At 68.0% G+C, this 52,793-nt stretch carries 49 protein-coding genes; 18 read left to right on the top strand and 31 right to left on the bottom strand.

Translation table 11 applies throughout. The features are described 5' to 3' along the window. Nucleotides 1–34 precede the first annotated feature (34 nt). From VFY73_RS17320 to VFY73_RS17310, 3 genes are read left to right on the top strand one after another with little or no spacing between them, the layout of a single operon-like run. On the top strand, nt 35–778 hold the full coding sequence (locus VFY73_RS17320; protein ID WP_329720990.1) for a metallophosphoesterase family protein: 744 nt from the start codon (nt 35–37) through the stop codon (nt 776–778). Continuing rightward, a complete protein-coding gene (locus VFY73_RS17315; protein WP_329720988.1) occupies nt 768–2,237 on the top strand; it encodes a bifunctional serine/threonine-protein kinase/universal stress protein in 1,470 nt (489 codons plus the stop codon). The genes VFY73_RS17320 and VFY73_RS17315 overlap by 11 nt, the downstream gene beginning before the upstream one ends. Further along, nucleotides 2,234–2,575: a YkgJ family cysteine cluster protein gene (locus tag VFY73_RS17310; protein ID WP_329720986.1), complete on the top strand. Its 342-nt coding sequence runs from the start codon at nt 2,234–2,236 to the stop codon at nt 2,573–2,575. Before VFY73_RS17315 ends, VFY73_RS17310 begins: the two co-directional genes overlap by 4 nt. Nucleotides 2,576–2,602: 27 nt before the next feature. Here VFY73_RS17310 and VFY73_RS17305 read toward each other — a convergent pair whose 3' ends face one another. Beyond that, entirely contained in the window at nt 2,603–3,922 is a 1,320-nt protein-coding gene (locus VFY73_RS17305; protein WP_329721002.1) for an MFS transporter, read from the bottom strand. Nucleotides 3,923–4,060: 138 nt separating this feature from the next. Here VFY73_RS17305 and cyoA point away from each other — a divergent pair, with 138 nt between their 5' ends. The 8 genes from cyoA to VFY73_RS17265 all read left to right on the top strand — a co-directional run bounded on the left by cyoA (nt 4,061) and on the right by VFY73_RS17265 (nt 11,716). Then, nucleotides 4,061–5,122: a ubiquinol oxidase subunit II gene (cyoA, locus tag VFY73_RS17300; protein WP_329720984.1), complete on the top strand. Its 1,062-nt coding sequence runs from the start codon at nt 4,061–4,063 to the stop codon at nt 5,120–5,122. A 61-nt stretch (nt 5,123–5,183) separates the two neighbouring features. Beyond that, nucleotides 5,184–7,196 (top strand): cytochrome o ubiquinol oxidase subunit I, encoded by a 2,013-nt coding sequence (gene cyoB, locus VFY73_RS17295; RefSeq protein WP_329720982.1) that lies wholly within the window; start codon nt 5,184–5,186, stop codon nt 7,194–7,196. Between the two features lie 13 nt (nt 7,197–7,209). Beyond that, complete coding sequence (gene cyoC / locus VFY73_RS17290) at nt 7,210–7,842, top strand: cytochrome o ubiquinol oxidase subunit III (RefSeq protein WP_329720980.1); 633 nt, start codon at nt 7,210–7,212, stop codon at nt 7,840–7,842. Further along, entirely contained in the window at nt 7,842–8,237 is a 396-nt protein-coding gene (cyoD, locus tag VFY73_RS17285) for a cytochrome o ubiquinol oxidase subunit IV (protein ID WP_414654482.1), read from the top strand. The genes cyoC and cyoD overlap by 1 nt, the downstream gene beginning before the upstream one ends. A 131-nt stretch (nt 8,238–8,368) precedes the next feature. After that, a complete protein-coding gene (locus VFY73_RS17280; protein WP_329720978.1) occupies nt 8,369–9,151 on the top strand; it encodes an SURF1 family protein in 783 nt (260 codons plus the stop codon). Next, nucleotides 9,132–10,481 (top strand): ATP-binding protein, encoded by a 1,350-nt coding sequence (locus tag VFY73_RS17275; protein ID WP_329720976.1) that lies wholly within the window; start codon nt 9,132–9,134, stop codon nt 10,479–10,481. The genes VFY73_RS17280 and VFY73_RS17275 overlap by 20 nt, the downstream gene beginning before the upstream one ends. Continuing rightward, nucleotides 10,471–11,010: a response regulator transcription factor gene (locus tag VFY73_RS17270; RefSeq protein WP_329720974.1), complete on the top strand. Its 540-nt coding sequence runs from the start codon at nt 10,471–10,473 to the stop codon at nt 11,008–11,010. Before VFY73_RS17275 ends, VFY73_RS17270 begins: the two co-directional genes overlap by 11 nt. 292 nt (nt 11,011–11,302) lie before the next feature. Continuing rightward, a complete protein-coding gene (locus tag VFY73_RS17265; RefSeq protein WP_414654481.1) occupies nt 11,303–11,716 on the top strand; it encodes a DoxX family protein in 414 nt (137 codons plus the stop codon). A gap of 206 nt (nt 11,717–11,922) precedes the next feature. On the opposite strand, the gene ftsZ is transcribed toward VFY73_RS17265, so the two are convergent. The 15 genes from ftsZ to mraZ all read right to left on the bottom strand — a co-directional run bounded on the left by ftsZ (nt 11,923) and on the right by mraZ (nt 30,012). Then, a complete protein-coding gene (ftsZ, locus tag VFY73_RS17260; protein ID WP_329720972.1) occupies nt 11,923–13,161 on the bottom strand; it encodes a cell division protein FtsZ in 1,239 nt (412 codons plus the stop codon). 178 nt (nt 13,162–13,339) lie between these two features. Further along, nucleotides 13,340–14,572, bottom strand: coding sequence for a cell division protein FtsA (ftsA, locus tag VFY73_RS17255; RefSeq protein ID WP_329720970.1), 1,233 nt, complete (start codon nt 14,570–14,572; stop codon nt 13,340–13,342). A 13-nt stretch (nt 14,573–14,585) separates the two neighbouring features. Beyond that, nucleotides 14,586–15,380 (bottom strand): cell division protein FtsQ/DivIB, encoded by a 795-nt coding sequence (locus VFY73_RS17250; protein WP_329720968.1) that lies wholly within the window; start codon nt 15,378–15,380, stop codon nt 14,586–14,588. Nucleotides 15,381–15,385: 5 nt separating this feature from the next. After that, nucleotides 15,386–16,360: a D-alanine--D-alanine ligase gene (locus VFY73_RS17245; RefSeq protein ID WP_329720966.1), complete on the bottom strand. Its 975-nt coding sequence runs from the start codon at nt 16,358–16,360 to the stop codon at nt 15,386–15,388. Next, entirely contained in the window at nt 16,357–17,766 is a 1,410-nt protein-coding gene (gene murC / locus VFY73_RS17240; protein WP_329720964.1) for a UDP-N-acetylmuramate--L-alanine ligase, read from the bottom strand. The genes VFY73_RS17245 and murC overlap by 4 nt, the downstream gene beginning before the upstream one ends. After that, a complete protein-coding gene (murG, locus tag VFY73_RS17235) occupies nt 17,763–18,815 on the bottom strand; it encodes an undecaprenyldiphospho-muramoylpentapeptide beta-N-acetylglucosaminyltransferase (protein WP_414654484.1) in 1,053 nt (350 codons plus the stop codon). The genes murC and murG overlap by 4 nt, the downstream gene beginning before the upstream one ends. 17 nt (nt 18,816–18,832) lie before the next feature. After that, the gene (ftsW, locus tag VFY73_RS17230; protein ID WP_414654480.1) at nt 18,833–20,116 is read right to left on the bottom strand and encodes a putative lipid II flippase FtsW; all 1,284 of its coding nucleotides are present in this window, start codon (nt 20,114–20,116) and stop codon (nt 18,833–18,835) included. After that, a complete protein-coding gene (murD, locus tag VFY73_RS17225) occupies nt 20,113–22,149 on the bottom strand; it encodes a UDP-N-acetylmuramoyl-L-alanine--D-glutamate ligase (protein ID WP_329720960.1) in 2,037 nt (678 codons plus the stop codon). The genes ftsW and murD overlap by 4 nt, the downstream gene beginning before the upstream one ends. Before the next feature lie 10 nt (nt 22,150–22,159). Then, nucleotides 22,160–23,341, bottom strand: a complete 1,182-nt coding sequence (gene mraY, locus VFY73_RS17220) for a phospho-N-acetylmuramoyl-pentapeptide-transferase (RefSeq protein ID WP_329720958.1) — start codon at nt 23,339–23,341, stop codon at nt 22,160–22,162. Then, nucleotides 23,331–24,695 (bottom strand): UDP-N-acetylmuramoyl-tripeptide--D-alanyl-D-alanine ligase, encoded by a 1,365-nt coding sequence (locus VFY73_RS17215; protein WP_329720994.1) that lies wholly within the window; start codon nt 24,693–24,695, stop codon nt 23,331–23,333. Before VFY73_RS17215 ends, mraY begins: the two co-directional genes overlap by 11 nt. 85 nt (nt 24,696–24,780) lie before the next feature. After that, complete coding sequence (locus VFY73_RS17210) at nt 24,781–26,328, bottom strand: UDP-N-acetylmuramoyl-L-alanyl-D-glutamate--2,6-diaminopimelate ligase (protein WP_329720956.1); 1,548 nt, start codon at nt 26,326–26,328, stop codon at nt 24,781–24,783. 7 nt (nt 26,329–26,335) lie between these two features. Beyond that, complete coding sequence (locus tag VFY73_RS17205; protein WP_329720954.1) at nt 26,336–28,159, bottom strand: penicillin-binding protein 2; 1,824 nt, start codon at nt 28,157–28,159, stop codon at nt 26,336–26,338. Next, complete coding sequence (gene ftsL, locus VFY73_RS17200; protein WP_329720952.1) at nt 28,156–28,491, bottom strand: cell division protein FtsL; 336 nt, start codon at nt 28,489–28,491, stop codon at nt 28,156–28,158. The genes VFY73_RS17205 and ftsL overlap by 4 nt, the downstream gene beginning before the upstream one ends. A gap of 70 nt (nt 28,492–28,561) precedes the next feature. Next, nucleotides 28,562–29,506: a 16S rRNA (cytosine(1402)-N(4))-methyltransferase RsmH gene (rsmH, locus tag VFY73_RS17195; RefSeq protein ID WP_414654483.1), complete on the bottom strand. Its 945-nt coding sequence runs from the start codon at nt 29,504–29,506 to the stop codon at nt 28,562–28,564. 77 nt (nt 29,507–29,583) lie between these two features. Beyond that, nucleotides 29,584–30,012 (bottom strand): division/cell wall cluster transcriptional repressor MraZ, encoded by a 429-nt coding sequence (mraZ, locus tag VFY73_RS17190; protein ID WP_329720992.1) that lies wholly within the window; start codon nt 30,010–30,012, stop codon nt 29,584–29,586. Nucleotides 30,013–30,332: 320 nt separating this feature from the next. Between mraZ and VFY73_RS17185 the strand changes: the two genes are divergently transcribed. The 3 genes from VFY73_RS17185 to VFY73_RS17175 all read left to right on the top strand — a co-directional run bounded on the left by VFY73_RS17185 (nt 30,333) and on the right by VFY73_RS17175 (nt 33,642). Then, nucleotides 30,333–31,205, top strand: coding sequence for an alpha/beta fold hydrolase (locus VFY73_RS17185; RefSeq protein ID WP_329720950.1), 873 nt, complete (start codon nt 30,333–30,335; stop codon nt 31,203–31,205). A 110-nt stretch (nt 31,206–31,315) separates the two neighbouring features. Continuing rightward, on the top strand, nt 31,316–32,089 hold the full coding sequence (locus VFY73_RS17180; RefSeq protein WP_329720948.1) for a response regulator: 774 nt from the start codon (nt 31,316–31,318) through the stop codon (nt 32,087–32,089). Next, the gene (locus VFY73_RS17175) at nt 32,086–33,642 is read left to right on the top strand and encodes a hybrid sensor histidine kinase/response regulator (RefSeq protein WP_329720946.1); all 1,557 of its coding nucleotides are present in this window, start codon (nt 32,086–32,088) and stop codon (nt 33,640–33,642) included. Before VFY73_RS17180 ends, VFY73_RS17175 begins: the two co-directional genes overlap by 4 nt. 28 nt (nt 33,643–33,670) lie before the next feature. On the opposite strand, the gene VFY73_RS17170 is transcribed toward VFY73_RS17175, so the two are convergent. After that, nucleotides 33,671–34,033, bottom strand: a complete 363-nt coding sequence (locus tag VFY73_RS17170; protein WP_329720944.1) for a putative quinol monooxygenase — start codon at nt 34,031–34,033, stop codon at nt 33,671–33,673. A 131-nt stretch (nt 34,034–34,164) separates the two neighbouring features. Between VFY73_RS17170 and soxR the strand changes: the two genes are divergently transcribed. Next, the gene (gene soxR, locus VFY73_RS17165) at nt 34,165–34,644 is read left to right on the top strand and encodes a redox-sensitive transcriptional activator SoxR (RefSeq protein WP_329720942.1); all 480 of its coding nucleotides are present in this window, start codon (nt 34,165–34,167) and stop codon (nt 34,642–34,644) included. 53 nt (nt 34,645–34,697) lie between these two features. Here soxR and VFY73_RS17160 read toward each other — a convergent pair whose 3' ends face one another. The 11 genes from VFY73_RS17160 to VFY73_RS17110 all read right to left on the bottom strand — a co-directional run bounded on the left by VFY73_RS17160 (nt 34,698) and on the right by VFY73_RS17110 (nt 48,310). Beyond that, nucleotides 34,698–35,651 (bottom strand): endo alpha-1,4 polygalactosaminidase, encoded by a 954-nt coding sequence (locus tag VFY73_RS17160; RefSeq protein WP_329720940.1) that lies wholly within the window; start codon nt 35,649–35,651, stop codon nt 34,698–34,700. A 103-nt stretch (nt 35,652–35,754) separates the two neighbouring features. Next, nucleotides 35,755–37,086, bottom strand: coding sequence for a sensor histidine kinase (locus VFY73_RS17155; RefSeq protein ID WP_329720938.1), 1,332 nt, complete (start codon nt 37,084–37,086; stop codon nt 35,755–35,757). 22 nt (nt 37,087–37,108) lie between these two features. Then, entirely contained in the window at nt 37,109–37,780 is a 672-nt protein-coding gene (locus VFY73_RS17150; protein ID WP_329720936.1) for a response regulator transcription factor, read from the bottom strand. Between the two features lie 34 nt (nt 37,781–37,814). Beyond that, complete coding sequence (locus tag VFY73_RS17145; protein WP_329720934.1) at nt 37,815–38,669, bottom strand: DeoR/GlpR family DNA-binding transcription regulator; 855 nt, start codon at nt 38,667–38,669, stop codon at nt 37,815–37,817. Then, nucleotides 38,666–39,808, bottom strand: a complete 1,143-nt coding sequence (locus VFY73_RS17140; RefSeq protein WP_329720932.1) for a hypothetical protein — start codon at nt 39,806–39,808, stop codon at nt 38,666–38,668. Before VFY73_RS17140 ends, VFY73_RS17145 begins: the two co-directional genes overlap by 4 nt. A gap of 6 nt (nt 39,809–39,814) precedes the next feature. Next, nucleotides 39,815–40,786: a BadF/BadG/BcrA/BcrD ATPase family protein gene (locus tag VFY73_RS17135; RefSeq protein ID WP_329720930.1), complete on the bottom strand. Its 972-nt coding sequence runs from the start codon at nt 40,784–40,786 to the stop codon at nt 39,815–39,817. Next, nucleotides 40,770–41,966 carry an SIS domain-containing protein gene (locus VFY73_RS17130; RefSeq protein WP_329720928.1) on the bottom strand — a complete coding sequence of 399 codons (1,197 nt, stop codon included), beginning with the start codon at nt 41,964–41,966 and terminating at the stop codon, nt 40,770–40,772. Before VFY73_RS17130 ends, VFY73_RS17135 begins: the two co-directional genes overlap by 17 nt. Nucleotides 41,967–41,996: 30 nt before the next feature. After that, nucleotides 41,997–43,304 (bottom strand): D-tagatose-bisphosphate aldolase, class II, non-catalytic subunit, encoded by a 1,308-nt coding sequence (locus tag VFY73_RS17125; protein ID WP_329720926.1) that lies wholly within the window; start codon nt 43,302–43,304, stop codon nt 41,997–41,999. Further along, nucleotides 43,301–44,188 carry an EamA family transporter gene (locus VFY73_RS17120; protein ID WP_329720924.1) on the bottom strand — a complete coding sequence of 296 codons (888 nt, stop codon included), beginning with the start codon at nt 44,186–44,188 and terminating at the stop codon, nt 43,301–43,303. The genes VFY73_RS17125 and VFY73_RS17120 overlap by 4 nt, the downstream gene beginning before the upstream one ends. Before the next feature lie 10 nt (nt 44,189–44,198). After that, nucleotides 44,199–45,485 (bottom strand): glycoside hydrolase family 27 protein, encoded by a 1,287-nt coding sequence (locus tag VFY73_RS17115; RefSeq protein WP_329720922.1) that lies wholly within the window; start codon nt 45,483–45,485, stop codon nt 44,199–44,201. A 14-nt stretch (nt 45,486–45,499) separates the two neighbouring features. Beyond that, complete coding sequence (locus VFY73_RS17110; protein WP_329720920.1) at nt 45,500–48,310, bottom strand: TonB-dependent receptor; 2,811 nt, start codon at nt 48,308–48,310, stop codon at nt 45,500–45,502. 354 nt (nt 48,311–48,664) lie between these two features. Here VFY73_RS17110 and VFY73_RS17105 point away from each other — a divergent pair, with 354 nt between their 5' ends. Next, nucleotides 48,665–48,868 (top strand): hypothetical protein, encoded by a 204-nt coding sequence (locus VFY73_RS17105; RefSeq protein ID WP_329720918.1) that lies wholly within the window; start codon nt 48,665–48,667, stop codon nt 48,866–48,868. A gap of 14 nt (nt 48,869–48,882) precedes the next feature. After that, complete coding sequence (locus VFY73_RS17100) at nt 48,883–49,290, top strand: TraR/DksA family transcriptional regulator (protein WP_329720916.1); 408 nt, start codon at nt 48,883–48,885, stop codon at nt 49,288–49,290. A gap of 40 nt (nt 49,291–49,330) precedes the next feature. On the opposite strand, the gene VFY73_RS17095 is transcribed toward VFY73_RS17100, so the two are convergent. The 3 genes from VFY73_RS17095 to VFY73_RS17085 all read right to left on the bottom strand — a co-directional run bounded on the left by VFY73_RS17095 (nt 49,331) and on the right by VFY73_RS17085 (nt 52,114). After that, nucleotides 49,331–50,401 (bottom strand): carbonic anhydrase, encoded by a 1,071-nt coding sequence (locus VFY73_RS17095; RefSeq protein ID WP_329720914.1) that lies wholly within the window; start codon nt 50,399–50,401, stop codon nt 49,331–49,333. Nucleotides 50,402–50,510: 109 nt separating this feature from the next. Then, complete coding sequence (locus tag VFY73_RS17090) at nt 50,511–51,725, bottom strand: multidrug effflux MFS transporter (protein WP_329720912.1); 1,215 nt, start codon at nt 51,723–51,725, stop codon at nt 50,511–50,513. A gap of 86 nt (nt 51,726–51,811) precedes the next feature. After that, nucleotides 51,812–52,114, bottom strand: coding sequence for a helix-turn-helix domain-containing protein (locus VFY73_RS17085; protein WP_329720910.1), 303 nt, complete (start codon nt 52,112–52,114; stop codon nt 51,812–51,814). Nucleotides 52,115–52,195: 81 nt separating this feature from the next. Here VFY73_RS17085 and VFY73_RS17080 point away from each other — a divergent pair, with 81 nt between their 5' ends. Beyond that, nucleotides 52,196–52,768: a carboxymuconolactone decarboxylase family protein gene (locus VFY73_RS17080; protein WP_329720908.1), complete on the top strand. Its 573-nt coding sequence runs from the start codon at nt 52,196–52,198 to the stop codon at nt 52,766–52,768. Nucleotides 52,769–52,793 lie beyond the last annotated feature (25 nt).

Raw genomic sequence — 52,793 nt, 5'->3', positions numbered from 1 at the left:
CTCGGCAACATGGTGCGCTGGAGACAATCGGCTCATGAAACTCGCCTTGATCACCGACCTGCACGCCAACCGCGAGGCGGTGCAATCGGTGCTGGACCACGCCCGTGGCCAGGGTGCCGGTCGCTACGCGTTCCTGGGCGACTACGTCGGCTACGGTGCCGACCCGGGCTGGGTCGTCGACACGGTGATGGGCTTCGTTGATCAAGGTGCCATCGCCGTCGGCGGCAACCACGACGCCGGCGCCACCAAGGGCCCTTCGCCCCACATGCGGCTCGATGCACGTCGCGTCATCGAATGGACGCATGCCCAGCTGAGCCCGCGCCAGCTGGGATTTCTGGAAGGCCTGCCGCTGGCCAAGACCGACGGCGACATGCTGTTCGTGCACGCCAACGCCTTCGCTCCGGCGGAGTGGGAATACATCCAGAGTCGCATCGAGGCCGTGCGCAGCCTGCATGCAACGCCTTGCCACTACACCTTCTGCGGCCACATGCACGAACCCAAGCTGTTCCACCTGTCGGGCACCGGCAAGGCAGGTGACTTCGTGCCGACGCCCGGCGTGCCGATCCCGGTGCCGTCGCACCGCCAATGGCTGGTGATTCCCGGCTCGGCTGGCCAGCCGCGCGACGGCAATCCCGCCGCCTGCTACGCGATGTTCGACATCGAGGAGCAAATGCTCACCTTCCACCGGGTGCCTTACGACCACGAGACGGCTGCCGACAAGATCCGCCAGGCCGGCCTGCCTGCTGCATTGGCCGACCGCTTGGCGCATGGAGAGTAGCTTCACCGCCGTGGGCCCGCGCCCGCTGGCTGTCGGCCAGGTGGTCGACCAATTCCGCCTCGAAGAATCGCTGCACCAGGGCGGCATGGCCACGCTGTGGCGTGTGACGCGGCTCGAAGCCGACGGCCAGCCCGCGCCGGCAGAGCTGCCGCTGCTGATGAAGGTGCCGCGCATCAAGGGCGGCGAGGACCCGGCCACCATCGTCGGCTTCGAGGTCGAGCGGATGATCATGCCGATGCTCAGCGGCCCGCATGTGCCCAAGTTCATCGCCAAGGGCGACTTCACGCGCCAGCCCTACATCGTGATGGAACACATCCCCGGGCCGTCGCTGCGGCCGCGGCTCGACGAGGCACCCCTCGCGCTCGACGAGGTGGTCGAGATCGGTTCGCGGGTGGCGGATGCGCTGCACGACCTGCACCACCAGCATGTGGTGCACCTGGACATCAAGCCGAGCAACATCCTGTTCCGGCCCGACGGCACGGCCGTGCTGATCGACTTCGGCCTGTCGCGCCATGACCACCTGCCCGACCTGCTGGACGAGGAGTTCACGCTGCCGATGGGCACCGGGCCGTACATGTCGCCCGAACAGGTGCAGTTCGTGCGCAATGACCCGCGCAGCGACCTGTTCGCGCTGGGCGTGATGCTCTACCACTTCACCACTGGCGAGCGGCCATTCGGCGCACCCGATTCGGTGCAAGGACTGCGCCGCCGGCTCTACGTCGATCCGGTGCCGCCGCGCGCGCTGCGCGCAGATTGCCCGCCTTGGCTGCAGGAGGTGATCCTGAAGTGCCTGGAGGTCAAGGCCGAGCACCGGTACCAGAGCGCGGCCCAACTCGGCCTGGCATTGCAGGACCCGGCCCAGGTGCCGCTGACCAAGCGCGCCGCAAAGCTGCAGCGCAGCAGCGCCTTCAAGCGCTTCAAACGCTGGTTCTTTGCGCTCGGTGCCGAGCCTGACGCACGGCCCGTCAACGCCACCGAAGTGGTCAAGAAGAGCCCGATCATTCTGGCCGCGGTCGATATCGAAAGCGCCGGCACGAACCTGCTCGAGGAGCTGCGCGAAACCGTGCGCCGCATCGTGCTGACCGAACCCGGCGCGCGGCTGGCCTGCGTCAGCGTGATGCGCACCGCGCGCATCGGCATGGACGAGCTGACCGACGAACACGGCCAGAGCGTGCACGTGAAGCAGCTGATCGGCCTGAAGCACTGGGCGCGGCCGATCAGCAAGGCGCTGAACCTGGACGACGGGCGGCTGACCTTTCATGTGTTGGAGGCGCCGGATGCGGCGTCGGCACTCGTCGAGTTCGCCCGCCGCAACCACATCGACCACATCGTGATGGGCGCACGCGGCAACTCGGCTTTGCGACGCTATCTGGGCAGCGTGTCATCGCAAGTCGTGGCTGAATCCGACTGCACGGTCACTGTGGTGCGTGCCGCCGAACCCGACAACGAAGCCTCATGAGCCCCCCCGCCGACAACCCCTGCGTGCACTGCGGCGCCTGCTGTGCGAGCTTTCGCGTCGATTTCGCGCGCGACGAGTTGATGAGCGAGGGCGGCACGGTGCCGGACGGCCTTGCGGTCACCGTCACCAGCCACACCTGCCGGATGCGCGGCACCGACCACGCGCAGCCGCGTTGCGCGGCGCTCAGCGGTCAAGTCGGCGTCAACGCCCGCTGCGGGATCTACGAATGGCGCCCCGGGCCGTGCCGCGAGTTCGGCATGCTGGCTCCGCTGGGCCGCGGTGACGCGGCCTGCGCGCGGGCCCGGGCGCGCCATGGGCTGGCGCCTCTCCCGGGCTAGCTTCGGCGCAGCCAGCGCCGTGTTCGATCAGTCGCGAACCGCCGACGACAGCGCCTTGTTCGCGCGCAGCGCCAGCAGCGTGCAGGCGGCGCCCGAAAGCAAGTACAAGCTAACCGCGATCAGGCCGAACTTCGCGCCCAGGCCCAGTGCCACCAGAGGGGCGAACGCGGCGCCGACCAGCCAGGCCAGGTCGGCCGACAGGGCCGCGCCGGTGTAGCGGAATTGCGGCAGGAAGTTCGAGGTGACCGAACCGGCTGCCTGGCCATACGACAGGCCGAGCAGCACGAAGCCGATCAGGATGAAGGTGTCCTCACCGGCCACGCCACCGCCCAGCAGCGCCGGCGTGACCAGGCTGAAGATCGCGATCAGCACCGCCAGGCCACCCAGCGTGCGGCGACGGCCGATGCGATCGGCCACCCAGCCGGACAGCGGCATCGCGGCCGCAGCCAGCACCGCCCCGACCAGCTCAACCGCCATGAACTGGCCGACCGACTGCTCCGAATACAGCATGATCCACGACAGCGGGAACACCGTGACGAGGTGGAACAGCGCGTAGCTGGCCATCGCGGCGAAGGCGCCAATCACCACGTTGTGGCCCTGCTCGGCGAACAGCTCGCCGACATCGCACGGATCGAGCTCGTGCCGCTCGAGCTGGCGCTCGTATTCATGCGTCACCACCAGGCGCAGCCGCGCGAACAGCGCGACGACGTTGATCGCGAACGCGGCGAAGAACGGATAACGCCAGCCCCAGGTGAGGAAGTCCTGCGAGCTCAGGTTGGCCCACAGGTAGGCGAAGACGCCACAGGCGACGAAGAAGCCGATCGGGGCGCCCAGCTGGCCGAGCATCGCGTACCAGCCGCGCTTGTGCTCCGGCGCGTTCAGCGCCAGCAGCGACGGCAGGCCGTCCCACGAACCGCCCAGCGCCAGGCCCTGGCCGATGCGGCACAGCATCAGCAGCACGATGGCCGCCGAGCCCGCCTGCTCGTAACCCGGCAGCAAGGCCATGCCCACTGTCGAGCTGCCCAGCAGGAACAGCGAGACCGTCAGCTTCGCGCTGCGGCCGAAGCGCTGCTGGATCTGCATGCTGACCACGGTGCCCACCGGGCGCACCACGAAGGCCACCGCGAACAGCGCGAAGGCGTACAGCGTGCCCTGCAGCCGGTCGGCGAACGGGAAGAACACCGCCGGGAACACCAGCACCGACGCGATGCCGTAGACGAAGAAGTCGAAGTATTCGGACGCCCGGCCGATCACGACGCCGACGGCGATGTCACCGGGGGCGACATCGGCATCGGCAGGCTTGACGGGGCCGGAAGCGGAGGGAGCAGGACCGTGAAAAGTTGGCAGCACGGCGGCGGAAGACGGGGTGGCAAACGGCTGGGTCACGGGGCCTGGGACAAATTGTCCAATCGTTGATTTGGATCAATCAGGATAGATTCCGGCTCGCTGCGCAACTGGCGTTTTCCCGCGCGCTCGGTAACCCTGATGTCACTCCTACGCTCACTCTCCAGCACTTTGGCCCGCGTGGGTCTAGCCGGCCTCGCACTGGGCCTCACCGGCTGCGACACGGTGGTGATGAAGCCTCATGGCGACATTGCCGCCCAACAAGCGCAACTCATCGTCACCTCGACGCTGCTGATGCTGCTGATCATCGTACCCGTGATCGCGCTGACTTTGTTCTTCGCCTGGCGTTATCGCCAATCGAACACCGAAGCCACGTATTCGCCCGACTGGGACCACTCGACCCGCCTCGAGCTGATCATCTGGGGCGCCCCGCTGCTGATCATCATTGCGCTGGGCGCGATCACCTGGATCAGCACCCACAAGCTCGATCCGTACCGCCCGCTGGATCGCATCGACGCCGAGCGCCCGCTCCCGGCCGACGTGAAGCCGCTGGTCGTCGAGGTCGTCGCGCTCGACTGGAAATGGCTGTTCCTCTACCCGGAGCAGGGCGTTGCCACCGTCAACGAGCTCGCCGCGCCGGTCGATCGCCCGATCCAGTTCCGCATCACCTCGTCGAACGTGATGAACGCGTTCTACGTGCCCGCGCTGGCCGGCATGGTCTACGCGATGCCGGGCATGGAAACCAAGCTGCACGCCGTGATCAACAAGGCCGGCAACTACGAAGGCCTGTCGGCCAACTACAGCGGCGCCGGTTTCTCGAACATGCGCTTCCGCTTCCACGGCCTCTCGGATGCCGATTTCGACAAGTGGGTCGCGAACAACCGCCAGCAGGGCAGCCAGTTGGACGGCGCGGCCTACCAGCAGCTGGAGCAACCGAGCGAGCGCGAACCGGTGCGTCGCTACGGCAAGGTCGAAGCAGGCCTGTTCAGCGCCATCGTCAACCGCTGCGTCGACGGTCAGAAGATGTGCATGCACCAGATGATGGCCATCGACGCCGCTGGCGGCAGCGGCAAGCCCGGCATCGCCGGCCTGATGCGCCAACCCTGGCGCAACGAAGAAGGCGACACCGAGCGCATGGTCGTCGCCGGCCTGTGCACGCCGACGAATCTGCTGGGCGAGCCGCTGCCCGTGACCAAGCGCTGACCCTGCCCCGACCCCGTTTCGCCGACGCGCCCACCACGGGCGCGCCGGCGCGAGAGCCAAGATGTCCACCGCGTCCACCGTCTCCACCGACTCGAACAACCTGTTCTTCGGCCGCCTCAGCTGGGAGGCCATCCCGCTGCACGAGCCGATCCTCATCGTCACCTTCGCGATGGTGGCGCTCGGCAGCCTCGGCCTGATGGCCGTGCTGACCAAGTTCCGCCTGTGGGGCCCGTTGTGGCGCGACTGGATCTGCAGCATCGACCACAAGAAGATCGGCATCATGTACATCGTGCTCGGTGTCGTGATGCTGCTGCGCGGCTTCGCCGATGCGCTGATGATGCGCGCCCAGCAGGCGATGGCGTTCGGAGACCAGGCCGGCTTCCTGCCACCGCACCACTACGACCAGATCTTCACGGCCCACGGCGTGATCATGATCTTCTTCGTCGCGATGCCGCTGGTCACCGGCTTCATGAACTACGTGGTGCCGCTGCAGATCGGCGCACGCGACGTGGCCTTCCCGTTCCTGAACAACTTCAGCTTCTGGATGACCACCGGCGGCGCCGTGCTGGTGATGATCTCGCTGTTCATCGGCGAGTTCGCAAAGACCGGCTGGCTGGCCTACCCGCCGCTGTCGGGGCTGTTGCAGAGCCCGGATGTCGGGGTCGATTACTACCTCTGGTCACTGCAGGTCGCGGGCATAGGCACGACGTTGTCCGGCATTAACCTGATCGCGACCATCATCAAGATGCGCGCGCCGGGCATGACGATGATGAAGATGCCGGTGTTCACCTGGACCTCGCTGTGCACCAACGTGCTGATCGTCGCGACCTTCCCGGTGCTGGCGGCCGCCCTCGCGCTGCTGACCGCTGACCGCTACCTCGGCACCGCGTTCTTCACGAACGACCTCGGCGGCAACGCGATGTTGTACGTGAACCTGATCTGGATCTGGGGCCACCCCGAGGTCTACATCCTGGTGCTGCCCGTCTTCGGCATCTTCTCGGAAGTCGTCTCCACGTTCAGCCGCAAGCGCCTGTTCGGTTACGCGTCGATGGTCTACGCGACGGTCGTGATCACGATCCTGTCATACCTGGTGTGGCTGCACCACTTCTTCACGATGGGTTCGGGGGCGAGCGTCAACTCGTTCTTCGGCATCACGACGATGATCATCTCGATCCCGACCGGGGCGAAGATCTTCAACTGGCTGTTCACGATGTACCGCGGCCGGATCAAGTTCGAGGTGCCGATGCTGTGGACGGTGGGCTTCATGGTCACCTTCACGATCGGCGGCATGACCGGCGTGCTGCTGGCCGTGCCGGCAGCCGACTTCGTGCTGCACAACAGCCTGTTCCTGATCGCCCACTTCCACAACGTGATCATCGGCGGCGTGGTGTTCGGCATCTTTGCCGGCATCAACTACTGGTTCCCGAAGGCCTTCGGCTTCCGCCTCGATGCGTTCTGGGGCAAGGTTTCGTTCTGGTGCTGGTTCGTCGGTTTCTGGGTCGCGTTCACGCCGCTGTACGTGCTGGGCCTGATGGGCGTCACGCGCCGCATGAGCCACTTCGACGACCCGTCGCTGCAGATCTGGTTCCAGATCGCTGCGGTCGGCGCGGTGATCGTCGCCTTCGGCATCGCCGCGTTCCTGATCCAGATCGCCGTCAGCGTCATGAAGCGCAAGGAACTGCGTGACGTGACCGGCGACCCGTGGGAAGGCCGCACGCTCGAATGGGCCACCGCCTCGCCGCCGGCCGACTACAACTTCGCGTTCACGCCGGTCGTGCACGAACAGGACGCCTGGTACGACATGAAGCAGCGCGGCCACCAGCGCCCGACGCAAGGCTTCAAGCCGATCCACATGCCGAAGAACACGGCCGCCGGTTTCGTGATCGCGATGCTGGCCACCGCCTGCGGCTTCGCGCTGGTCTGGCACATGTGGATTCCGGTCGTGATCACCTTCCTGGCCACGGTCGGTGCGGCCATCGTGCACACCTTCAACTTCGACCGCGACTACCACATCCCCGCCGACGAGGTCACCCGCAGCGAAGACGCCCGCACCGCGGCGCTGGCCGCGGTCTGACGAGGTTCGCTCCATGACTGCCACCACGCTTTCCAACCCGGTTGTCCCCTCGGCCGCGCCGGTCGTGTTCTACGACGACGGCAGCCACCACCCGCAGCAAGGCACGCTGCTGGGCTTCTGGCTGTATCTGATGAGCGACTGCCTGCTGTTCGCAGTGCTGTTCGCCGTCTACGCGGTGCTCGGCCGCAGCTATGCCGCCGGCCCGTCGGGCGCCGACCTGTTCGACCTGCCGCTGGTCGCGACCAACACCGCGCTGCTGCTGTTCTCGTCGATCACCTACGGCTTCGCGATGATCGCGATGCAGCACAACCGCAAGACCGGCGTGCTGATCTGGCTGGGCATCACGGGCCTGTTCGGCCTGGGCTTCCTGGGCCTGGAGCTGTACGAGTTCCACCACCTGATCCACGAAGGCGCCGGCCCGTGGCGCAGTGCCTTCCTGTCGTCGTTCTTCACGCTCGTCGGCACTCACGGCCTGCACGTCACCTTCGGCTGCATCTGGCTGGTCGTGCTGATGCTGCAGGTCCGCAAGCTCGGCCTGACGCGTGAGAACAAGCGCCGCCTGATGTGCCTGTCGATGTTCTGGCACTTCCTCGACGTCGTCTGGATCGGCGTCTTCACCTTCGTGTATTTGATGGGGAGCATGTGATGAGCTCCGTTCCGATGAGCGACCACAACGAACACCACGACGACCATCACGGCGATGAAGGCGGCTACCACGCCACCGTCGAGGGGTACCTGATCGGCTTCCTGCTGTCGGTCGTGCTGACGGCCATTCCGTTCTGGCTCGTGATGGGCAACGTGATGTCGTCGCCAAAGGTCACGGCCTTCGTGATCCTCGGCTTCGCCGCGGTGCAGATGGTCGTGCACATGATCTATTTCCTGCACCTGAACGCGAAGGTCGAAGGCGGCTGGTCGCTGCTGGCGCTGACCTTCACCGCCGCACTGGTGGTGATCATGCTGGCCGGCTCGATCTGGGTGATGTACCACCTGAACACCAACATGATGCCGACGGCCGATCCGCAGGTGATGCGCAACATGTGAATGGAGCCCCCACGCTCCCTGCCGGTCGCTGCCCCCCATGGGGGCTTCTGCAGCGGACCGGCAAAGCCGGATCCGCGCAAATTCCTTGGTTTGGTTTCTGACATGCGGTGCGTGACACCCTCGATCAACGAATGAGTGGGTACACCCCGACTCCACGCTCGACACGCCGCCTGGCCGCCTGGTCGGCGGCGTTGGCGTTGGCGTTCGCCGTTTTCATTGCGCTGGGCAGTTGGCAGGTGCAGCGGCTGGCGTGGAAGGAAAGCCTGATCACGCGTGTCGATCAACACCGCCATGCGAAGCCGAAGCCCGCTCCCGGCCCGGACGCCTGGAACCAGCTGACCCGCGAGGCGGACGAGTACCGCCGTGTCAGCGTGCAAGGCCGCTTCGACCATGCGCGCAGCACGCTCGTGACGGCTACCACCGAACTCGGCAGCGGCTACTGGTTGCTGACACCGCTGCAGGCCGACGACGGCCGCTGGGTGTTCGTCAATCGCGGCTTCGTGCCCCCCGATCAGCGCGAACGCGTGCTGAGCGCCGCGGCGGCGCCCGTCGGCGACCAGAGCATCACCGGGCTGCTCCGTTTCACCGAGCCGGGCGGCGCATTCCTGCGCGACAACGATGCGACAGCCGGCCGCTGGTACTCACGTGACGTTGCGGCCATCGCGGCGGCACGCGGCCTGCAGGCCGGTGTCGCGCCCTACTTCGTCGACCAGGCTGCGCCCCACCCGGCCACGCGCGACTGGCCACGCGCCGGACTGACGGTCGTCCACTTCAGCAACAATCACCGCATCTATGCCGCCACCTGGTTCGCATTGGCGGTGATGGCGGCCTGCGCCTTCGGATACCTGGTGCTCGACGAAAGGCGCCTCAGGAGCCTAGCTGGAGACCCCGGACTTGTCCCTGTCCGACACTGACGACGACACCCCCGGTCAACCGCCGCTCGGCGAGGTCGGCAAGGTGCCCGAGCGCCTGGCCGGCCGCAAGAACCTGCTGCAGCTGATCCAGCTGCGCTGGCTCGCCGTCGCGGGCCAGCTGGTCACGATCCTCGCGGTGAACTTCCTGCTCGGCGTCGACCTGCCGTTGGTGCCGATGCTGACGCTGCTGGCGGCGTTGGCGCTGTTCAACGTCGCCAGCCTGCAGCGCAGCCGGCTGTCGCTGCCGGTGGGCAACGGCGAGCTGTTCGCCGGCATGCTGGTCGACGTCGGCGTGCTGACCGCGCAGCTGTTCTTCGCCGGCGGCATCACCAACCCCTTCATCTACCTGTACCTGCTACAGGTTGCCGTCGGCTCGGTGCTGCTGAAGCCGCGCTACATCTGGGCCATCGTCGTGGCGACCAGCCTGGGCTTCGTGCTGCTGACGCGCTGGCACCGCCCGCTGCCGATGCCGCACCTGGCCAACCCCGTGCTCTCGCCGCAGTACATCGGTGGGCTGGTGCTGTGCTACCTGCTCACCGCATCGCTGCTGGTGATCTTCATCGGCCGCATCGGCCGCAACCTGCGCCAGCGCGACGCGAGCCTGGCCGCGTTGCGCCAGCGTGCGGCCGAGGAAGAACACATCGTCCGCATGGGCCTGCTGGCCACCGGCGCGGCGCACGAGCTGGGCACGCCGCTGGCGACGCTGTCGGTGATCCTCGGTGACTGGGCGCGCATGGCACCGTTTGCCGGCGAGCCCGAGCTGCGCGAAGAGATCGAGGAGATGCAGGTGCAGATCCAGCGCTGCAAGACCATCGTCAGCGGCATCCTGATGTCGGCCGGCCGCACGCGCGGCGAAGCACCGATGGAGACCACGCTGCACGCCTTCCTTGACGAACTGGTGCAGCATTGGCGCAGCACCCGGCCCGGAAGCGCGCTCGACTACCGGCGCAGCGGCGTGCCGGACCTGCCACTGATCTCCGACGTGGCGCTGAAGCAAATGATCGACAACGTGCTCGACAACGCGCGCGACGCGGCCCCCTCGCTGCCGCTGCGCTTGAGCGTCAGCTGCGACGACGACACTTTGGTGCTGAAGGTGCAGGACCAGGGCCCCGGTTTCGCCCCGCCGATGCTCGAGTTCTTCGGCAAACCCTACCAATCCAGCAAGGGCCGCCCTGGCAGCGGCATGGGCTTGTTCCTGTCGGTCAACGTGGCCCGAATGCTGGGGGGCCACATCACGGCCCGCAATCGCCCCGAAGGCGGCGCCGAGGTCTGCATCAGCCTGCCCTTGAGCGCGCTGATGCCAGCGGAGTGGACACCGAATGAACGATGAAGCCCGCCAGTTGCTGATCGTCGAGGACGACGACGCTTTCGCTCGCACATTGGCACGCTCATTCGAGCGGCGCGGCTACGAGGTGCTGCGCGCGGTCGATCTCGAATCGGTCAAGACGCTGCTGCAGACGCACCAGCCCGGCTACGCGGTGGTCGACTTGAAGCTCGCTGGTGGCAGCTCGGGCCTGACCTGTGTGCAGTACCTGCACGAGCAGGACGACCAGATGATGATCGTCGTGCTGACAGGCTACGCGAGCATCGCGACCGCGGTCGAGGCGATCAAGCTCGGCGCCCGCCACTACCTGGCCAAACCCGCCAACACCGACGACATCGAGGCCGCGTTCGCCCGCGCCGAAGGCGACGCCGAGGTTGAGCTGACGGAGCGCACGACCTCGATCAAGACGCTCGAATGGGAGCGCATCCACGAGACGCTGGCCGAGACCGGTTTCAACATCTCGGAGACCGCGCGCCGCCTCGGCATGCACAGGCGAACCTTGGCCCGCAAGCTCGAGAAGCAGCGGGTGAAATAGAGCCCCCACGGGTCCTCCCGGGCCCTGCCCCCCGAGGGGGTTGAGCCCGGACATGAAAGGTCCAGTGGACCTTTCATGCCTGGCGAAGGGGCGGGCCACTGGCCCGCCGCGGTCCGCAAGACCGCGCAGCGGACCGGCAGAGCCGGATCCGCGCACGCCACTTGAAACGAAGAGGGGACACCCGGTGGGGTGTCACCTCTTCGGGCTGCCGCGAGCGCTGCTTCAGCCGTGTTCCTCAAGTGTGAGGCGGCCCAGGTTCATTTCGTGATTCCCTGTCCTCAAGGAGTTCGTGATGACGATGTCCCCTGCGGTTCAAGACACGTTGTCGCTGGTGGGCCGGGCCCTGCTGGCGTTGTTGTTCATCCCGGCTGGCTTCAGCAAGGTCACCGGTTTTGCCGGTGTCGTGGGATACATCGCGTCCAAGGGCGTGCCGATGCCGGAGGTCTGCGCGGCCCTGGCGATCGCAGCCGAGCTGGGGCTCGGCCTGCTGTTGCTGATCGGGTGGCAGGCTCGCTGGGCGGCACTCGGGTTGGCCCTGTTCGTGTTCGTCATCACGCCCATCTTCCACGCGTTCTGGGCCGTGCCGCCGGAGCAGCAGATGCTGCAGCAGCAGGCCTTCTTCAAGAACCTGGCGGCTGCCGGCGGGTTGTTGCTGGCCGCGGCCCTCGGCCCGGGGCGATTCAGCGTCGACGGGCGGCGCACGTAAGAATCGCGCCGTATTTCGGGCGCGCGAAGCGGCGCTCGTCGTCAAGTGGCGTGCGCGGATCCGGCTTTGCCGGTCCGCTGCGCGGTCTTGCGGACCGCGGCGGGCCAGTGGCCCGCCCCTTCGCCAGACATGAAAGGTCCACTGGACCTTTCATGTCCGGGCTCAGCCCCCTCGGGGGGCAGGCCCCCGGAGGGGCCGTGGGGGCCTCAATCCGCCTGCTTGCGCAGGAACGCCGGGATCTCGATCTCGTCCATGCCGTTCGAGCTCAGCGCTTCGACCTTCGCCGCGGCTTGGGTACGGCCGGTGCGCCACACGCTGGGCGTGGCGAGCTGGCTGTAGTCCTGCTGCGGCATCGCGGCCGGCGTGGTCAGCGTCGCGGTGCCGACCTGTGCGCCATGGCCCACCGGGTTGTTCAGCAGCGGCAGGTTGTCGGTGCCGGTGCGTAGCTGCGGTTGGGTCTGGATCACGGTCAGCGGTGCCTGCGCACGGCGGATCGACGACAGGCCGGTGGCGATCACCGTGACGCGCAGCTGGTCACCCAGGCTGTCGTCGTAGGCGGTGCCGTAGATCACGTGCGCATCTTCCGCGGCGTAACGGCGGATGGTGTTCATCGCGTTCTTGCTCTCGGCCAGCTTGAAGGTCGAGCGCGCGGCAGCGATCAGCACCAGCACGCCTCGCGCGCCGGACAGGTCGATGCCCTCCAGCAGCGGGCAGGCCACGGCCGCTTCAGCCGCCTTGTGGGCGCGGTCCGGGCCACCGGCCATCGCCGTGCCCATCATCGCCTTGCCGGGCTCGCTCATCACGGTCTTCACGTCTTCGAAGTCGACGTTGACCAGGCCCGGGATGTGGATGATGTCGCTGATGCCACCGACGGCGTTTTTCAGCACGTCGTTGGCGTGCGCGAAGGCCTGGTCCTGCGTAACGTCGTCGCCCAGCACTTCGAGCAGCTTCTCGTTCAGCACCACGATCAGCGAATCGACGTTGGCTTCCAGCTCGGCCACGCCGGCATCGGCCTGCTTGCTGCGGCGGCCGCCTTCGAAGTCGAAGGGCTTGGTCACCACACCAACCGTCAGGATGCCCATTTCCTTGGCCACGCGCGCGATCACCGGTGCCGCGCCGGTCCCCGTGCCGCCACCCATGCCGGCGGTGATGAACAGCATGTGCGCGCCGTCGATCGCCTGGCGGATGCGGTCGACCGCTTCTTCGGCCGCGCCGCGGCCGACGTCGGGCTTGGAGCCCGCGCCCAGGCCGGTGGTGCCCAACTGCACCAGGGCGGCGGCCGCGCTGCGGTTCAGCGCCTGCGCATCGGTGTTGGCGCAGATGAACTCCACGCCTTGAACCCCCTGCGTGATCATGTGCTCGACGGCATTGCCGCCACCACCCCCAACGCCGATCACCTTGATCTGCGTGCCTTGGTCGAATTCTTCGATCATCTCGATGGCCATATAACCTCCGTCGTCTGTGTTGCAGTTGCCGTACTGTGTTTGCCGTTAACCCCCAGGGCCGGGCTGCGCCCAGCCCGCCCCCGAGGGGGATCAAGAAACTCGGGAGCGGCCCTTCGTTTCTTGTTGAGTCCCAAGATCCCGGCCCCGTATTCGGGGCTCTCGTCTTCGCTTTGAACCCCTAGAAATTCCCCAAAAGCCAATCCTTGGCTTTGCCAAAGAAGGTTGTCACCGAACCTGCCTGCTGGGCCGCCTTGTGGCCACGCGTGTGGGCCAGCCGCGCTTCTTCGAGCAAGCCCATCACGGTGGCCGAGCGCGGGTTGGCCACCATGTCGAACAAGGCGCCGGAATAGGTCGGCAGGCCCTTGCGCACGGGCTTGAGGAAGATGTCCTCGCCCAGCTCGACCATGCCCGGCATCACCGCGGTGCCGCCGGTGATCACGATGCCCGAGGAGAGCAGCTCCTCGTAGCCCGAATCGCGGATCACCTGGTGCACCAGCGAATAGATTTCTTCGACGCGCGGCTCGATCACGCCGGCCAGCGCCTGGCGGCTGAGCATGCGCGGCACGCGGTCTCCCAGGCCAGGCACTTCGACCTGTTCGCTCGGGTCGGCCAGCAGCTGTTTGGCCACGCCGTACTCGACCTTGATCTCTTCCGCATCCTTGGTCGGCGTGCGTAGCGCCATCGCGATGTCGCTGGTGATCAGATCACCGGCGATCGGAATCACGGCCGTATGGCGGATCGAGCCGCCGGTGAAGATCGCGACGTCCGTCGTGCCGGCCCCGATGTCGACCACCGCGACGCCGAGGTCCTTCTCGTCTTCGGTCAGCACCGCCGCGGCGGAAGCCGTGGGCGACAGCGCGAGCTGCTCCACTTCCAGCCCGCAACGCCGCACGCACTTCAGGATGTTCTCCGCCGCGCTCTGCGCACCGGTGGCGATGTGCACCTTGACTTCGAGCCGGCTGCCGCTCATGCCGATCGGCTCTTTCACCTCGTGGCCGTCGATCACGAACTCCTGCGATTCGACCAGCAGCAGCCGCTGGTCGTTCGGGATGTTGATCGCCTTGGCGGTCTCGATCACGCGCGCGACGTCGACCGGCGTCACCTCGCGGTTGTCGCGCACGATCACCATGCCGGTCGAGTTCTGGCCGCGGATGTGGCTGCCGGTGATACCGGTGTAGACGCGCTCGATCTTGCAGGCGGCCATCATCTCGGCCTCTTTCAACGCCTGCTGGATCGACTGCACCGTCGCGTCGATGTTCACGACCACGCCGCGCTTCAGGCCGTGCGAGCTGGCCACACCGAGCCCGGCCACGCGCAGCTCGCCGCCGGGCATGACCTCGGCCACCACCGCCATCACCTTGGCGGTGCCGATGTCGAGCCCGACAACGAGATCCTTGTATTCCTTGGCCATCAGTTCTTATCCCTCATTCGTTCGGCTCGCTGGCGGCCACCACGGGGGCAACCGGGCCTTTCATCCGTAGCGCGTAGCCGTCGGCGTGGCGCAGGTCGGCATGGTCCCAGCTGCGACGCTGGCGTGCGGCGACCTGCGTCACCGTTCGCACGAAGCGCGCCACGCGGGCCACCACTTCTTCTTGGCTGCCGCGGCCCAGCTCGACCTCGGCGCCGTTGTCCAGCTCCACCCGCCACGAGCCGCGGTCTGAGACGGCCACGCGCGTCGGCGTCAAGTCCAACGGCATGAGCACAGGCCGCAGCTGGCGGTACATCGCCAGCACAGCCGCGGCGGCTGCATCGTCGCTGCCGGCAAATTCGGGCAGGTTGTCTTCGTCGACATCACCGAGGTTGGCCTCGAAAACCTCGCCGTGGGAGTTGACCAGCCGGTCGTTGCCTTCGTCACCCTTCCACACCGCCACCGGGTGGTGCTCTTCCATCTTCACCACCAGGCGGTTCGGGAACACCCGCTGGATCACCGCATGGCGCACCCAGGGCACGCTCTCGAACGCGCGCCGCGCAGCCTGCAAGTCGAGCGTGAAGTAATTGCCCGCCAGACGCGGCGCCGCGTTGGCGCGGATGGTTGCGGCGCTGTTGCGCGTGACCTCGCCTTCGAGCCGGATCGAGCGGAACGCGAACACCGGCTGGCGCGCGAACCAGGCCGCGCCGGCCGCGAGCAGCACCGTGCCGGCGAGCACGATGATCGCCAGCGCCGTGGCGTTCATCATGCGCACGTCGGGCGGCAGCTCATTGGCAACGGTCGTGGCCATCTCGATCACGCCTGCGCTTTCTTGATCGAGTCGAGGGTCGCACCGGCCAGCAGGTGCAGGCACAGCTGCTCGTAGTTCATGCCGGCCGCGGCCGCCGACTTGGGCACCAGCGAGTGGCTGGTCATCCCCGGCGAGGTGTTCATTTCCAGTAGAAAGGGCTTGCGGTCGCTCGCGCGGATCATCAGGTCGGCCCGGCCCCAGCCGCGGCAGCCCAGCACGCGGTAGGCCTTGAGCACGATGCGCTGGATCTCTTCTTCCTCGTGCGTCGGCAGGCCGCTTGGAATGAGGTAGTTAGTGTCATTCGACACGTACTTGTGTTCGTAGTCGTAGTTGCCGTCGGGGGCCTTGATGCCCACAACCGGCAGCGCCACGGCCGAGTCGCCCTCACCCAGCACCGGGCAGGTGACCTCTTCGCCATCGATGAACTCTTCGCACAGCACATCAGCATCGAAACTCGCCGCGAGCATCACCGCGTCCTGCATCTGCGAATAGCCCTGGACCTTGGTGACGCCGAACGACGAGCCTTCACGCACCGGCTTGACGATCAAGGGCAGCCCCAGATCGTCCGGCACCAGACGCGTGACCTCGTTGCCGTGCTGGCCCAGACCCAGCAGACGGTACCGCGGCGTAGGCAGACCCTCGGCGAGCCACACTCGCTTGGTCATCACCTTGTCCATCGCGATCGCCGAGGCCATCACGCCGGAGCCGGTGTACGGGATGCCCAGCAGCTCGAGCGCGCCTTGCACGGTGCCGTCTTCGCCGTGGCGACCATGCAGCGCGATAAAGCAACGCGCAAAACCCTCGGCCTTCAAGGCTTCGAGGTTGCGCTCGGACGGATCGAACGCATGCGCATCGACGCCCTGCGATTGCAACGCGGCCAGGACCCCGTTGCCCGACATGAACGACACCGGCCGCTCGGCCGAATCGCCGCCCATCAGCACGGCGACCTTGCCCAGACTCTTCACATCCACGGCCGTCATGCGGCACCCCCCGCCATCTCGGCCACCTGCGCCGGCACCGCACCGATCGAGCCCGCACCCATCGCGATCACCACATCGCCGTCGCGCGCGAAGCCGCAGATCTCGGCCGGCAGTTCGGCCACGTCGTCGACGAACACCGGATCGACCTTACCGGCCACGCGCAGCGCACGCACCAGCGCACGTCCATCGGCCGCGACGATCGGTGATTCGCCAGCCGGGTAGACCTCGGTCAGCAGCACCGCGTCGGCCTGGCCCATCACCTTGACGAAGTCCTCGAAGCAGTCGCGGGTACGGGTGTAGCGGTGCGGCTGGAACGCCAGCACCAGACGCCGGTCAGGGAAGGCACCACGTGCCGCGGCGATCACCGCCGCCATCTCGACCGGGTGGTGGCCGTAGTCGTCGATCAGCGTGAAGCGGCCGCCTTCCTTGGCCATCAGCTCGCCATATCGTTGGAAGCGCCGGCCGACGCCGCTGAACTGCGCCAAGGCGCGCACGATCGGCTCGTCGGCCAGCTCCAGCTCGGTCGCCACCGCGATCGCGGCCAGCGCATTGCGTACGTTGTGCTCGCCCGGCAGGTTCAGCGTGATCGCGAGCGGCGGCATTGCGATTCCGTTGCGCCGCTCGCAGGTGAATCGCATCTGGCCGCCCGGCAGCGCCTGCACGTCGACCGCACGCACCTGCACATCGTCGCCGAAGCCATAGGTGATGACCGGGCGCGAAATCATCGGCACGATGCTCTTCACGCCGGGATCGTCGCCGCAGAGGATGGCGGCGCCGTAGAACGGCATGCGGTGCACGAACTCGACAAAGGCCTGCTTCAGCTTCGCGAAGTCGTGGCCGTAGGTGTCCATGTGGTCGGCGTCGATGTTGGTCACGACGCTGAGAATGGGCATCAGGTTCAGGAACGACGCATCCGACTCGTCGGCCTCGACGACGATGAAGTCACCCGAACCCAGGCGCGAGTTCGCCCCTGCCGAGTTCAGCTTGCCGCCGATCACGAAGGTCGGGTCGACACCGGCTTCGGCCAGCACGCTGGTCACCAGCGAGGTGGTCGTCGTCTTGCCATGCGTGCCGGCGATCGCGATGCCCTTCTTCAGGCGCATCAATTCGGCCAGCATCACCGCACGCGGCACCACTGGTATGCGGTGCGCACGCGCAGCGATCACCTCGGGGTTGTCGCCCTTCACCGCGGTCGAGATGACCACGGCCTGGGCGCCGGTGATGTACGAGGCCTCGTGGCCGTGCGTGATGCGGATGCCCAACTCCGCCAGACGGCGCGTGGTCGGCGTGTCCGACTGATCGGAGCCCGACACCACGTAGCCGAGGTTGTGCAGGATCTCGGCGATGCCGCTCATCCCCGCGCCGCCGACGCCAACGAAGTGGATGTGCTTGACGGCATGCTTCATGACGTCATCCTTTCGATCTCGTCGGCCACCTTCGCAGCCGCCTGGGGTCGCGCCAGCAGTTTGGCCTTTTGGGCCATCGCCAGCAGTTGCTCCCTGTCCAGTTTTTGCAGCATCTCGGCCAACGTCTGCGGCGTCAGCGCGGTCTGCGGCAAATGCAGTGCCGCCCCGCGGTCGGCCATCCAGGCGGCGTTGTCCTTCTGGTGCGCCGTCGTGCTGACCACCAGCGGCACCAACACGCTGGCCACGCCGGCCGCGCACAGCTCGCTGACGGTGATCGCGCCGGCGCGGCAGACGATCAGGTCGCAAGCCTCGAGGTAGCTCGCCATGTCGTCGATGAAGGGCTGCACTTCGGCCTGAACGCCGAGCGTTGCATAGCGGCCGCGAACTTCGTCCAGGTGGGCCATGCCGGTCTGGTGCATCACCATCGGTCGGCGCTCCAGCGGCATCTGCGCCAGTGCGGCCGGCACCATTTCGTTGAGCACCTTGGCGCCCAGGCTGCCGCCCACCACCAGCATGCGCAGCGGGCCCTTGCGGCCTTCGAAACGCACTTCGGGCGGTGCCAGGTTCTCGATCTCGGCGCGCACCGGGTTGCCGGTCACCAGCCCCTGCTTGACCTTGGTGGCGGCCGGGCCGTCGAAGCCGAAAGCCACGCGGTCGGCCACCGGCAGCAGGGCGCGATTGCTCAGCAGCAGGCCGGCATCGGCGTTGACCAGCATCAGCGGCTTGCCCAGCAGCGAAGCCATCAAACCACCCGGGAAACAGACATAGCCGCCCATGCCCAGCACCGCATCGGCCGATCGCGCACGCAGGATGCGCGCCGAGTCCCAGAAAGCCTTCAGCATGCGCAGGCCGCCGGTCAAGGTTTGCAGCAAGTTCTTGCCGCGCAGGCCACTGAAGGCGAGCCGGTCCATCGCGATGCCGGACGGCGGCACCAGCTTGTTCTCCATGCCGCCTTCGGTGCCGAGCCAGCTGACGGCCCAGCCGCGCGCCTGCATTTCGCGCGCGACGGCGAGACCGGGGATCACGTGACCGCCGGTGCCCGCCGCCATGATGACGAGGTGGCGCGTCACGTACGGCCTCCCCTCATCATCTGCCTGTTCTCCTGGTCAACACGGAGAACGATCGCGAGCGCCACGAGGTTCATCAAAACACCCGAACCTCCGTAGCTCAGCAACGGCAAGGTCAAGCCCTTGGTCGGCAGCAGCCCCAAATTCACACCCATGTTGATAAAGCTCTGGCCACCGAACCAGATGCCGATGCCCTGGGTCATCAGGCCGGCGAAGACGCGGTCGAGCGCAATCGCCTGGCGGCCGATGACGAAGATGCGGCGGGTCAGCCAGAAGAAGGCGAGGATCACCGCCAGCACGACGACGAAGCCCAGCTCCTCGCCGATCACCGCGAGTAGGAAGTCGGTGTGGGCCTCGGGCAGGTACGACAACTTCTCGATCGACTGACCCAGGCCCTGGCCGAACCACTCGCCACGACCGAAGGCGATCAGCGAGTGCGTCAGCTGGTAGGCCTTGCCCTGCGCGTACTCGGGGTTCCACGGGTCGAGGTAGGCAAAGATGCGCTCGCGGCGGAACTCGCTGAACGCGATCATCAGCACGAAGGCACACACCAGCACCATCACGCTGAGCAAGAACATGCGGCCGTTCACGCCGCCGAGGAACAAGATGCCCAGCGCGATCGCGGCGATCACCATGAAGGCGCCCATGTCGGGCTCGGCGAGCAGCAGCACGCCGATCACACCGAGCGCCACCGCCATCGGCCACACGGCCTTGACGAAGTTCTCCTTGACCTCCATCTTGCGCACCATGTAGCTTGCCGCGTACATCGCGATCGCCAGCTTGGCCAGCTCGCTGGGCTGGAAACTCATGATGCCCAGCGGGATCCAGCGCCGCGCACCGTTGACGCCCTTGCCGATGAAGGGCACCAGCACGACGATCAGCGTCGCGAGCGACGCGGCGAACAACCACGGCGCCCACTTCTCCCACACGGCGATCGGGATCTGCAGCGTCACCAGCGCGGCAACAAAACCGATCGCGATGAACATCGCCTGCCGGTTCAGGAAGTAGGTCGGCGCGTAGTTCGCGAACTTCGGGTTGTCGTGCATCGCGACCGAAGCCGAATACACCATCACCAGGCCCAACGCGAGCAGCGCGGTGACGACCCAGGCCAGCGGTTGGTCGAAGCCGGACACCGTCGTCGGCTTGCCGCTGCCGACCGAGACCCAATCGCGGATCGGCAGGCGCTCGCCGCCGGCACCCGCGCGCGGGCGCCACGCGAGCAGCGCAGCGACGCGCTGGCGCCAGCTGCTGCCCGGGGCGGCGGCCGCGGTGTGGTTCGTCACTCGAGCACCTCCCCGCGCTCGGCGGCGAGCTCACGCACCGTCCCGGCGAACACCTCGGCGCGGTGGCCGTAATTGCGGAACATGTCCAGGCTGGCACAGGCCGGGCTCAGCAGCACCGCGTCACCGCTTTGAGCTTGGGCGTAGCACCAGCGCACCGCGGCCTCAAGCGTCGCATGCCGCTGCAGCGGCACGCCGGTCGACGCCAACGCGGCTTCGATGGTCTCCGCGTCCTTGCCGATCGTCGCGACCGCGCGGGCGTAGCGCGCCACCGGCGTCGCCAGCGGGCCGAAGTCCTGCCCCTTGCCGTCGCCGCCGAGGATGACCAGCAGCTTGCTGCCCACGCGATCGGCGCCCAGGCCGTTCAACGCAGCCACGGTCGCACCGACGTTGGTGCCCTTGCTGTCGTCCACTGCTTCGATGCCGCCGACAAAGCCGATCGGCTCGACGCGGTGCGGTTCGCCGCGGTACTCGCGCAGGCCATGCAGCATCGGTGCCAGCGGGCAGCCGATCGCGGTGGCCAGCGCCAACGCGGCCAGCGCGTTCGACGCATTGTGACGACCACGGATGCGCAGTGCATCGGCCGGCATCAGCCGCTGCAGGTGGATCTCTTCGTCTTCGTCCTTGCGGCGCTTGATCGTCTCGTCAGCCGGCAGCGCGCGCACCAGCCAGGCCATGCCGCCTTCGGTGACAAGGCCGAAGTCGCCCGGGCGCTGCGGCGCATCGAGGCCGAAACGCAGCGTCGGCCGCGTGATCGCCTTGGCCGCCTTGCCACGCCCTCCTTTGACCATCACCGGCGCTGGCACCATCGCCTCGACCATCGCGTCGTCCCGGTTGATCACCATCAGGCCTTGTTCGCCGAAGATGCGCGCCTTGGCCGCCGCGTAGGCCGCCATGTCGCCATGCCAGTCGAGGTGGTCTTGCGTGATGTTCAGCACCGTCGCGGCGTTGGGCTCGAAACCCTTCACACCGTCGAGCTGGAAGCTCGACAGCTCCAGTACCCAGACGTCGGGCAGGTGCTCGAACACCGGGGCGGCGGGCGGCGGCGGTGCCAGTTGCAGCGGCCCCTCGTCGTCGCCCGCACCCTGGCCTTCGATCGGCAGGTCGATCGAGGTTTCCTTCAGGCTCAACTCAACGTTCAGGTCGACGTTGTCGCCCACCGCGCTGACGTCGGTCGTCATGTCGACCTGGTTCGCGACGCCGCTGACGTCGACCGTCAGGTCAACCGAATTGGCCACGCCGGTCACGTCCACCGGCACGTCGATCGAGTCCGGCGTCAGGCCGGTGGCGTCGGCATCGAGCGGCATCGGCACCGTGCGGTCGTCCAGCGCCCGGCCATCGACGAACGCGCCTGGCAGCGTCGGCCGATCGTCGTAGTCGTCTTGCTGCGCTGGGCCCGGCGCCGGGACAGGCACGTCGATCGACGCTGCGCGTGCCGCGGCATCCAGCAGGGCCTGCGGCGCGGTGGTGTCTTCGTCGTCGGCGGCTTCCTCGCCGGGCGGCGGCTCCAGGTCCAGCGCAGCGGACAGCGTGTCCAGCATCGTCGGGCCGATGTTGCCGGCCATCGCCACGCGGGCGCCGGTGCGCGCAACCAACATCGCCGTCAGCGAGGTCACCGTCGTCTTGCCGTTGGTGCCGGTGATCGCCAGCACCTTGGGCACATAGCCGCGCTCGGCCTTCAAGTCGGCCAGCGCGCGGGCAAACAGATCCAGCTCACCCTGGATGGCGAGGCCACGCGCGCGCGCGGCCGCCAGCAGCGGCGCGATGCGCTCGTCGCTCGGCGCGAGGCCGGGGCTTTTCAGCACCAGCTTGACGTCGGCCAGGTCACCGATGCCTTCGAGCCGATCGGCCGGCAACGGGCCGGTCATCAGCACCGCCTCGGGCACGGCCAGTGCCAGCGCGGCAGCCTGGGGCGGCGCTTCGCGCGAGTCCCACACACGCACCCGGGCGCCGTGGCGGGCACACCAGCGCGCCATCGCCAGGCCCGAGTCGCCGAGGCCCAGCACCAACACAGAGAGGTCTTTCAAGTGATTCACTCGATCTCCCTCAACGCAATTTCAAGCTGGCCAAACCGACCAGGCACAGCAGCATCGTGATGATCCAGAAACGGATCACGACCTGCGTCTCGTTCCAGCCGGACTTCTCGAAATGGTGGTGCAGCGGCGCCATCAGCAGGATGCGCCGGCCTTCGCCGTAGCGCTTCTTGGTGTACTTGAACCACGCCACCTGCACCATCACCGACAGCGCTTCCATCACGAACACACCGCCCATGATCCCGAGCAGGATCTCCTGCCGCGTGATGACCGCGATCGTGCCCAGCGCGCCGCCCAGCGCCAGCGCGCCGACGTCACCCATGAAGACCTGCGCCGGGTACGCGTTGAACCACAGGAAGGCCAGGCCCGCACCGGCGATCGCCGCGCAGAAGATCATCAGCTCGCCGGCGCCGGGGATGTAGGGGAACAGCAGGTAGCGCGAGTAGACCGAGTTGCCGGTCACGTAAGCAAAGATGCCCAAGGCAGAAGCGACCAGCACCACCGGCATGATGGCCAGGCCGTCCAGCCCATCGGTCAGGTTGACCGCGTTGCTGGCACCGACGATGACGAAGTAGGTCAGCCCGATGAAGCCGAACACGCCCAGCGGGTAGCTGATGGTCTTGAAGAACGGCACCATCAGGTCGGCCTTGGGCGGCAGGTCGTTCGAGAAGCCGCTCTGGACCCAGCGCAGGAAGAGCTCCAGCACGCGCAGGTTCGAGGTCTCCGAGACGCTGAACGCGAGGTACAGCGCAGCCACCAGGCCGATGATCGACTGCCAGAAGAACTTCTCGCGCGAAGGCATGCCTTCCGGGTCCTTCAGCACGACCTTGCGCCAGTCGTCGACCCAGCCGATCGCGCCGAAGCCGAAGGTCACCAGCATCACGATCCAGACGAAGCGGTTGCTCCAGTCGCTCCACAGCACCGTCGCCATCGCGATGCCGATCAGGATCAGCGCGCCGCCCATCGTCGGTGTACCGGCCTTGACGATGTGCGTCTCGACACCGTACGAGCGGATCGGCTGGCCGATCTTCAGCTCGGTCAACCGGCGGATCACCCAGGGCCCGAAGACCAGGCCGATCAGCAGCGCGGTCATCGCCGCCAGCACCGCACGGAACGTCAGGTACTGGAACACGCGCAGGAACCCGAACTGCTCGGGGTACAGCGTCTGCAACCACTGGGCCAGGCTAAGCAGCATGGGTGCCTCCGGACTGCAAGGCAGCAACGACCTGCTCCATCTTCATGAAGCGTGAGCCTTTGACCAGCACCGACGCGTAAGGCAGCGCCTCGTTCAGCGCCGCCAGCAGCTCGGCCACGGTCTCGAAGTGGCGAGCACCGGCCGCCTGCGCGGCGTGGCGCATCAGGTCACCGACACACCAGATGGTCTCGATGCCGCGATCGCGCGCATGGCGGCCGACCTCGGCATGGAAAGCCGGGCCCTGGTTGCCGACTTCGCCCATATCGCCCATCACCAGCCAGCGCGGACCGGGCAACTCGGCCAGCACGTCGATCGCCGCGCGCACTGAGTCGGGGTTGGCGTTGTAGCTGTCGTCGATCAGCGTGCGCGGCTGGCCGGCCACGCTCAAGGGCTTGACCTGCGAGCGCCCCTTGACCGGCGTGAACGCCGCCAGGCCCTGCGCGATGGCTTCGAGCGGCACGCCGGCCGCCCAGGCCGAAGCCGCCGCCGCCGCGGCGTTCTTGACGTTGTGGCGGCCGGCGATGTGCAGCGCAAAGTCGATGCGGCCGGTGGCCGTGTCCAGGCCCACTTGCCAGTGGTCGAGCTGCCAATGGGCGCTGGCGCGCACGTCGGCCGGTGTATCGACCGCGAAGGTCAGCACGCGGCGCTCGCCGGCCAACTCACGCCACAGCGGCGTGTAGGCATCGTCGGCCGGGAAGACCGCCGTGCCGTCGGCCGGCAGCGCCGCGATCACGGCGCCGTTTTCGCGCGCGACCGCTTCGACGCTGTGCATGAACTCCTGGTGCTCACGCTGCGCGTTGTTGACCAGTGCCACCGTGGGCCGCGCGATCGCGGCCAGCTCGGCGATCTCGCCCGGGTGGTTCATGCCCAGCTCGACCACCGCGGCGCGGTGGGCCGCCCGCAGGCGCAGCACCGTCAGCGGCACGCCGATGTGGTTGTTGAGGTTGCCGACGGTGGCCAGGCTCGAATCGCCATGGGCGGCGCGCAGGATGCTGGCGATCATCTGCGTGACGGTGGTCTTGCCGTTGCTGCCGGTCACCGCCACCAACGGCAGCGTGAAGCGCTGGCGCCAGGCGCTGGCCAGGGTTTGCAGCGCCAGCAGCGGGTCGTCGACCTGCAGGCCCGGCAGGCCCGCTTCGGCGATGCCGTGCGACGCCAGCGCCGCGACAGCACCCGAGACGCGCGCGGCGTCCAGGAAGTCGTGCGCGTCGAAACGCTCACCCTTCAGCGCGACGAACAGGTCACCCGCCTGCAGCGTGCGGGTATCGGTGTGCACACGCGCAAAGGCCACGCCCCGGTTGCCCACGACCTGGGCACCCGGCAGCATGCCTTGGGCTTGCGCGAGCGTCATCATTCCGTTCATGTGGACCCCTCGCCCGGGGCGTGCGCTGTTCGATCCCCCGAGGGGATGCAGCTCGACTTGAGAACGGCCCGGCGGCTCACGCGCGGCTCCCCAGCGCGATGGCCGCTTCGGCGGCGTCGGAGAACGGGTGCTTGACACCGTCGATCTCCTGGTAGTCCTCATGGCCCTTGCCGGCGACCAGGATCACGTCGTTCGGTTGCGCAGCCGCCACGGCCCGGTGGATGGCCAGCCGGCGGTCGACCTCGGCTTCGGCCTTGCCCGACTGCAGCGGGATGCCGGCGATGATCTGGTCGACGATCGCCGCCGCCGGCTCGCGGCGCGGGTTGTCGCTGGTGACGATGACCTGGTCGGCCAGGCGGGCAGCGATCTCGCCCATCAGCGGGCGCTTGGCTGCATCGCGGTTGCCGCCGCAGCCGAACACGCACCACAGCTTGCCGCCGCGGGCTTCGGCCAGCGGCCGCAGCCCGGCCAGCGCCTTCTCCAGCGCGTCGGGCGTGTGGGCGTAATCGACCACCACTTCCGGAGCGTTGGCCGCGGCCCCCCCGAGGGGGGGAGCCTGACGCGCAGCGTCAGGCTCGGGGGCCAAAGTCACGCGTTGCATGCGCCCGGGCACGGGGGTGACCCGCGCCGCCACCCGCGCTGCGGCAGCCAGTGGCACGCCCAGCGCGCGCAAGCCGCCGATCACGACCAGCAGGTTGCTGACGTTGTAGTCACCGATCAGGCTGCTGGCCACCGGTGCGCGCTGCAGGCCCTCGACCACGTCGAAGGCCAGGCCGCCATCGCGGTAGGCCACGCCTTCGGCGCGCAGGCGGGCTTCGTCGGTGACCGACACCGTCCACAGCTGCGGGCCCTTGCCGGCCAGGCCGGCGACCAGCATCGCACCGTGCGGATCGTCGACATTGATCACCGCCGAGCGCAGGCCCGGCCAGCCGAACAGGTCGCGCTTGGCGGCCCAGTAGGCCTCCATGCTGCCGTGGTAGTCGAGGTGGTCCTGGGTGAAGTTGGTGAACAGCGCGACCTCGATCGCGGTGCCGGCCAGACGCTGCTCGACGATGCCGATCGACGAGGCCTCGATCGCGCAGGCGCCGAAGCCCTGGTCGACCATCCGGCGAAAGCCCTGCTGCAGCAGGACCGGGTCGGGCGTGGTCAGGCCGGTGAACTCGATCGCGGCTTCACGGGCGCCGGGCTGCGGCGGCTCGCCGATGCCCAAGGTGCCGACCACGCCGCAGCGGGTGCCGAGCTGGGTCAGGCACTGCGCCGTCCACCAGGCGGTCGAGGTCTTGCCGTTGGTGCCGGTGGTGGCCACCACGCGCAGCGCGCCGCTGGGCTGTCGGTAGTAGGCGCTTGCAATCACGCCGGTGGCCGCCTTCAGCTGCGGCAGCGTGGCAACGCGCGCGTCTTCGAAACCGAAGGCCTCGATGCCGTCGCGCTCGACCAGGCAGGTGGCGGCGCCACGCTCGAGCGCCTGCTTGACGTACTGGCGCCCGTCGTTCGCATAGCCCGGCCAGGCGATGAAGGCATCGCCGGGCTGGACCTGGCGGCTGTCGGTGCGCAGCGTGCCGGTGACCCAGGAGCTGAGCCAGCGAGCGGCAGCGTCGGGGCTTTTCAAATGGGTGAGGGGCATGGTGGTCTCAATGGGTGGCTTGGGCCGCGGCCTGGTCGTCGGCCCGGGCCACGGTCAGCGGCTTGCCACGGGCAGGTTTGCCGTTTTGCGCGGTCACCGGCGGCGCCTTCACTTCGAGGTCGGGCGGCACGTTCAACGTGCGCAGCGCCTGCTCGACCACTACCTTGAACACGGGCGCGGCCACCAGGCCGCCGAAGTAGACGCCAGTGGGCTCGTCGATCATCACCGCAACGACGACGCGCGGGTTGTCGATCGGCGAAATGCCAGTGAACCAGGAACGGTGCTTGTCGCTGTTGTAGCCGTTGCCTTCCTGCTTCTCGGCGGTACCGGTCTTGCCGCCGGCCGAGTAGCCGATCGGCTGCGCCAGCGGCGCGGTGCCTTCCTTGCTGACGGTGCCGCGCATCAGCTGGCGCATCGTGCGGGCGGTTTCGGGCTCGAACACCCGCACGGCCGGCAGCGCCTCTTCGCCCTTGATCAACGTCAGCGGCGCGAGTTCGCCATCGCGGGCGATCGCGGTGTAGGCGCGGGCGATCTGCAACAGCGATGCCGACAGGCCGTAGCCGTAGCTCATCGTCGCCTTCTCGACCGGCTTCCAGGTCTTCCACGGCCGCAGCTTGCCGGTCGCAGCGCCAGGGAAGCCGATCTGCGGCTTGGTGCCGAAGCCTAGCGCGGCCAGCATCTCGCCCATCTCCTTGTTGTCCAGCCGCTGGGCCAGCTTGACGGTGCCGACATTGCTGGACTTCTGGACCACCTGCGCGACGGTGAACGCGTCCGCGCCGTGGTTGCCGTCGTTGACCAGCAGCGGCCCGACGCGGAACGGGTGGCCGTCGATCACGGTCTCTGGACGCACGATGCCGTTCTCCAGCGCCTTGGCGGCGATGAAAGGCTTGACGGTCGAGCCGGGCTCGAAGACGTCGGTGATGGCGCGGTTGCGCAGCTGGGCGCCGGTCAGGTTGCGGCGCTCGCCGGGCAAGTAGCTCGGGTAGTTGGCCAGCGCGAGAATCTCACCGCTTTGTGCATCCAGCACGACCACGCTGCCGGCCTTGGCCTTGTGCTGCTGCACGGCGTCGCGGATGCGCTGGTAGGCCAGCGCCTGCACCTTGGAGTCGATGGTCAGCTGCACGTCGCGGCCGTCACGCGGCACCACCGGCTCGCCCAACTCTTCGACCACCCGGCCCAGGCGGTCCTTCACCACGCCGCGCGAACCCGTGGTGCCCTGCAATTGGCGCTGGAAGGTCAGCTCGATGCCCTCCTGGCCCTTGTCTTCGATGTCGGTGAAGCCGACCACGTGCGCGGCGGCCTCGTTCTCGGGGTAGCGGCGGATGTAGCCGGGCTCGACGTGCAGGCCCTTGATGCGCAGCGCGCGGATCTGTTGCGCGACGCCGTCGTCGATCTGGCGCTTGAGCACGACATAGGCGCCGTCGTCCGCCAGCTTGGCGTTGAGTTCCTTCAGCGGCAGGCGCAGCAGCGACACCAGCGCGCGTTTTTGCTCGTTGTTGGCCTTGAACTGCTGCGGGTTGGCCGACACCGTCGGCGCATTGACGCTGATCGCGAGGATCTGGCCGTTGCGGTCGAGGATGCGGCCGCGGCTGGCAGGCAGCTGGACGGTCGAAGCAAAACGCTCTTCGCCCTTCTTCTGGAAGAAGTCTGACGCCAGCACCTGCACGTACAGCGCGCGACCGGCCAACGCCAGGAAGCCCAGGCCGACCAGCAGCACCAGGAAACGGCTGCGCCACGGCGGTGTCTTCGACGCCAGCAGCGGGCTCGTCGAGTAGTTGACGCCACGCACCGAATGCGACGACGTGGCCCCTTGTCGCTGCACGGCCCTCATCGCGCAGCCTCCACCACCGCCGGCCCGGAGGCGGGCGACGGCTCCTGAGCCGGCTGACCAGTGCCCTGCCGGCTGTCGTTGACATAGACGGTCACGTCGGCCGTGGCCAGGCGCATCGACAACTTCTCACGCGCCGTGCGCTCGACCTTCAGGTGCGTGGCTTCGGTGCGGCGCTCGGCATCGAGCCGTTTCGCATCGGCCGCCAGTTGCGCCTCTTCGGCCTTGGCACGCTCGATCTCGACGAACAGGCGGCGCGACTCATAGCTCGTCTTGACGAGCCACAGCCCACTGAGCACCAGCGCAATCAGCAGCATCACGGACAAACGCGTCATTGCGCCCCCTTGGCCCTGCGGGCCGTCCCCCCAAGGGGGGGCGAGCCTTTCCGGAGCGGCCGTGCGTGGCTCATGCTGCGCCCCCCAGCCGCTCGGCCACGCGCAGCACCGCCGAGCGCGAGCGCGGATTCGCGGCGATCTCGACCTCGCTGGGCTTGATGCGGGCCAGCGGCCTCAGGCGCAGCTCGCGTGTCGGCGGCGCGAACGGCGCCCGACGATCGATTTCTTCGCGGCTTTCGTGCGCGATGAAGGTCTTCACGATGCGGTCTTCGAGCGAGTGGAAGCTGATCACCACCAGCCGGCCGGCCGGGGCCAGCAGGTCCAGCGCAGCGCTCAGCCCTTGTTCGAGCTCTTCAAGTTCGGCGTTGACGAAAATCCGTAGAGCCTGGAATGTGCGCGTTGCAGGGTCCTGGCCCGGCTCGCGGGACTTGACCGTACGAGCCAGGAGCTGGGCCAGTTCGGCAGTGGTTCGAAGAGGATTCCCGCTCTCGCGGCGAGCAACAATCGCCTTTGAAATCGGTGAAGCAAACCGTTCTTCCCCATAGTCTCGTACCACTTGTGCGATGAGGCGCTCGTCGGCGCGCGCCAGAAATTCAGCCGCGCTTTCACCGCGGGTCGGGTCCATGCGCATGTCCAGCGGGCCGTCGAAGCGGAAGCTGAAGCCACGCGCCGGGTCGTCGATCTGGGGGGAACTGACGCCCAGGTCCAGCAGCACGCCGTCGACCCGCTCGACGCCGCGCGCCGCCAGCTCGTCGCTCATCTGCGCGAAGCTGGCATGGCAGATCGTGAACCGCGGGTCGCTGATTGCGCCATCGCCGGTCGTCGCGGCGGCAATCGCTTCCGGGTCCTTGTCGAACGCGAACAGCCGCCCCGTCGGCGCCAGGCGCGACAGCAGCAAGCGCGAGTGACCGCCGCGGCCGAAAGTGCCGTCGACATAGGTGCCGGCCGGGTCGACCACCAAACCGTCGATCGCTTCGTTCAGCAAGACGGTGGTGTGGCGAAACCCGTCGCCCAGGTCGGTTGGATCCGGCTTGGGGACATTCCGGCGCTCGGCTCGGGGCGCCTTCTTGGACTTCGACTGAGCCATGACCGTCAGATGACCAGGTTGCGCAACGCGTCGGGCATCGGCTGGGCGAGCGTGGCTTCCTCGTTGGCCAGGTAGCGCTCGCGGTCCCAGATCTCCATCCGCCCGCCCATGCCGACGAGCATCAGCTCCTTGTCGAGCTTGGCCCAGCTGCGCAGCTCGGGCGACAACAGCACGCGCGAACCGCTGTCGATGTCGACATCGATCGCGCTGCCCAGGTAGAGGCGGCGGAAATTGTCGGCCTCCATCGGGAGCGCCAGCAGCTTGGCACGGAACTCGATCCAGGCCGGGCGCGGGAACAGGAGCAAGCAACGCGACGGACTCTTGGTCAACGTCATCTGGCCCGCGCACAAGGCGGCCAGCGCATCGCGGAACCGGGCGGGCACGGTAACCCGGCCCTTCCCATCCAGCGAGAGCGCTGATTCACCTTGAAACACAAACTCAGACACGATGGCCCACTAAATTGCACTTTCTCCCACTTTATCTCACCGCATACCCCAGGGTCAACGAAACGCAAAGAAAAATTCAATGAAATCAGTCACTTAGCGCTGAAATGTCAAGTGTCGCGCGCAGAATATCGTTCAAAAGCAAGGACTTGCGTTCACCTCTCAAAGTGATGGGTGAGATAACTCCCTAACACGAAAGCTGTTGCAGAAACAAATGAAACACGCGCCCGCGCCTGGATGAAGCGCCGTTGCAACAAGCGCTGGCGACATTGACCGCACGGCGCAACGCAGCGCGCGGAGGGAAGTCACCAATGAATGCATTCGCCTTGTCGTCCACCTTGTTGAAGCCGGCGCAGCTGTTCTTGCGCGCACAGGGCCACGGCGCGACGGTCGTGTGCCTGCACGCCAGCACCGGCAGCAACGCCCAATGGCGCGGCCTGGTGGGCCAATTGGCCGACCACTGGCAGACGATGTCGGTCGATCTGCACGGCCATGGCCGCAGCCCCGGCTGGCCGGCCATCATGCCCAACACCCTGGAAGTCGAGGCCGTGGCGGTGATCGACGCAGTGCGCCAGGCCGGCCCCGCCCCCGAGGGCGTGCACCTGGTGGCCCACTCCTACGGCGCTGCGGTGGCGCTGCAGATTGCGCTGATGCAGCCGCTGTGGGTGCGCTCGCTGACACTGTACGAACCGGTCGCCTTCGGCGTGATCCACGCGATGGCGCCCGGCGACGCCAGCCTGGCCGAGATCGAGGCCACCGCGAAGACCGTTGCGATCGCCGTCGAAGCCGGTGATCTCGAAGGTGCCGCCCGCCGGTTCATCGACTACTGGAGCGGCGCCGGCACCTGGGACGCGATGGACGCCCCGCAGCGCGAGGCCGTGCGCGACCGCGCCATCACCCTTCCGCGTCATTTCGAAGCCTTGCTCAACGCCCGCTGGGCCGCCCGCCCGCTGGGCAGCCTGACGATGCCGACGCTGCTGATGCACGGCGGCCAGACCCGCATGCCGGCACGCCGGGTCGCCGACCTGGTGGCCGAAGCCGGCCTGCCACGCCTGCGCCGGCACCAGTTCGAAGCCGCCGGCCACCTGGGGCCGATGACGCACGAAGCGGCCGTCAACGCCGCGATCGTCGACCACCTTCAGGCCCAGGCTGCTGCCAGCGCGATGGCCGCGGCCTTTGCGTGACCGCGGCGATGTTGCTGATACCGGCCGTTCACGAGCCGCTACAAGCTGAGGGCCCGGCCCCGGGCCTGCTGTCGATAAACTCGGCGCTTCACCATCTCAAGTTGTACGCCATGCCCCAGGCCGAGGGCACCGTCAGTCCGTTGCTGTTGGTCGTCGACGACGAGCCCGAGTTGCGCTCGCTGCTGGCCGAGTACTTCGGCCGCCACGGCTTTCGCGTGCGCGTGGCGGAAGACGCGGCGGCGGCGCGCCTGGCCGTCGTCGAGCAGACGCCGTCTCTGGCGATCCTCGACATCAACATGCCGGGCGAGAACGGGCTGTCGCTGGCACGCTGGCTGCGTGAGAGCCACCCGCACATCGGGCTGGTGATGCTGACCACCGCCAGCGAGTCTGTCGACCGCATCGTCGGCCTCGAACTGGGCGCCGACGACTACCTGCCCAAGCCTTTCGATCTGCGCGAGCTGCTGGCGCGCATCCGCGCGGTGCTGCGCCGCACGGCAGCGGCCGCGGCGCCGCTGCCGCCGGCCCCCGCGCCAGCCGCAGCGGCGAGCGTCCATGCCGGCCCGCGCCGCGTGCCGTTCGGCGCCTGCCAGCTCGATCTGGACGAGCGCCGCCTGCTGGGCGCCGACAACACCGACATCGAGATCAGCGCCGCCGAATTCGACCTGCTGGCGCTGTTCGCCCGCAACCCGAATCGGCCGCTGAACCGCGACCAGATCATGGAGCAGGCACACAACCGCGGCTGGGACGTGTTCGACCGCTCGATCGACCTGCGCGTGATGCGGCTGCGTCGCAAGATCGAACGCAACCCCGACAAGCCCGAGCTGATCAAGACGGTGCGCAACGTCGGCTATGTCTTCGTACCGGCCAACGCACCCGGCACATGACCCCGAACGGCGCTGAAGCGGCGGGCCGCCCCGCCAGCGCCACGCTGAAGTCGGCGATTGCCGACTCCGCCCCTGCCGCGCTGATCGTCAGCGACGAGACGGGCTGCATCCTCGAGTTCAATCCCGCCGCCGAGGCGATGTTCCGGCGCCCGCGCGCCGACGCGCTGGGCCAGCGCATCGCCCCGCTGGTGATGCCCGAGCGCCACCACGCGCTGCATGCACAGGCCCTGGCACGATTGCGCGCCGGCGAGTCGTCGCTGCAGCTGGGCCGCATGCAATTGCACGGCGTGCGCGCCGACGGCAGCGAGTTCCCGGTCGAGATGCTGCTGTGGCGCACCGATCTGCGGGGCCGCGCGTACTACACCGCCTCGCTGGTCGACATGACCGCGGTCTACAACGCGACGCAGGAGATCGAGCGCCAGCGCGAGGCCCTGCGCCAGAGCGAAAAGCTGACCGCGATGGGCAGCCTGCTGGCCGGTGTCGCACACGAGCTGAACAACCCGCTGGCGATCGTGATGGGCCGCGCCAGCCTGCTCGAAGAAAAGTGCGACCACGAGCCCGAGTTGCGCAGCGAGGCGCAACGCATCCGCCAGGCGGCCGAGCGATGCGGCCGGATCGTGCGCACCTTCTTGAACATGGCGCGCAGCAAGCCTTCGCAGCGCGGCCCGGTCAGCCTGAACGAGATGGTCCGCGCGGCGGCCGACATGCTGCAGTATGGCTACCGCACCCACAACATCACCCAGGAGCTGGCCCTCGGCGAGAGCCTGCCGCCGGTGATGGCCGACAGCGACGAGATCGGCCAGGTCGTGATGAACCTGCTGATCAACGCGCAGCAGGCCCTCGCCGGCAAGGAAGGCCCACGCCGCGTGCGCGTGCAAAGCGGCGTCGAGCCGCGGCGCGACAACCGCGAACCGCGGGTCTGGCTGCGGGTCGAGGACAACGGCCCCGGCGTCCCGGCCGCGGCGCGCCAGCACGTGTTCGATGCGTTCTTCACCACCAAGCCCGAAGGCGTCGGCACCGGCCTTGGCCTGGCGATGTCACGGTCGCTGGCGCGTGCCCACGGCGGCGACCTGATGCTCGAAGCCGGCTCGGCGCTGGGCGGCGCAAGCTTTCGCCTGAGTCTGCCGATCAGCGGCGTCGCCGAACCGGAGAGCGCCGTCCCGGCGCTGCCGCAGCCGGGCAGCTCGCTGCTGGCACGCGTGCTGGTGGTCGACGACGAGCCCGAGCTGTCCGGGCTGATGCGCGAGATGCTCGAAAGCGCCGGCTACGACGTGGCCACCGCCGAATCCGGCGCGGTCGCGCTGGAAATGCTGGACCTGGTGCGCTTCGACGCCATCGTCTGCGACCTGCGCATGCCCGACATGGACGGCGCGACGCTGTGGCGCGAAGTGGCCACCCGCCACCCTGCGCTGGGCCACAGTGTGCTGTTCGTGACCGGCGACACGCTGTCGCCGGATGCCCGCGGCTTTCTCGACGGCACCGGCTGCGATTCGCTCGACAAGCCGTTCTCGAAATCCGACCTGTTGACCAAGGTGGCGGCGCTGCTGGCGTGACCTCGTTCGTCGCGGCCGGCGCGCCCCGTCAGACGACGCGGTACAGGCCGAAGTCGGTCTTCGCCCCGAGCTGCTTGACGAAGAACGCGGTCGGGTCGAAGCCTTCTTCCTTGAAACGTCGCTGCATCGTCGCAAGCGCCGCCTCGATCGCCTCGGTACTGGCCCACTCGATGATGCGCACGACATTGAACTCGCCGGCGCCGCCACTTTGCTGCAGCAACAGGTCGCGCCGGCAGCCGGGCATCTGGCGTACCGCCTGCTGGATCTCTTGCATCCTGGCAAAGAAGGCAGGCAGCGATGCGCTGGGCACGATGAACTTGTCGACGCGAAAGACCGCGTGGGCCAGGTTGTCGGCGAAGGTGGTGGCTGCGGCATCGGTCGCAAGCGTCATGGCCCGGTTCTCCGGTTGGCAACGCGCGCTGAAGTGCACACGCTGGATGCACTGTAGAACCTCAAGTAAAGTTGAGGTCAAGCACTCGATTTCGCAGTGCCTCGGCGGCTGCGACACGCGAAAGACACACCATGGCCACAGCACTGGAACGGGCGGGCATTCCGTCGACCTTGCCGGTGGGCGAGGTCGCCCGGCGCAGCGATGTCGCGGTCTCGACGCTGCACTTCTACGAAGCCCAGGGGCTGATCCACAGCTCGCGCAGCCCAGGCAACCAACGCCGTTACACGCGCGACGTGCTGCGCCGCGTGGCCTTCATCCGTGTCGCGCAACGGGTGGGCATCTCATTGGCCGACATCGGCGACGCACTCGCTCGCCTGCCGAACGACGCGGCGCCGACCCGCGCCGATTGGGCGCGCCTGTCGGCCCGCTGGCGTCAGCGCCTGGACGCACAGATCGAACAGCTTGAACGGTTGCGCGACACGCTGGACGACTGCATCGGCTGCGGCTGCCTGTCGATCGATCGCTGCAGGCTGCGCAACCCGCTGGACACGCTGTCCGCCGAGGGCCCCGGCCCCCGGCGTTTGTGGGTCATCGACACCGACAACGGGTGACGAAGCCACGGTTCGACGCGGCACGGGTCGTCACGTCGGCCGGCTGACCGGCGTCAGTCACAGCTGTAGCGGAAGGCGTCGTTCAGCCCCAGCGGCAGCACCAGCGTGCGCAGGTTCATCGACCGGGCCTTGGCGCACATCTGGGCACGCGCATCCGCGTCGTCGCGCCAAATCTTCTTGTACTCGGCACTGAAGACCGGCTTGCCCTTGCCGGTGAACACCGAGTAGCCGCCGCACTCGTTGTACTGCTGGCACTGTTCGTTGACGGCGAAATCGAAGCTGGGCTCCAGCGCCTTCAGCTGGCCGATGTCATTCTTCAAGCCGATCTTCAGGCCACGTGCGTGGGCCTCGGTGGCGAGGAAGCGGTTGTAGTTGAGCTGCGTCTTGGCCGTCAGCTCGCCGTCGAAGCCCGGGTTGTTGTTGTAGGCCTCGACGTTGTCGGGCTCGACGCCGTCACAACCACGCTGCTTGGCCAAGTCCAGCCTCGCCTTCATGATCTTGCGTACATTGGCCGAGCGGGTGTCGACCCACCGCTCGCCCGGCCAGCCGTCCAGGTTCTTGCCCAGGTCGGCCGGCTTGAACTGGTTGTAGTCGGGGCGCCAGTTCTCGGCGCTGCCGGCCGAGAAGTAGCAGACGATGGCACGGCCCTCGCTGTGCAGCTTGTTCATCACCGCATCAGGCGCTTCGAACAGGTCGATGTCGTAGACGTTGACGTCGTAGCTGGTGTTGATGGTGCCGGTCAGCTGCCACTGCCAGGTGTCGGTGACCTTCGGCACCCAGGGCAGCCTCGCCGGCTCGGTCGAGCGGTCGGCGAAGGCTGCGGTCGTCGTCGCCACGGCCTGCTGGCCACGTTCGGTGCGCGCAGCCCGCACATCGGCACGGCTGACCTCCTGCTCGTCGCTGCCGCCGCCGCAGGCGGTCAGCGCCAGGATGGCACTGCCGAGCAGGCACAGGCTGGCCAGCGGCCGCCGAAAGCGGGTGGTGTGCATCGTGGGGTGGTGGTTCATCGTCGTCTCCTGTGAGCCGTGAGGCGGTTTCGTGGTCAACAGCTGCGAAAGCTGTGGCCATGGTTGCGCCCGAGCCTGATGCGAAGCTGATGCCGGCCGGCGATTACGCTGCAGAACGTGAATCCTGGTAACCCGAGGTGTCGCCGGTGGACCCTTCGGCCACCATCGGCAAGGGCGCCAGCCGGACCTCGAAGCGCTCATCGCCGTCGTGCGTGTGCAGCGACAGGCCGGTGGCCTGGGCATACAGCTGCGCGATCAGCAAACCCTGGCCCAGGTGATCTGGCGACGCGGGCGCCGGGCCGGCAGGCTCGCGCTCGTTGGCCAGGCGCAGCGCCCACGGCGGGCCGTGCTCGATCGTCAGTTGCAGCCGGCTGCCGGCTCGCGCATGCGCGATCGCGTTGCCGATCAGGTTGTCCAGCAACGCGCGCAGCAGCGTCGACGGCGCGGTCAGCGGCAGCCGGTCCGGGATGGTCAGTTCCCATTGCAGGCCACGCTGGCTGGCCGCACTGTCTTGCGCTGCCACGGCGAGCTGGACCTGCGTCACCATGTCCAGCAACTGCGCCGGCTCTTCATGGCCACGCTGCACGCGCGCCAGCCGGAACAGCGCCGACAACAACCCGCCCATCCGGTCGGCCACCGCGCGCATGTCGCTCAGCACAGGTTGCACCGGCGCGCCGGCCTCGGCCTCCAGCTCTGCCAGGTCGACCAGCGCCCGCAGCTCGGCCAACGGGGTGCGCAGCTCGTGCGCCGCGTGGGCCAGGAAGCCGCGTTCACGTTCGCGCTGAACCACCAGCCGCTGCACCAGCACATCGAAGCGCCGCATCGCCAGCCGCAGCACCAGGATGCCGAGGATCGGCATCGCCAGTGCGCCGAGCAGGCAGGCGCCGCCCAGCGGCAACAGCGAAGCGGTCAGCTCGCTCTCGAGCCGGCCGACCATCACGTCGATTTCCTGGTCTTCGATCTTCTGGCCGGTGCGCTCCAGCGTCTCCGGATCGAGCCCCCAGTTGGCGCGGATACGGTGCGACAACAGGCGCAGCGGCCGGCCATCCGGCAGCCGCGCTTCATCGGCCCGGGGCGTCGCGTTCAGTGGCAGCGCAGGCATCGGCCGCGGCAGCCGCATGCCCATCGTGTCCAGCGACTCGGCGTGGTCCAGCAGCTCGCCGGTGTCGGCATTCCAGACCTGGAAGATCCGGTCGCCGCCGGCCAGGTACACGCCCAGCGCCTCGGGCTCGATGTTGGCATAGATATCGCCGTCGACGTAGACGTGGGTGATGTTGCTGATCGTGCGCAGGTCATCGGCCAGTGCCAGCTCGAACGCCGCGGCGCGCTCGGCATGGCCGATCGCATACACCGCGCCGAAGATGAGCGCCGCGACGGCGAACAGCAGCACCGAGATGCGACCACGCCAGCGGCGCTCCAGCGCGCTGGCGATCATCACGTGTCCTGTTCCGCTGACACTAACGCTCCAGCTTGTAGCCTTCGCCACGCTGGGTCACGATGCGCGAGGGCTGGCCGGGCTCGTCGATCCAGCGCCGCAGTTGCGACACCGCGGCCTCGACCGAGTTGCTCTGCAGTTCGGTGGCGTCGGCATACAGCTTGGCTTCGATGGTGGTGCGCTTGACCACGCAGCCGCGCTGGCTCGACAGCAGCTCCAGCAGCAGCCGCTCGCGCCGGCGCATCGGCAGCAGCTCGCCCTTGCGCCGCACTTCGCTGCGCGTACGGTCGATGCGCAAGTCGCCGACCTCGATCGGCGCCGCCCCCGGCTCCACCGCATGACGCGCGGCCAGCACGCGCAGACGAGCCGCCAGCTCACGCAAATCGAAAGGTTTGGGCAGGTAGTCGTCGGCACCGGCCTCGAAGCCCTGCAACTTGTCCTCGACCTCGGTCAGGGCACTCAGCATCAGCACCGGGGTGCGCAGCTGCCGCGCGCGCAGCCGGCGCAGCAGCTCCAGCCCATCGAAGCCGGGCAGCATCACGTCCAGCGCGATCACGTCGGGCTGCAGCTCGGTCGCGGCCCACAGGCCGCTCGGCCCATCGTGCGCCTGCTCGACCACCAGGCCCAGGCGCGACAGGCCGCGCACCAGGCTATCGCGCAAACCGGGAGAGTCTTCGACCAGCAACACCTTCACGTCCACAGGCTCCTTCGATCTGCCCCTGGTGCGTTCACACCAGCATCACATCTACACCGCGCGTGCGCAGCGCGGCCACACTGTCGGGGTTGGCGCCCTGGTCGGTGATCAGCGTGTGGATCTGTTCGACCTTGGCGATCACCGACAGGCTGCGCCGCAGCAGCTTGGACGAATCGGCCACCGCCACCACCTGCCGCGCGGCGCGGATCATCTGTGCGTTCAGCTGCGCCTCCAGCAGGTGCGGCGTCATCAACCCGATCTCCGGGTCCAGGCTGTCGACGCCGAGAAACAGCCGGTCCGCCTGCAGGCCCGACAGGGCAGCTTCAGCCTGCGGGCCGGACAGCGAATACGAGTTCGGCCGCAGCACGCCGCCCAGCATCACCAGCCGCACGTGCGGCGCCTGCGCCAACGTGACCGCCACGTTCAATGCGTTGGTGATCACGTTGATCGCATGCAGCTTCAGCGTGCGGATCTGCTTGGCGATTTCGCCGGTGGTCGAACCCGAGTCGAGCAAGATGGTGTCGCCTTCCTGGATCATCGCCGCTGCCGCGGCGGCGATGCGCACTTTTTCGGCATGGCGCAGGCTCTGCTTGATCTCGATCGGTACTTCTTCACCATCACGGTGGGCCAGCGCGCCGCCGTGCGTGCGCACGATCTGCCCAGTCTCGGCCAGTGCGTTCAGGTCACCGCGGATCGTCACCAGCGAGGTGTTGAAGCGCGTCGCCAGCTGATCAGTCGTGACGCGGCCCTTTTCTTCGATCAGCGCACGGATCTCGCGCCGCCGCTCTTCCAGCAGCAGGCCCTGGTCGTCGCCTTCGGCGTGGGGGTTGGCCCGGCCGGCCCGTTGGCGGCCCGGCGCGGCCGCACGGGGAGCGTTCTTCGTGGTCATCGGGTGCTTTCGGTCTTCGCCTCATCGTAGCGCCAAGCTCGGGCGAAAACGCGCCGGGCGTTGTGGTGGTAAAGCTTGTCGACCACCGCCGCCGGCAGCGCCAGGCCGCGGAACGGGGCATCGAGATCGGCGCTGGTCAGGCGCTCGTCGGTGGCCAGGAAGCGCCAATCACCGCGCCAGGCGGCATCGGCCTCGGCGGCGAAATCGGCATCGCTCTGGCCGTTGCCGCGGGCCAGGTCGCTGCCGTAGAGCAGCCGGTCCTGGTAGCGCAGCACGAAGTCACGCACGGCGTCGCGGTTGCGAGTCGCCTGCTGCTGCAGGTGGCTCATGCGCGCAGCCAGGTCGACCGTCGCGTCGGGGAATCGGTCAAGGAAACCAGCCAAGCGCTCGACGCTCCACTCGAGCGATGCCAGGTGCAGGCCGACATACGGCAACGTCGGGTGCTGCCGCAGAAAGTGGTCGCGTGCGGCCAGTTGCGCCTCGTGGTCGGGCCACTCGGGGTGGCGCGCCATGTGGTAGTGCGGGTGGGCGGTGAAGTAGGCGCGGTCACCGCGGGTCGTCATCTGTGCCAGCGGCAACCAGGCGTTGCGCGGCTCGGCCTGGTGGCCCAGCAGCACCCAACGCTCGCGCTCGACCGCATCGAACAACGGCTGCAGCCGGACATCGTCGATCAACACCGGCGCAGCGGCACGGTCACGCAATGCCAGGCCCAGGTTCTTCCAGACCTTCACGCCCTGCGCGCCGAGCGCCCGCGCCTGGGCCAGGCGCTGCAGCGTGGCCCCGGTCCACGTGGGCGACTCGAAGCCGGCGAGCGGAAAGGTCGCGACCCAGGCCACCTGCCGCGGGTAGGCGTGGGCCAGTGCCACCGCATCACGCTGCTGCAGATCGATCGGCGGGAAGTCGGCATAGTCGACGTTGATCGTCAGCAGCTGGAACCCATTGCGACGCGCCAGCGCCATGAAGCGCGGCAACACGCCATGCAGATGGACGTGAGCGTCGATCTTCGGCACGCGAGCGAAATCGGCCACCGTGTAGCGCATCAGCGGCTCGGCTGCAGCCGGCAGAGTCGCCCACAGCGCAAGCGACAGGGCGGCACAGCGCCGCCGGCCCCACCCAGAGATCCAGGCTTGCACCACCATGCTCGCTCAAGCCGAGTCGACCTGCTCCAGCCGCGCCAGCGCTGCCGCCGGCAAGGGCCGGCCGACGAGACGCGCCGCCTGCAGCGCCGCGCCCATCGACGGAGACAAGCGCGGCCGGACCAAACGGGCGCGTGGCAGCCGATCGGCCAACAGCGTGCGCAGCGGTGTCAACACCAGCGCCTGGCTCTGGAACACGCCTCCCGAATACGACACCGACAGCGGCGCGTCCATCGGCACGCCGAGCCGGCGCGCGGTCGCCGTCACGATCTCTGCGAGCTGTGAGGCAGCCGCGACGAAGATTGCCCGCGCAGCACGATCGCCCTGCTCTGCCGCGGCCACCACCAGCGGCGCAAGGCCGGCCAGCCCACTGCGGCCCGCGGCCTGCGGGCCGTACAGATGGGCGCACAGGTCCAGGTCATCCGCCAGCTTGAAATGGCAGCGCAGCAGCGCCAACAACGGCCCCGGCTCGGCCCGGCCATCGCTCATGCGCGAGAACAACGCCAGCCCCTCGCGCGCGATCCAGTAGGCCGAGCCCTCGTCGCTGAACAGCTCGCCCCAGCCACCGGCGCGGGCGCTGTAGCCTCGCCATTCGCCGTAGGCCATCGAGCCGGTGCCGGCGACGATGTTGATGCCATCGGCCGCGCCGAGCGAGCCGGCCCAGCCGCAAACCATGTCGTTGCCGCAGCGATAGCGCCCAACGGGCAGAACGCCGCCGGGCAGGGCGTCGAGTTGCGGTTGCAGCGCGCTGTCCTCGCCGTGGCAGGGCATGCCGATGAAGCTGAAGGCCACGTCGTCGACGCCGCACCCAGCCGCCTGCAGCGTGGCCTGCACGCCGCGCTGCAGCACCGCGGCAACGCCGTCCAGCCCGACCTCGGGGTGGTACAGGCTGCCGTCGAGATGCCGGGCCCGCAGTTGGCCTTCGCTGTCGATCAGGGTGAACGCGGTCTTGGTGCCACCGCCGTCAATGCCGAGGAACATCGGGGTCGATCTCTGCGTCGGGGAAGGGATGGATCGTGACACCGCGCACCACACGGCTGACGGTGCCGGAGACGCTGGGATTGTCCGGCGACAGGCCCAGCCGCAACGACTGCAGCAGCGCAAAGCGCTGCGCGAACACGATGCACGGAAAGGCCAGCGCCAGGTCGGTGGCGTCGGCCAAGCCTTCGAGCAGCACGTCGTTGGCCGGCGACGCGCAAGCGCCTTGCAGCGGTTGCGCGCTCAGCGCCAACACGCGCGCGGCACGGCCGTCCCGCCGCAGCTCGTGCAGCAGGTCGAGGTCGTACTGGCGGGTGTAGGGGTCGTTGGAGACGAACATCACGACCAGTGTGCGGTCGTTGACGATCGTCTTCGGCCCGTGGCGAAAGCCCAGCGGCGAATCGTGGCTGGCCACGGTGCAGCCGTCGCTGAGCTCCAGCAGCTTCAACGCCGCCTCGCGTGCCAGTCCCTGCAGCTCGTTGCTGCCCAGGTAAACCACCCGTTCGAAACGCTGCTCGACCAGTTGCTCGGCGAGCATCAGCCCTTGTGCGAGCACGGCCGAGGCGGCGGTCGAGAGCGCCTGCGCATCAGCCGGTGCCAGCAGGCCGAACACCTGCGCGGCGGCCAGCAACAGCGACGTGAACGACGAGGTCATCGCGAAGCTGCGGTCGTGCGTCTCGGCCGGCAGCATCAGCGTTCGGGCGTGGCCGCGCTCGGCCGCCAGGCGCTGCAGCAGGCTGTCTGGGTTGCAGGTGAAGACCAGGTGCTGGCAATCATCGACGAACTGGTCGGCCAGCACCAGTGCCGCAGCGCTCTCCGGGCTGCTGCCCGAGCGGGCGAACGACACCAGCAGCGTCGGCACCTCGCGCTGGAAATACAGGTGCGGCCCGGCGACCAGATCGGTCGTCGCGACTGCGTCGACACGCAGCCCTGTCTTGCGCATCAACGCCGGCGCCAGGCACTGGCCGATGAAGGCGGACGAGCCGGCGCCGGTCAGCACGATGCGCAGGTTGGGCGTCGCCAGGCAGCGCGCGATGAACTCGGGCGACATCTCGCGTGGGCCGATTTGCGCGGCGACCAGCGCCTGCACGCGCGCCCACACCGCCGGCTGTTGCGCGATCTCGCGCACCGTCCAGCGGGCGCCTGCGGGAATGAACTCGTCTAAGGTGTCAGAGGGGGACATCGGGTCTCGCTCCCTTGGGGTTGTTGTTGTTCACTGAAGGGTGGCGCTGGACCGTGGCGCTGTGTCGCCCGGCATACAGGCCGCGATGTACTGCCGCAGCACCTGGCCCACGCCTTCGTGCAGCAGCGCGCCTACCGAGTTGGCCAACAGGCCGTCGCGCACTGCCGCGTACTGCAGCGGCAGGTACTGGCTCAGCAAGGTCAACGGCAGCGGGCCGTTGCCCAGGCGAGCCAGCATGCGGCCACAGGCCTCGCGCACCTCGGGCTGGGCCCAGTAGTAGCGGATGCGGTCGCTCAAGCTGAACTGCAGGTCCAGGCGGATGCGGTCGGGGTCGCTGTAGTACTTTTGCCAGTGTTGCGGCCGCGCGTGCATCACGCCGAGTACGACATCCTTCAGGTGCGAGCCATCGCCCTCGCCGAGCCATTCGCGCTCGATCTCGGCCAGTGCCCACAGTGCCTCGCGCAGCGCAAAGGTCGCGCCAGGGCCGATCTTGACGATCGCGAAGTGGTCGCGCACCAGCGCCTGCAGGGCACTCGGGGTCTGGTAGTCGGTCGAGTGGGCTTCGAACAGGATGTGTGGCTCGTGCTCGATGAAGGCGCTGAGCGCCTGGGCCTTCGGTGCCACGTAGTCGATGACCTTGTGGTGGTCGAACTCGACACCGGGCTGCACGACCAGGCCGACCACGCGCGGCCACGCCGCTTCGAGCCCCAGTTTCGCGAACGCCTCACGGTGCGACGCGATCGTTTGCGCCGCGGCGTCGGCGCGGGTCACCGCCAACTCCTGCAGGTCTTCGTGTGCGCCGCCGGGCACCGGCACCTCGGTGCCGATCACGTAGACCGGCGCCTCACCGCCGCGCCGTGCGTGGGTCTTCTCGGCGACGGCGCACAGCCTGGCAGCGCGTTTGGCCACCACCGTTTCGGGCAACACCACCGGGTCGTCGGCGCAGGCCATCGAGCAATCGAGGTGGATCTTGCGGAAACCCGCTTCGACGTACTGTTCGATCAGCGCCTCGGACTTGGCCATCGCGCTGTCGGCCGGCTCGCCCTGCCAGCAGTTCGGGCCGAGGTGGTCGCCGCCCAGCAGCAGCCGCTCGCGCGGGAAGCCGGCCTCGTCGGCCAGGTTCATCACGAAGGCGTGGAAGTCGCGCGGCGTCATGCCGGTGTAGCCGCCGAACTGGTTGACCTGGTTCGAGGTGGCTTCCACCAGCAGTGGCACGCGAGCCCGCGCCGCCTCTTGCATGCCGGCGCGCAGCACCACCGGATGCGCCGAACACAACGCGTAGATGCCCACCGGCTCGCCGGCCTTGTGCCGGCGCACGAGATCGAGCAGCGCCTTCATGCCTTCACCTCGGCGCCTTCGGGCTGCAGCGCCAGCAGCAACGCGGCCAGCAGCGCCAACGCCACGCCGGCCATCTTGAACGGGCCCGGCATCGCGCCGGCCACCGCCATCGCGATCACCGCCGTCAACAGCGGGGCCCCGGCATTGACCATCGGCGACACGACGATCGCCTTGCCGTGGCGGAAGGCATGCACCAGCGCCAGCGCACCGATCGAGTTCAGCACCTGGATCACCGCCGCGAGCCAGGGCCCGTTCCAGCCCAGGTTGACGGGTTGCGAGAAGTCGGTCATCGCCAGCGCGACCGGGATCGAGACGACGGCGCTGATCGCCATATAGACGAAGATGCTCTCTGCGCTCATCGTCGCGTTGGCGAGCTTGATGAAGTAGGCCTGCACGCCCCAGGCCACGAGCACCGCGACCGCCAGCATGAACCATGGGCCGAGTTCGCCGCGTGCGCCCGGCGTGTAGTCGAACAGCGGCAGGCTCAGAAGCGCGAGCACGATGCCCAACAGGCCGAGTCGCCCGGTGCGCTCGCGCAGCATCAGGAACGACAGCGCGATCGTCAGTGCCGGCGACAGCGAGATGATCGGGAAGATCAGGTAGGCCGGCCCGGTCTTGACAGCCCGGAACAGCAGCATCTGTCCACCGGCGCCGAGCAGCCCGATCGCCAAGCCGAGTGCCAAGCTGCGCGGGTCGCGCTGCAGCACGCCACCGGCGCGCTTGAACGCGTAGACGGCTGGCGGGATCATCGTCAACGCCCAGACGGCGTAGACCAGCGTGTCGGGGAAGCCATGCTCGGTCGGCACGCCGGTGAAGGCGCCCCAGACGCCCCAGGTGACCATGGTCAGCAGGGCGTAGCCCAGCCAATGCGATTGCGTGTTCATCGGGCGTGGCTCACTTGGGTGAAGAGGTGTTGGTCGGGTTGCCGGCCACCGGCGTCAGAAGCAGCACGCGCGCCTCGTGGCTGATGACCTCGGTCGTGAACGGGCTGTCGAAGGTGCCCATCTCGGCGTGGCGCCAGAGGTCCCGCACGCGGTAGTGCTTCCAGGGCACCGTCAGGTCACGCCGCGGCGAGATCGTCATGTCGGCCGTCGCACTGCCCCGGTTCAACAGGGCCACCGCGACGCTGCCGTTGGCCAGTTCTTTGGCATAGATCTGCAAGGTGCCGTTGTCGTCGCGCACCTTCTCTGCCGGCTGGCCCAGCGGGTCTTGGTTCAGTGCGATGACCTCCCTGTTCGACAAGGTCTCGAGCGTGTAGGCATCGAGCGAGCGCACATCGGCGCCGATCAGCAGCGGCGACGCGGCCAGCGCCCACAGGCTGAAGTGGGTCCGGTACTCGACGTTCGACGCGCCGGCGCCGACCAGCTCCTGGCTCTTGCCGTTCAGGCCGACGACGAGCATGTCGAAGTCGTTCCAGTGTCCGGGGCCGGTGTGCTGGCCGAGCGCGATGCCGCGGTCCAGCATGTCCAGCACGTCGAAGTAGTACTTCTCGCGGTGGCCGGGGTAGTCGAAGTCGTCGGAGATGTCCTGCCCGATGCGCCAGTGGTTGGCGCCCGCGTCCGCCGCCCATTGCCAGATGTCGGCCCAACCGCAATGGCAAGCGTGGTAGACGATCGGCCGCCCGCTGGCCTGCAGCGCCCGGGCCATCTTCTTGACGATCGGCTGCAGCTCGGTCTTCGGCGCGTCCTTGTGCGAGCAGCAGCTGTCGTACTTCAGGTGGTCGACGCCCCAGGCCGCGAACTGCTTGGCGTCCTGCTGCTCGTGGCCCTCGCTGCCGGTGTAGCCGGCACAAGTGGTCTGGCCCGGCCCGCTGTAGATGCCGAGCTTGAAGCCTTTGGCGTGTGCGTAATCGGCCAGCCAGCGCAGGCCGCGCGGGAACTTGACCGGGTCGACTTCCAACGGATGATCCTTGCGCGCCCCCTTGTGGCGCTGCCAACCGTCGTCGAGGTTGACGTAGACGTAGCCGGCATCGCGCAGGCCGTTGGCGGCCATCGCGTCCATCGTCTGCACCAGCAGCTGTTCGTTGATCTGGTCGCCGAACTGGTTCCAGCTGCTCCAGCCCATCGGCGGAGTCTGTGCGAGGCCGTTGCGCAGGGGTGGTTCGGGCGGTGCCGAGCGCGCGCGGCCAGGGCCCAGCAGCGCCAGGGCGGTCAGTGCAATGATGAAGGTATGTCGAAGCATCTTGTGTCGCCGGCTCAAAACTTGACCGTCATGCCGGCTGTGTAAGTGCGGCCCCAGGTCTCGAACCCCGCCAGCGCATCGGCGCGGCCCAGGTTGGCGCGGTAGTAGGCGTCGGTGAGGTTCTTGCCCTCGAAGAACAGCGTGATGTCGTCGCTCAGGTTGTAGGCGAGCGAGGCGGTCACCCAGGTCAGCGGCTGGCCGTAGCGGCTGTAGCCGGCCACGGCATCCAGCGCTTCGGTGTAGCGGCCGCTGTGGTCCATCGCGATCTGGGCGTTGAGCTTGTCGTCTTCGTACAGCAGTGCAAGCGACACCGCCGAGCGCGAGACGCCTTCGAGCTCGCCCACATGCGTGCCGTTGACGTAAGCCCGTGTGTCGGTGCCGGTGTACTTGAGGTTGACGCCGAAGCCGTTGTCGAACAGGTGCTGCAAGCCGAACTCGTAGCCGAGGATGCGCGCCTTGTCGCCGTTGATCGGGTGCTGGATGTCGAACGGGTAGCCCGGCACGCCGATGTCGACGTTGTCGTCGATCGTGTAGGTGACGAAGTGGCGGATGTCCTTCCAGAACACCGCGCCCGACACCATCGAGCGACGGTTGTAGTACCACTCGATCGACAGATCGGCTTGCGTGGCGTCGATCGGTTTCAGGTTCGCATCGCCTTGCACGTCGATGCGCCAGGTGCGGTCCAGCGTGTGGTCTTCGGCGGTCGGTGCGAGCTGGTCCAGCGACGGACGCGACATCACCTTGGCCGCCGCGAACCGCAGCTGCAGGCTCGGCTTGAACTTGTAGGCAAAGTTCAGCGACGGCAGCAGCTTGGTGTACTCGCCGGTGGCCGACACCGGCTCGGCCGGGCTGTAGGTGACATCGGGGCTCGACGTCGGATCGTTCGGTGTCGGGTCGCTGATCGCGATGATGCGGTTGACGGCGGTGCGCGAGGTCGTCTTGGTGCGCACGACGCGCAGGCCGACGTTGGCGAACCAGTCGTCGCCCGCCAGGTCGGCTTGGAAGTAGGCCGACTGCGTGTCTTCGCTGACGCGGTACGAGCGCGTCGGGTTGAAGCGGGCCCGCATCAGGCTCGAGTCATAGAACGTGCCGGTGCCCTGCCCGTTCTCGTCGAGGATCTCGACCCCGTCCAGTGCCTTCAGCGATTCGAAGTAGGCCGGGGTGTCGAAGCGCACGAAGGTGGTCGGGAAGTTGCCGCCGGCGTTGCGCATGAAGTTCTGCAACGTCAGCGGACGCACCACGTCGGCCCCGAGCTGGCTGAAGGTGTACTGATAGCCGCAGTACTGGCAGGCGTTCTCGAGGTTGTCGACAGTGTTGCGTGACTTGGCACGGCGTGTGTCCGCCACTCCGAAGTGCAGCCGCTCGACCGCGCCCCAGTCGACGGCCAGCTTGCCGCCCAACGACAGGCCCTTGACAGTGTCGTGGATGTCGTCGCCGCCCAACTCGGCCCAGTGCAGGCCGTAGTCGGCGTTGCCGAGCTGGCCACTGGTCTGGGCCAGGTCGCGGCCGTCTTCCAGCGTCACGCGGATGTCCGGCAGCGCGTTGCGGTTGGCGCTGAAGTAGCCGATGTGGTTGCCCGGGATGCCGGCGACGACCCAGGTGTCTTTGCCGCCGGAGTTGCGCACCGAGCGCGAGACGTAGGCATCGCCTTCGAGCGCCAGGTCCGGTGTGGCCTTCCACTCGCCGTTGAGGCCGAACTGCGTCGTGTCGACGACGCGGTGTTCGGTGCGGGTGACGACCTCGGGCGTCAGACCCTGGATCGTCATGCCGGTGATCAGGTGGTCCTTGATCGTCACGTCGGACCAGCGGTCTTCCGCATGCTCGACGTAGTAGGCCTGGTGGTAGCCGATCGCCGGCGCATCGAGCCGCGTGCCGAGTGCGTCGAAGGTCAGCTTGGTGGTGTCGCTCGGTTTCCATTCGAGCGCGGCGGACAAGGCAGCGCGCTGCTTCTTCTGCTCGATCGCGCCAAAGGCCACGCAACACACCCCCAGCAGGTTATGCTCGTCGGGCGTGATCCGCTGGTCGCCGTTGGCGTCGAATTCGCCCGGTGAATCGGGGTTGTAGGTGAAGTCCAGCACCGAGTCGGAACGGGTGCTCTGCTTCGCATAGACCGCGCCGACGACCAGGCCAATGCGGTTGCCGGCGAAGGTGTCGCTGTAGACGCCCGAGATCTTGCCGCCGCCGCTTTCCGACAGGTCGTTGAAGTTGCCTTCGAGCCGGACCGACGCGTGGCGGCCGGGGTTCGTCAGCGCACGGGCCGAGCGCAGGTTGACCGAGCCGCCGATGCTGCCTTCGGTCTGCGAGGCCGCGGCCGACTTCATCACGTCGGCACCGTAAATGGTTTCGGACGGCAGCACGTCGAACGCGAAGTCGCGGCCATCACCGTCGGTCGCGAGGATGCGGTTGTTCAGCGTGACGATGCTGTAGCCGGGCCCCAGGCCGCGCACGTTGACGTACTGGCCTTCGCCGCCGTGGGTGCGCGAGATCGTCACGCCGGTCACGTGCGACAGGGAGTCGGCCACGTTGTCGTCGGGGAAGCGGCCCAGGTCTTCGGCGGCGATCGAGTCCTGCACCACCGCCGAGTTGCGCTTGAGCTCACGCGCCTTCAGCAGGCTGGCGCGGGTGCCCGTGACGGTGATCTTCTGCGGCGCCTCGGCGTCCGGTGACGCCGGGTCGGTCGCTGGGGTGGCCGAGCCCGCTGCCTTTGCCGTGGCGCTGTCCGCCGCCCCCGTCGACGCCTGGGCATGGGCCCACTGCGGCCAAGCCACGGCAAGAGCGGCAGCCAGCACCGTCAGTGCACCCAGATCTGTTTGCCGTCTAGCCATTACTGCTTTCCTTTAGCGAATGGAAGCGATGCTAATTCGAAGGCAACAAAAAGCACAATGCTTATGTTTACTTTCGTATTGAATAAATTCGAAAGCGACTGCTTCCACTTTTGAGGTGCTGTGCCATCGAGGGGGCGCCGGTGGCAGGCTCGCCTGCGAGGCTTGCATGAGCCTGGCAAGCCGGCGCCGGCCGTGGCCGCCGTTCCACGCCCGCGAAGGGGTCGTGATCGGCTGCACGGCGCCGTGCATGCGCCGATCTCCCCGTGCCCAAGAAGCGTTGTTGCGCTGCGCGTTGACGCCGAGCAGCTTCAGGCAGACGATGCACGCTTGGCTGCGCCGCAAGGAGAAACGTCCATGGCCTCATCGTCCACGTCGATGCCCCAACCCGCCCAGTTGCCGGCCGATTGGTTCGGAGCGATGTCGCAGATCTGGTGGGCCGCCCAGGGCGCGCAATGGCAGGCCCTGACGGCCTGGCAGCAGGCCGCCGCAGCGGTGCAACAAGAACTGTGGGACGAATGGGCGGCCCGCTGGGCCGGTGGCGCGCCCCTGGGCGACTGAACGGTCGTCCCGCCATGAAGGATCACCTCAGCGGCCACCTGCCATCGCGTCCATGGGTCAACGCCATGTCTACCCGCATCGACCCCGTCGAGGCTGCGCGAGAGCGCCTGGCGCAGCGCGCGCGCCAGCTGGAGCAGTTGCTCGCCAACGAGCGCCCGCGACGCGAGACCGAACATGAGGTGACCGACCAGAAGGATGGTGCGGCCGAAGAGGCCCAGGCCGAGGTCGACAGCGCCGCGACACAACGTCATCTGGCAGAGCTGCGCCTGATCGAGCGGGCCCGCGAGCGGCTTGCCGCCGGCACCTACGGCGAATGCGTCGACTGCGGCGAATCGATCTCACCGGCCCGACTGCTGGCGCAGCCGACGGCGATGCGGTGCATGGCCTGCCAGCGAAACGCCGAGCATCGCGGGCAGCATTGACCCGGCGCGGCCCGGGCGAGCCGCCACCTGTCGTCCGTCGTCAGTTGGACTCTTTGATCAGTCGGCCAGCCGCCTGCTGCACCGGGCGTGCGTTCATCGGGTACAGGCGGGCGAAGATGTCGATCTGCTCGGGCGACACCGGCACCGGCGTCTTCATCACCATCCACAGCACGCCTTCGCTGCAAGGTGGCGTGGTCAGCGAGCCCATGTAGGTGTAGTAGCGGCGATCTTCGGGCAGCAGCTTGTTCAGGTCGATCGTGCCGGGCGCGGCCTGGGCTTCGTTTTTCTCGAGCGGCAGCGCGTTCCACACCGCCTGGACCAGTGGTTGTGCCACCCCACGGTCCAGCAGCACGGCCACGACGGCCAGCTTGCCTTCGGCGTCTTGATGGACCAGGTGCGCCACCATGTCGTACTGCTTGCCGTTGATGCGCTCTTCCGACGGGCGGTGGAAGTGGAACTGCAGCAGCTCGAAGCGGCGGCCGAGCACGGTGATCGTGTTGCCCGACGGCAGGTTGACCTGCACCGTGTGGCCGTTGTCGATGACCGAGAAGCCGGTCGTGCGGTAGTCGAATTGGATCGGCTCCAGCTGCACCGCGATGCCGTCGCGGATGTCGATCGGGCTCTGGCGCTGGCCGGTCGAGCACTTGCTGAACTCGGGCTTCATCTTGCCCCAGGCCTGCGGGCCGGCTTCGCCGCTGTAGTCCCAATGGTCGCCGTGCGGCACCGTTCTCGGCTCGTGCGCCGGTTCGACCCGCCTGGCGGCCGCCGGCTTGGCGTTGGTGCGGGCAGCGCCGGAGGACAGCGTCAGGCTGCCAGCGGCCGAGGTTGAGGCGCCTGCGGGTGGCACCGGCGCGGTGGCGCGGTTGTCGACCCGCATCACGTTGGCTGCGCGTGGGTCGGCGGGCTTTTGCGCGCCCAGGCGTTCGGCCAGCTTCTGGCGCAGCGTGTCCATCGGGTCGGCCGCGGCCGCCTCCTTGGCCGCGGCGGCCGGCTTGGCCGCGCGGGCAGCATCCTGGCTGCCGCTGGCCATCGCAGGCAGCGTGCAGGCCAGCGACAGCGCCGCGGCGGCAAAGGGGCAAGACGGCGAACGGGACGGCAGTTTCCAAGACATGGGTGGCTCCAGCCCCAGGCGTCGAGCCGGAGCGTCGCCTGGATATCGGCGCGGGTCGTCGGTTCTTGAGCCGCCGGGCGGCAGGCAGCCAGCAGCCGGCCGGTGGAAACTACGGCGCCAGCTGCAGCCGCGGCTTGACCCAGGCCCAGGCCACCACGCCAATGCCCATCATCAGCAGCGAGGCCACCGCCAACGCCGGCGCCGAGTGCATCACCAGCGGCGCGATCGCACCGGCCACCAACGCGTTGGCGACGCTGCCGATGCAGGCCTGCAGCGACGATGCCATGCCGCGGCGGTCGGGCGCCTGATCCAACACCATCAGCGTGACCACCGGCACCATCAGCGACCAACCGAAAGCGAACAGCGCAATCATCGGGATCGCCCACAGCGGGTGCGGCGTCAACAGGAAGTTCAACGCCACGTTCAGCACCGACACGAAGGCCATGATGCGAAAGCCGCGGCGGATCTGGCGCTGCGGCGTGATCTTGCCGGCCAGCCGGCCCGACCACCAGGCGCCCAGCATGATGCCGCTGATCGTGGACAGGAAGAACCAATAGAACTGCGTCGGGCCCAGGCCCAGCAACTCGCCCAGGAACACCGGCGCCGACAGCACGTACAAGAACATGCCGTTGAACGGCACGCCCGAGGCAAAAGCCAATGCGATGAACTTGGCGTTCGAGACCATCTGCCAATAGCCACGCAGCAGGTTGCGCACGCTAAACACCTGCACCTGGGTGGCATGCAGCGTCTCGGGCAGCATGCGCCACATCGTCAGCCACAGTGCGGCACCGATGCCGACCAGGAACCAGAAGATCGAGTGCCAGCCGGTGTGCACGAACAGGAAGCCGCCGACGATCGGCGCGACCGCCGGCGCAACGCCGAAATAGATCGTGACCTGCGACATCACGCGCTGCGCTTCGGACGGCGGGAACAGATCGCGAATCACCGCACGCGACACCACCATGCCGGCCCCGGCCGACATGCCCTGCATCGCGCGAAAGAACACCAGCGCGCCGATCGACTGGCTCAACGCGCAGCCGATCGAAGCCAGCGTGAACAGCGCAACCCCGCCCAGCACGATCGGCCGGCGACCGAAGCTGTCGGCCAGCGCGCCGTGGAACAGGTTCATCACCGCGAAGCCCATCAGGTAGGCCGACAACGTCTGCTGCATCTGCAGCGGCGTGGCCCCGAGCGACTCGGCGATGCCGGTGAAGGCCGGCAGGTAGGTGTCGATCGAGAACGGACCCAGCATGCCCAGGCAGGCAAGCAGTGCGGCAAGCAGCCATCGGGGACCGGGCCAGACTTTGGAGGCTTCAGGGTTCATCGGGGAAGCCTGCGAGTGTAGGGCTTGTCCGATTGACCCCTTGCCACGGTCTAGGTCGCCCGGCGGACCCGCAGCGGGCCGACGAGTCAGCCTTGGCGTTGCCAGCGTGCCGCCCACTTGGCCAGCGGCGCGAACGCATCGAGCAGGTCGAGCCCGATCGGAGTCAGCCGGTAGCCCGCCTCGTCGCTGTCGAGCAGGCGGGCTTCGCGCAACTCGGCCAGGCGCTGGTTCAGCACGGTTGGCGACAGGTCTCCGCAGGCCGACTGCAGCCCGCGGAAAGTCAACGGGCCGCCACGCAGCTCCCAGATGACGCGCATCATCCAGCGGCGGTGCAGCAGCTCCATCGCCGCGTTGATGGCCTGTTTGTGAAGCTCGGTGGTCGACGCCATGGTTTGGTCTGAATTTGCTACGTTTAATGTAGCATCTGCATTGCTACTGTTTTAGTAGCAATCAATCGAAAGGACCGCACCATGCCTCGCATCGACCCCGTCGCGGCGCCCTACTCGGCGCCCTTGCGCGAACGCCTCGCCCGCCTGCTGCCCGAGACCATGACACCACCTGCGATCTTTCGCACCGTGGCGCGCAACGAGGGCCTGTTCCTGCATCTGGTCGACAGCGGGCTGCTCGGCCCCACCGGCTTGCTGGACCGGCGTGTGCTGCCGCCGGCGCTGCGCGAACTGCTGATCCTGCGCACCTGCGTGGCGGCCCGCAACGATTACGAGTGGCATCTGCACGTCGACACGATCTCGGCGCGCATGGGCCTGAGCGGTGCGCAGATCGCCGACACGCGCTCGCCGCAACCGGCCAAGACGCTCTGGAACGCCGCCGAGCTGGTGGCAATGGCGCTCGCCGATGCGCTGGTCGGCCACCTGGCCGTCGACGATGCGTTGTTCGCACGGTTGCGCGAACATTTCGACGAGGCCACGTTGATCGAGATGACCCAGCTGGTGGGTCTGTACACCGGCGTCGCGATGCAGGTCGCGCTGGCGCGGCCCGAGCGCGACACCTACCGTGTGCCGCGCGTCGAATCGAATAATGTGTGAAGCAAGCCGATAGGCCGGATTCTGT

The sequence above is a fragment of the Ideonella sp. genome, from assembly GCF_036277275.1.
Lineage (GTDB): Bacteria > Pseudomonadota > Gammaproteobacteria > Burkholderiales > Burkholderiaceae_C > Ideonella.
This window is presented reverse-complemented; position numbering and strand designations above follow the sequence as displayed.

Bases quoted from the DNA above. Each gene is read 5' to 3' on its own strand.
- ftsA (WP_329720970.1), bottom strand. From the start codon at position 14,572: ATGGCCAAGGAATACAAGGATCTCGTTGTCGGGCTCGACATCGGCACC.
- VFY73_RS17180 (WP_329720948.1), top strand. From the start codon at position 31,316: ATGCCCCAGGCCGAGGGCACCGTCAGTCCGTTGCTGTTGGTCGTCGAC.
- ftsZ (WP_329720972.1), bottom strand. From the start codon at position 13,161: ATGGCCATCGAGATGATCGAAGAATTCGACCAAGGCACGCAGATCAAG.
- VFY73_RS17280 (WP_329720978.1), top strand. From the start codon at position 8,369: ATGAGTGGGTACACCCCGACTCCACGCTCGACACGCCGCCTGGCCGCC.
- VFY73_RS17205 (WP_329720954.1), bottom strand. From the start codon at position 28,159: ATGAGGGCCGTGCAGCGACAAGGGGCCACGTCGTCGCATTCGGTGCGT.
- VFY73_RS17140 (WP_329720932.1), bottom strand. From the start codon at position 39,808: ATGGTGGTGCAAGCCTGGATCTCTGGGTGGGGCCGGCGGCGCTGTGCC.
- ftsL (WP_329720952.1), bottom strand. From the start codon at position 28,491: ATGACGCGTTTGTCCGTGATGCTGCTGATTGCGCTGGTGCTCAGTGGG.
- VFY73_RS17315 (WP_329720988.1), top strand. From the start codon at position 768: ATGGAGAGTAGCTTCACCGCCGTGGGCCCGCGCCCGCTGGCTGTCGGC.
- VFY73_RS17320 (WP_329720990.1), top strand. From the start codon at position 35: ATGAAACTCGCCTTGATCACCGACCTGCACGCCAACCGCGAGGCGGTG.
- VFY73_RS17155 (WP_329720938.1), bottom strand. From the start codon at position 37,086: ATGATCGCCAGCGCGCTGGAGCGCCGCTGGCGTGGTCGCATCTCGGTG.
- VFY73_RS17210 (WP_329720956.1), bottom strand. From the start codon at position 26,328: ATGCCCCTCACCCATTTGAAAAGCCCCGACGCTGCCGCTCGCTGGCTC.
- VFY73_RS17265 (WP_414654481.1), top strand. From the start codon at position 11,303: ATGACGATGTCCCCTGCGGTTCAAGACACGTTGTCGCTGGTGGGCCGG.
- soxR (WP_329720942.1), top strand. From the start codon at position 34,165: ATGGCCACAGCACTGGAACGGGCGGGCATTCCGTCGACCTTGCCGGTG.
- VFY73_RS17270 (WP_329720974.1), top strand. From the start codon at position 10,471: ATGAACGATGAAGCCCGCCAGTTGCTGATCGTCGAGGACGACGACGCT.
- VFY73_RS17095 (WP_329720914.1), bottom strand. From the start codon at position 50,401: ATGTCTTGGAAACTGCCGTCCCGTTCGCCGTCTTGCCCCTTTGCCGCC.
- VFY73_RS17130 (WP_329720928.1), bottom strand. From the start codon at position 41,966: ATGTCCCCCTCTGACACCTTAGACGAGTTCATTCCCGCAGGCGCCCGC.
- VFY73_RS17310 (WP_329720986.1), top strand. From the start codon at position 2,234: ATGAGCCCCCCCGCCGACAACCCCTGCGTGCACTGCGGCGCCTGCTGT.
- VFY73_RS17160 (WP_329720940.1), bottom strand. From the start codon at position 35,651: ATGAACCACCACCCCACGATGCACACCACCCGCTTTCGGCGGCCGCTG.
- VFY73_RS17145 (WP_329720934.1), bottom strand. From the start codon at position 38,669: ATGACCACGAAGAACGCTCCCCGTGCGGCCGCGCCGGGCCGCCAACGG.
- VFY73_RS17085 (WP_329720910.1), bottom strand. From the start codon at position 52,114: ATGGCGTCGACCACCGAGCTTCACAAACAGGCCATCAACGCGGCGATG.
- VFY73_RS17250 (WP_329720968.1), bottom strand. From the start codon at position 15,380: ATGGCCACGACCGTTGCCAATGAGCTGCCGCCCGACGTGCGCATGATG.
- murC (WP_329720964.1), bottom strand. From the start codon at position 17,766: ATGAAGCATGCCGTCAAGCACATCCACTTCGTTGGCGTCGGCGGCGCG.
- cyoD (WP_414654482.1), top strand. From the start codon at position 7,842: ATGAGCTCCGTTCCGATGAGCGACCACAACGAACACCACGACGACCAT.
- cyoC (WP_329720980.1), top strand. From the start codon at position 7,210: ATGACTGCCACCACGCTTTCCAACCCGGTTGTCCCCTCGGCCGCGCCG.
- VFY73_RS17100 (WP_329720916.1), top strand. From the start codon at position 48,883: ATGAAGGATCACCTCAGCGGCCACCTGCCATCGCGTCCATGGGTCAAC.
- VFY73_RS17245 (WP_329720966.1), bottom strand. From the start codon at position 16,360: ATGACGGCCGTGGATGTGAAGAGTCTGGGCAAGGTCGCCGTGCTGATG.
- cyoA (WP_329720984.1), top strand. From the start codon at position 4,061: ATGTCACTCCTACGCTCACTCTCCAGCACTTTGGCCCGCGTGGGTCTA.
- VFY73_RS17080 (WP_329720908.1), top strand. From the start codon at position 52,196: ATGCCTCGCATCGACCCCGTCGCGGCGCCCTACTCGGCGCCCTTGCGC.
- VFY73_RS17175 (WP_329720946.1), top strand. From the start codon at position 32,086: ATGACCCCGAACGGCGCTGAAGCGGCGGGCCGCCCCGCCAGCGCCACG.
- VFY73_RS17090 (WP_329720912.1), bottom strand. From the start codon at position 51,725: ATGAACCCTGAAGCCTCCAAAGTCTGGCCCGGTCCCCGATGGCTGCTT.
- cyoB (WP_329720982.1), top strand. From the start codon at position 5,184: ATGTCCACCGCGTCCACCGTCTCCACCGACTCGAACAACCTGTTCTTC.
- VFY73_RS17105 (WP_329720918.1), top strand. From the start codon at position 48,665: ATGGCCTCATCGTCCACGTCGATGCCCCAACCCGCCCAGTTGCCGGCC.
- VFY73_RS17185 (WP_329720950.1), top strand. From the start codon at position 30,333: ATGAATGCATTCGCCTTGTCGTCCACCTTGTTGAAGCCGGCGCAGCTG.
- mraY (WP_329720958.1), bottom strand. From the start codon at position 23,341: ATGCTGCTTAGCCTGGCCCAGTGGTTGCAGACGCTGTACCCCGAGCAG.
- VFY73_RS17120 (WP_329720924.1), bottom strand. From the start codon at position 44,188: ATGAACACGCAATCGCATTGGCTGGGCTACGCCCTGCTGACCATGGTC.
- VFY73_RS17135 (WP_329720930.1), bottom strand. From the start codon at position 40,786: ATGTTCCTCGGCATTGACGGCGGTGGCACCAAGACCGCGTTCACCCTG.
- VFY73_RS17125 (WP_329720926.1), bottom strand. From the start codon at position 43,304: ATGAAGGCGCTGCTCGATCTCGTGCGCCGGCACAAGGCCGGCGAGCCG.
- VFY73_RS17215 (WP_329720994.1), bottom strand. From the start codon at position 24,695: ATGATGACGCTCGCGCAAGCCCAAGGCATGCTGCCGGGTGCCCAGGTC.
- VFY73_RS17115 (WP_329720922.1), bottom strand. From the start codon at position 45,485: ATGCTTCGACATACCTTCATCATTGCACTGACCGCCCTGGCGCTGCTG.
- VFY73_RS17170 (WP_329720944.1), bottom strand. From the start codon at position 34,033: ATGACGCTTGCGACCGATGCCGCAGCCACCACCTTCGCCGACAACCTG.
- VFY73_RS17110 (WP_329720920.1), bottom strand. From the start codon at position 48,310: ATGGCTAGACGGCAAACAGATCTGGGTGCACTGACGGTGCTGGCTGCC.
- murG (WP_414654484.1), bottom strand. From the start codon at position 18,815: ATGGCGGCGGGCACCGGCGGTCACGTGATCCCCGGTCTCGCCGTCGCG.